General features: G+C 37.8%; 45 protein-coding genes, 1 tRNA gene and 1 pseudogene (1 of these 47 running past the window's edge). 35 read left to right on the forward strand and 12 right to left on the reverse strand.

Annotation, left to right across the window (positions count from 1 at the left end; all coding sequences use genetic code 11):
- The 13 genes and pseudogenes from ACFIQE_RS03410 to ACFIQE_RS03470 form a co-directional block, all read left to right on the forward strand.
- Nucleotides 1-65, forward strand: a pseudogene (locus ACFIQE_RS03410) (elongation factor Tu); the annotation flags it as partial.
- Nucleotides 66-112: 47 nt separating this feature from the next.
- A tRNA-Trp gene (locus tag ACFIQE_RS03415) sits at nucleotides 113-188 on the forward strand.
- A gap of 199 nt (nucleotides 189-387) precedes the next feature.
- Complete coding sequence (gene secE / locus ACFIQE_RS03420; protein ID WP_273790652.1) at nucleotides 388-600, forward strand: preprotein translocase subunit SecE; 213 nt, start codon at nucleotides 388-390, stop codon at nucleotides 598-600.
- Nucleotides 601-620: 20 nt separating this feature from the next.
- Complete coding sequence (gene nusG / locus ACFIQE_RS03425) at nucleotides 621-1151, forward strand: transcription termination/antitermination protein NusG (RefSeq protein ID WP_273790740.1); 531 nt, start codon at nucleotides 621-623, stop codon at nucleotides 1149-1151.
- A 150-nt stretch (nucleotides 1152-1301) separates the two neighbouring features.
- Nucleotides 1302-1730 (forward strand): 50S ribosomal protein L11, encoded by a 429-nt coding sequence (gene rplK / locus ACFIQE_RS03430; protein WP_273723157.1) that lies wholly within the window; start codon nucleotides 1302-1304, stop codon nucleotides 1728-1730.
- 4 nt (nucleotides 1731-1734) lie between these two features.
- Nucleotides 1735-2439, forward strand: a complete 705-nt coding sequence (gene rplA / locus ACFIQE_RS03435; RefSeq protein WP_375613460.1) for a 50S ribosomal protein L1 — start codon at nucleotides 1735-1737, stop codon at nucleotides 2437-2439.
- A gap of 354 nt (nucleotides 2440-2793) precedes the next feature.
- A complete protein-coding gene (gene rplJ / locus ACFIQE_RS03440; RefSeq protein ID WP_012755027.1) occupies nucleotides 2794-3312 on the forward strand; it encodes a 50S ribosomal protein L10 in 519 nt (172 codons plus the stop codon).
- A gap of 101 nt (nucleotides 3313-3413) precedes the next feature.
- Nucleotides 3414-3785 (forward strand): 50S ribosomal protein L7/L12, encoded by a 372-nt coding sequence (gene rplL, locus ACFIQE_RS03445; protein ID WP_273790654.1) that lies wholly within the window; start codon nucleotides 3414-3416, stop codon nucleotides 3783-3785.
- Nucleotides 3786-4074: 289 nt separating this feature from the next.
- Nucleotides 4075-8223, forward strand: a complete 4149-nt coding sequence (gene rpoB, locus ACFIQE_RS03450; RefSeq protein ID WP_375612113.1) for a DNA-directed RNA polymerase subunit beta — start codon at nucleotides 4075-4077, stop codon at nucleotides 8221-8223.
- A gap of 172 nt (nucleotides 8224-8395) precedes the next feature.
- The gene (rpoC, locus tag ACFIQE_RS03455) at nucleotides 8396-12607 is read left to right on the forward strand and encodes a DNA-directed RNA polymerase subunit beta' (RefSeq protein ID WP_375613463.1); all 4212 of its coding nucleotides are present in this window, start codon (nucleotides 8396-8398) and stop codon (nucleotides 12605-12607) included.
- A gap of 725 nt (nucleotides 12608-13332) precedes the next feature.
- Entirely contained in the window at nucleotides 13333-13485 is a 153-nt protein-coding gene (locus ACFIQE_RS03460) for a hypothetical protein (RefSeq protein ID WP_375707269.1), read from the forward strand.
- Nucleotides 13486-13741: 256 nt separating this feature from the next.
- Nucleotides 13742-14431, forward strand: a complete 690-nt coding sequence (locus ACFIQE_RS03465; protein ID WP_375612167.1) for a nitroreductase — start codon at nucleotides 13742-13744, stop codon at nucleotides 14429-14431.
- A 340-nt stretch (nucleotides 14432-14771) separates the two neighbouring features.
- Nucleotides 14772-16163 (forward strand): L-serine ammonia-lyase, encoded by a 1392-nt coding sequence (locus tag ACFIQE_RS03470; RefSeq protein ID WP_375620780.1) that lies wholly within the window; start codon nucleotides 14772-14774, stop codon nucleotides 16161-16163.
- Between the two features lie 1763 nt (nucleotides 16164-17926).
- Here the strand turns inward: ACFIQE_RS03470 and ACFIQE_RS03475 are convergent.
- Both ACFIQE_RS03475 and ACFIQE_RS03480 read right to left on the reverse strand, forming a co-directional pair.
- Complete coding sequence (locus ACFIQE_RS03475; protein ID WP_375612117.1) at nucleotides 17927-18205, reverse strand: hypothetical protein; 279 nt, start codon at nucleotides 18203-18205, stop codon at nucleotides 17927-17929.
- A 32-nt stretch (nucleotides 18206-18237) separates the two neighbouring features.
- The gene (locus ACFIQE_RS03480; RefSeq protein WP_375630045.1) at nucleotides 18238-19587 is read right to left on the reverse strand and encodes a D-alanyl-D-alanine carboxypeptidase; all 1350 of its coding nucleotides are present in this window, start codon (nucleotides 19585-19587) and stop codon (nucleotides 18238-18240) included.
- A gap of 234 nt (nucleotides 19588-19821) precedes the next feature.
- Between ACFIQE_RS03480 and clpS the strand changes: the two genes are divergently transcribed.
- Both clpS and clpA read left to right on the forward strand, forming a co-directional pair.
- The gene (clpS, locus tag ACFIQE_RS03485) at nucleotides 19822-20193 is read left to right on the forward strand and encodes an ATP-dependent Clp protease adapter ClpS (protein WP_375640928.1); all 372 of its coding nucleotides are present in this window, start codon (nucleotides 19822-19824) and stop codon (nucleotides 20191-20193) included.
- A gap of 6 nt (nucleotides 20194-20199) precedes the next feature.
- Nucleotides 20200-22551 carry an ATP-dependent Clp protease ATP-binding subunit ClpA gene (gene clpA / locus ACFIQE_RS03490; protein WP_375630043.1) on the forward strand — a complete coding sequence of 784 codons (2352 nt, stop codon included), beginning with the start codon at nucleotides 20200-20202 and terminating at the stop codon, nucleotides 22549-22551.
- A 7-nt stretch (nucleotides 22552-22558) separates the two neighbouring features.
- Here clpA and ACFIQE_RS03495 read toward each other — a convergent pair whose 3' ends face one another.
- Both ACFIQE_RS03495 and ACFIQE_RS03500 read right to left on the reverse strand, forming a co-directional pair.
- Nucleotides 22559-22981 (reverse strand): HIT family protein, encoded by a 423-nt coding sequence (locus ACFIQE_RS03495; RefSeq protein ID WP_375607220.1) that lies wholly within the window; start codon nucleotides 22979-22981, stop codon nucleotides 22559-22561.
- Between the two features lie 134 nt (nucleotides 22982-23115).
- Nucleotides 23116-23577 (reverse strand): RidA family protein, encoded by a 462-nt coding sequence (locus tag ACFIQE_RS03500; RefSeq protein ID WP_375620782.1) that lies wholly within the window; start codon nucleotides 23575-23577, stop codon nucleotides 23116-23118.
- Nucleotides 23578-23722: 145 nt separating this feature from the next.
- Here ACFIQE_RS03500 and ACFIQE_RS03505 point away from each other — a divergent pair, with 145 nt between their 5' ends.
- The 13 genes from ACFIQE_RS03505 (at nucleotide 23723) to lpxB (ending at nucleotide 37811) form a co-directional block, all read left to right on the forward strand.
- Entirely contained in the window at nucleotides 23723-24559 is an 837-nt protein-coding gene (locus ACFIQE_RS03505; RefSeq protein WP_375620783.1) for a cell envelope integrity EipB family protein, read from the forward strand.
- A gap of 167 nt (nucleotides 24560-24726) precedes the next feature.
- A complete protein-coding gene (rpsB, locus tag ACFIQE_RS03510) occupies nucleotides 24727-25506 on the forward strand; it encodes a 30S ribosomal protein S2 (protein ID WP_273788135.1) in 780 nt (259 codons plus the stop codon).
- Nucleotides 25507-25608: 102 nt separating this feature from the next.
- Nucleotides 25609-26532, forward strand: a complete 924-nt coding sequence (tsf, locus tag ACFIQE_RS03515) for a translation elongation factor Ts (RefSeq protein WP_375630041.1) — start codon at nucleotides 25609-25611, stop codon at nucleotides 26530-26532.
- Nucleotides 26533-26689: 157 nt separating this feature from the next.
- Nucleotides 26690-27409: a UMP kinase gene (gene pyrH / locus ACFIQE_RS03520; protein ID WP_273790666.1), complete on the forward strand. Its 720-nt coding sequence runs from the start codon at nucleotides 26690-26692 to the stop codon at nucleotides 27407-27409.
- Between the two features lie 37 nt (nucleotides 27410-27446).
- The gene (frr, locus tag ACFIQE_RS03525) at nucleotides 27447-28007 is read left to right on the forward strand and encodes a ribosome recycling factor (protein ID WP_273790667.1); all 561 of its coding nucleotides are present in this window, start codon (nucleotides 27447-27449) and stop codon (nucleotides 28005-28007) included.
- Between the two features lie 731 nt (nucleotides 28008-28738).
- Entirely contained in the window at nucleotides 28739-29554 is an 816-nt protein-coding gene (locus ACFIQE_RS03530; RefSeq protein WP_375613469.1) for a phosphatidate cytidylyltransferase, read from the forward strand.
- Between the two features lie 15 nt (nucleotides 29555-29569).
- On the forward strand, nucleotides 29570-30718 hold the full coding sequence (locus tag ACFIQE_RS03535; protein ID WP_375613470.1) for an RIP metalloprotease: 1149 nt from the start codon (nucleotides 29570-29572) through the stop codon (nucleotides 30716-30718).
- A 202-nt stretch (nucleotides 30719-30920) separates the two neighbouring features.
- Nucleotides 30921-33317 carry an outer membrane protein assembly factor BamA gene (gene bamA / locus ACFIQE_RS03540; RefSeq protein ID WP_375630040.1) on the forward strand — a complete coding sequence of 799 codons (2397 nt, stop codon included), beginning with the start codon at nucleotides 30921-30923 and terminating at the stop codon, nucleotides 33315-33317.
- Nucleotides 33318-33382: 65 nt separating this feature from the next.
- Nucleotides 33383-34429: a UDP-3-O-(3-hydroxymyristoyl)glucosamine N-acyltransferase gene (gene lpxD / locus ACFIQE_RS03545; protein ID WP_375630039.1), complete on the forward strand. Its 1047-nt coding sequence runs from the start codon at nucleotides 33383-33385 to the stop codon at nucleotides 34427-34429.
- A 1-nt stretch (nucleotide 34430) separates the two neighbouring features.
- Nucleotides 34431-34898, forward strand: coding sequence for a 3-hydroxyacyl-ACP dehydratase FabZ (gene fabZ, locus ACFIQE_RS03550; protein WP_375620785.1), 468 nt, complete (start codon nucleotides 34431-34433; stop codon nucleotides 34896-34898).
- Nucleotides 34899-34922: 24 nt separating this feature from the next.
- On the forward strand, nucleotides 34923-35747 hold the full coding sequence (gene lpxA, locus ACFIQE_RS03555; protein ID WP_375609506.1) for an acyl-ACP--UDP-N-acetylglucosamine O-acyltransferase: 825 nt from the start codon (nucleotides 34923-34925) through the stop codon (nucleotides 35745-35747).
- 2 nt (nucleotides 35748-35749) lie between these two features.
- Nucleotides 35750-36622, forward strand: a complete 873-nt coding sequence (locus ACFIQE_RS03560) for an LpxI family protein (RefSeq protein ID WP_375629630.1) — start codon at nucleotides 35750-35752, stop codon at nucleotides 36620-36622.
- Nucleotides 36615-37811, forward strand: a complete 1197-nt coding sequence (lpxB, locus tag ACFIQE_RS03565; RefSeq protein WP_375640927.1) for a lipid-A-disaccharide synthase — start codon at nucleotides 36615-36617, stop codon at nucleotides 37809-37811. The genes ACFIQE_RS03560 and lpxB overlap by 8 nt, the downstream gene beginning before the upstream one ends.
- Before the next feature lie 20 nt (nucleotides 37812-37831).
- On the opposite strand, the gene ACFIQE_RS03570 is transcribed toward lpxB, so the two are convergent.
- The 7 genes from ACFIQE_RS03570 to gltX (ACFIQE_RS03600) form a co-directional block, all read right to left on the reverse strand.
- Nucleotides 37832-38605 (reverse strand): amino acid ABC transporter ATP-binding protein, encoded by a 774-nt coding sequence (locus ACFIQE_RS03570; RefSeq protein ID WP_375620787.1) that lies wholly within the window; start codon nucleotides 38603-38605, stop codon nucleotides 37832-37834.
- A 79-nt stretch (nucleotides 38606-38684) separates the two neighbouring features.
- The gene (locus tag ACFIQE_RS03575) at nucleotides 38685-39392 is read right to left on the reverse strand and encodes an ABC transporter permease (protein WP_375620788.1); all 708 of its coding nucleotides are present in this window, start codon (nucleotides 39390-39392) and stop codon (nucleotides 38685-38687) included.
- On the reverse strand, nucleotides 39389-40111 hold the full coding sequence (locus ACFIQE_RS03580; RefSeq protein ID WP_375620789.1) for an ABC transporter permease: 723 nt from the start codon (nucleotides 40109-40111) through the stop codon (nucleotides 39389-39391). The genes ACFIQE_RS03575 and ACFIQE_RS03580 overlap by 4 nt, the downstream gene beginning before the upstream one ends.
- A 79-nt stretch (nucleotides 40112-40190) precedes the next feature.
- Nucleotides 40191-40943, reverse strand: a complete 753-nt coding sequence (locus ACFIQE_RS03585; RefSeq protein ID WP_375620790.1) for a transporter substrate-binding domain-containing protein — start codon at nucleotides 40941-40943, stop codon at nucleotides 40191-40193.
- 468 nt (nucleotides 40944-41411) lie between these two features.
- A complete protein-coding gene (locus ACFIQE_RS03590) occupies nucleotides 41412-42164 on the reverse strand; it encodes a transporter substrate-binding domain-containing protein (RefSeq protein WP_375620791.1) in 753 nt (250 codons plus the stop codon).
- 707 nt (nucleotides 42165-42871) lie between these two features.
- On the reverse strand, nucleotides 42872-44167 hold the full coding sequence (gene gltA / locus ACFIQE_RS03595; RefSeq protein ID WP_375618359.1) for a citrate synthase: 1296 nt from the start codon (nucleotides 44165-44167) through the stop codon (nucleotides 42872-42874).
- Between the two features lie 261 nt (nucleotides 44168-44428).
- Complete coding sequence (gene gltX / locus ACFIQE_RS03600) at nucleotides 44429-45859, reverse strand: glutamate--tRNA ligase (RefSeq protein WP_375640925.1); 1431 nt, start codon at nucleotides 45857-45859, stop codon at nucleotides 44429-44431.
- Nucleotides 45860-45969: 110 nt separating this feature from the next.
- On the opposite strand from gltX (ACFIQE_RS03600), the gene ACFIQE_RS03605 reads away from it, so the two are divergent.
- The 7 genes from ACFIQE_RS03605 to gltX (ACFIQE_RS03635) all read left to right on the forward strand — a co-directional run bounded on the left by ACFIQE_RS03605 (nucleotide 45970) and on the right by gltX (ACFIQE_RS03635) (nucleotide 56299).
- Nucleotides 45970-48228: a ComEC/Rec2 family competence protein gene (locus ACFIQE_RS03605; protein WP_375707270.1), complete on the forward strand. Its 2259-nt coding sequence runs from the start codon at nucleotides 45970-45972 to the stop codon at nucleotides 48226-48228.
- Nucleotides 48229-48710: 482 nt separating this feature from the next.
- On the forward strand, nucleotides 48711-49415 hold the full coding sequence (rpiA, locus tag ACFIQE_RS03610) for a ribose-5-phosphate isomerase RpiA (RefSeq protein ID WP_375612139.1): 705 nt from the start codon (nucleotides 48711-48713) through the stop codon (nucleotides 49413-49415).
- Between the two features lie 106 nt (nucleotides 49416-49521).
- The gene (locus tag ACFIQE_RS03615) at nucleotides 49522-50091 is read left to right on the forward strand and encodes a DUF2059 domain-containing protein (RefSeq protein WP_375612140.1); all 570 of its coding nucleotides are present in this window, start codon (nucleotides 49522-49524) and stop codon (nucleotides 50089-50091) included.
- A 203-nt stretch (nucleotides 50092-50294) separates the two neighbouring features.
- Nucleotides 50295-51686: a glutathione-disulfide reductase gene (gene gor, locus ACFIQE_RS03620; protein ID WP_375707271.1), complete on the forward strand. Its 1392-nt coding sequence runs from the start codon at nucleotides 50295-50297 to the stop codon at nucleotides 51684-51686.
- Nucleotides 51687-51754: 68 nt separating this feature from the next.
- The gene (locus ACFIQE_RS03625) at nucleotides 51755-53134 is read left to right on the forward strand and encodes a class II 3-deoxy-7-phosphoheptulonate synthase (RefSeq protein ID WP_375707272.1); all 1380 of its coding nucleotides are present in this window, start codon (nucleotides 51755-51757) and stop codon (nucleotides 53132-53134) included.
- A 119-nt stretch (nucleotides 53135-53253) separates the two neighbouring features.
- A complete protein-coding gene (locus tag ACFIQE_RS03630; protein ID WP_375706834.1) occupies nucleotides 53254-54915 on the forward strand; it encodes an NAD+ synthase in 1662 nt (553 codons plus the stop codon).
- A gap of 10 nt (nucleotides 54916-54925) precedes the next feature.
- A complete protein-coding gene (gene gltX / locus ACFIQE_RS03635; protein ID WP_375630030.1) occupies nucleotides 54926-56299 on the forward strand; it encodes a glutamate--tRNA ligase in 1374 nt (457 codons plus the stop codon).
- Nucleotides 56300-56358: 59 nt separating this feature from the next.
- Here gltX (ACFIQE_RS03635) and ACFIQE_RS03640 read toward each other — a convergent pair whose 3' ends face one another.
- On the reverse strand, nucleotides 56359-57671 hold the 3' portion of the coding sequence (locus tag ACFIQE_RS03640; protein ID WP_375620798.1) for a DEAD/DEAH box helicase. Its footprint extends 91 nt past the window's final position; the window shows 1313 of its 1404 coding nt (coding positions 92-1404); its start codon lies beyond the right edge, outside the window; it ends in the stop codon at nucleotides 56359-56361.

The raw sequence follows: 57671 nt of genomic DNA on the forward strand, positions 1-57671 counted from the left end.
GTTTTGCTATTCGTGAAGGTGGTCGTACTGTTGGTGCCGGTATCGTCTCTAAGATCATTGAATAAATAATGCTTGTTAAAGGGGTGTTAAAAGTGTTTTAGTTTTGAGAGTTAGGGGTATAGCTCAGTTGGTAGAGCGGCGGTCTCCAAAACCGCAGGTCGCGGGTTCAAGTCCTGCTGCCCCTGCCAAAGAGGGATTTTACATATAAGGGAGTGGATTTTGCTACCTTTTTCGCTTTTTTTGATATGGGGCTTGTTTTTTTGTGTGTGAAACGGTATTGAATAGAAAGTAAGGAAATTGCATAAGTCTGAAAGTTGGCTTTTGCATTTTTTCCTGTTTATTTTGTTCTATAAAACACAATAGGACTAGAGAGAGTATAGTGTGACGATGGCATCTAAAACCAATCCGATTACCTTTTTGAAGCAGGTTTATGCAGAAACAATTAAAGTGAAATGGCCTACACGTCGTGAGACGGTTATTTCTACTATTATGGTTTTGTTGGTAACTGCATTGGCTTCAGCTTTCTTTTTTATTGTGGATCAGGTTATGCATTTTGGTGTTTGGCGGGTTATTGATCTTCTGAAATATCTTTTTAGTTGAGAATGTAAGGAAATGTGACTGTGGCAGCTCGTTGGTATATTGTTCAGGCATATTCAAATTTTGAAAAGAAAGTAGCGGAAGCTATTGATAAGGAGGCAAAGCAAAAGGGACTTGATCATCTTTTTGAAAAGATTTTTGTTCCAACAGAGCGTGTTGTAGAGGTTCGTCGTGGACGCAAAGTTGATACTGAGCGAAAATTTTTTCCTGGTTATGTTCTTGTTCGTGCTGAGTTAACAGATGAAGTTTATCATCTTATTAAGAATACGCCTAAAGTGACAGGTTTTTTAGGGTCGGATGCGCGTCCTGTTCCTATTTCTGATCGAGAGGTTGAACAAATTCTCAAACAAGTTCAGGAAAGGGTTGAGTCTCCAAAGTCCTCTGTATTGTTTGAGGTTGGAGAGCAAGTTCGCGTTGCTGATGGTCCTTTTGTTTCGTTTAATGGAATTGTTCAAGAGGTTGAAGAAGAGCGCTCTCGTCTTAAGGTTGAAGTGCTTATTTTTGGGCGTCCTACGCCTGTTGATTTGGAATTTGGTCAGGTTGAAAAACTCTGATTAAACTTAGAGTAGTTTTAATTACTTTAAGGAAGGAGTGGGAGGTGATTTATAGCTTTTGTCGGCTTAATGATCCGAACCACGTGACTGCAAGCGGGTAACGGGCAAGATGAATTGTCAGTATACCAGTGAAATTAAAGGCAGATTGTTATGGCAAAAAAAAGTATAGGTCAGCTTAAGTTGCAGGTCCCTGCAGGAGCTGCTACTCCATCTCCACCAATTGGTCCAGCTCTTGGGCAGCGTGGTATTAATATCATGGAATTTTGTAAGGCGTTTAATGCAGCGACACAAGAAATGGAAAAGGGGGCACCGATTCCAGTTGTTATTACGTATTACCAAGATAAGTCTTTCACCTTTTCTCTCAAGACGCCTCCTGTATCATTCTTTTTAAAGAAGGAAGCAAACCTGAAATCTGGCTCAAAAGAGCCTGGTAAAGTGTCTGTAGGAAGCATTTCTCGCGATAAAATTCGTTCGATTGCGGAATCAAAGATGAAAGATCTTAATGCGAATGACATTGAGGCAGCAATGCGTATGGTTGAAGGTTCTGCTCGCTCGATGGGCTTGGAAGTGGTGGGCTAATATTATGGCAAAAGTAGCAAAAAGAATAAAAAATATCCGAAAAGATATTGATTTTAATGAACTTTACGCTTTAAAAGATGCCGTTTCAATGGTTAAGGAGCGTGCCGTTGCTAAGTTTGATGAAACAATCGAAATTTCAATGAACTTGGGTGTTGATCCTCGTCATGCTGATCAAATGGTTCGAGGCGTTGCTCATTTGCCTAATGGAACAGGGAGAAATATTCGTGTTGCCGTTTTTGCTCGTGGGGATAAGGCTGAGGAAGCTAAGGCGGCAGGAGCTGATATTGTGGGTGCCGAAGATTTATTTGAAAGCGTTAATAGAGGGACTATAGATTTTGATCGTTGTATTGCAACGCCAGACATGATGCCTCTTGTTGGTCGTCTTGGTAAGATTCTTGGTCCACGGAGTTTGATGCCGAATCCGAAAGTTGGTACTGTAACACTTGATGTCGCCGGTGCTGTCAAAGCTTCTAAAGGTGGTGCTGTTGAGTTTCGTGTGGAAAAAGCTGGTATTGTGCATGCTGGTATTGGTAAGGCTTCTTTTGGTGTTGAAAAAATCGTAGAAAATATAAAAGCCTTTGCAAGTGCAGTTATTAAAGCCAAACCGCAAGGTGCAAAAGGTGAGTATATTAAGCGCGTTGCTGTTTCGTCGACTATGGGAATTGGTGTTAAAGTTGATCCAGCAACGGTTCGTTCAGAGCTAGTATAAGCTGATTTATAATTTTGTTTTGGGGTATGGGAATATCAAAATTGTATTTAAAATGCTGATTTTGATCAGCTCGCTATCTAAGCTTTATAGGGCTTAGGTTGTACCGGGAGAAATTCCGGAATATCCTGTCCGAGATTGTAGGTGATGCTTTTAAGTATCTTAATCAAAAAAACCTGCATGAGACTGGGGTAAAAACTGAGAGTTAAAAGACTTAAAGGGTTTGAGCCAAGGTTGCCTTTGAACGCTGTGCGTAAAAAAGGGGACAGGATCCTCATCGGTGACATGAAGTATTTTATGTTATCAAAGGTAACCAACAGGTTTGTTTTAAGCAAATCTGTTAAATGGAGAGAGACAGTGAATAGAGCGGAAAAACGCGAATTTGTTACATGGCTTAACGAGGCTTTTCGGAAGTCTGGTTCTGTTGTTGTTGCACATTATTCCGGTCTGACAGTTTCACAGATGAATGATCTGCGTTCGAAAATGGGTGAAGCTGGCGGTGCCGTTAAGGTCGCCAAAAACCGTCTTGCTAAAATCGCTCTTCAGGGCACGGAATCTGAATCGATAGTGGGTTTGTTTACTGGACAAACACTTATTGCTTATTCAGAAGATCCAATCACAGCACCGAAAGTTGCTGTTGATTTTGCGAAAAGCAATGACAAATTTGTCATACTTGGCGGTTCAATGGGTGCAACAAGTTTAACTGTAGATGCTGTGAAGTCATTGGCTTCATTGCCTTCATTAAACGAGTTGCGTGCAAAACTTGTGGGTATGATTTCTACCCCTGCGACCCGTATTGCACAGGTTGTTAATGCCCCTGCTGGTCAGGTTGCACGTGTCATTGGAGCATATGCTCAGGAGGATAAGGCGGCTTAAGGCTGTTTGTATTCACGTTTATGGAAGAGCTTTAATGCTTTTCTGTTTTTTTGAATAAGATTTAATAATGGTTCAAATCTTTTAATTGAAGGAATTTAAAAATGGCTGATCTAGAGAAGATCGTAGAAGACCTTTCTAATCTAACCCTTTTGGAAGCCGCTGAGCTTTCTAAGTTACTTGAAGAAAAGTGGGGAGTTTCGGCTGCTGCTCCTGTAGCTGTAGCTGCTGTTGCTGGTGCTGCTGCTCCAGCTGCTGAAGAAAAAACAGAATTTGATGTTATTCTTGTTGAAGGTGGCGCACAAAAAATTAATGTTATTAAGGAAGTTCGTGCTCTTACTGGACTTGGTCTTAAAGAAGCTAAAGATCTGGTTGAAGGTGCACCTAAGCCTATTAAAGAGGCTGCTTCTAAAGAAGAAGCAGAAAAAATTAAATCTCAACTTGAAGCTGCCGGTGCTAAGGTGGAACTTAAGTAAATTTAATTTTATCGGCGGGCATTTATGTTCGCCGATTTTCTTTCTCTTAATACAAAGAGGGAAAATAATGAGTAAAAAACTTTTCTCAATGGTTTCGTAACAGGAATGGGATAGGTTTGGATTACTTACCCCTTCATCATAGAGTCAAAGAGATAAATGGCTTATGTTGGTGGGGAAAGTTAATGATGCTCATTATTGAGTGTCAAGTGAACTGGTCTGCATATGCAGGTTAATGGTATAAGGCTTTCAAGGTTGGTCTACCTTGAAGAGTAAAGATCAAGGAGCGACGATGGCTCAGACTCACGCAATGATGTCTCAATTCAATGGTCGTAAGCGCGTACGGAAATTTTTTGGTAAGATTCCTGAAGTAGCAGAAATGCCGAATCTTATTGAGGTTCAAAAAGCCTCATACGATCAATTTCTCATGGTTGAGGAACCGAAAGGTGGGCGACCAGATGAAGGTTTGCAAGCTGTTTTTAAATCGGTTTTTCCTATTTCAGATTTTTCCGGTACAGCTATGCTTGAGTTTGTAGGTTATGAATTTGATTTACCAAAATTTGATGTTGAAGAGTGCCGTCAACGTGATTTAACTTATGCTGCCCCATTAAAGGTCATATTGCGTTTGATTGTTTTTGATGTTGATGAGGATACTGGCTCCAAAGATATCAAAGACATTAAAGAGCAAGGCGTTTATATGGGCGATATGCCTTTAATGACGACGAATGGTACCTTTATTGTTAATGGTACGGAGCGTGTTATTGTTTCTCAGATGCATCGTTCTCCTGGTGTCTTTTTTGACCATGATAAAGGAAAGTCCCATTCATCAGGAAAGCTTCTTTTTGCTGCTCGTGTTATTCCGTATCGTGGTTCTTGGCTTGATATTGAGTTTGATGCTAAGGACATCATTTATGCGCGTATTGATCGACGGCGCAAGATTCCTGTTACTAGTCTTTTGATGGCATTAGGTATGGATGCGTCGGATATTTTATCGACGTTTTATGATAAAGTGACTTATGAGCGTGATGGAGAAGGATGGCGAGTTCCTTATTCTGTGGATCGCTTTAAAGGAATGAAGCTCATTTCTGACCTTATAGATGCAGATAGTGGTGAAGTCGTTGCGGAGGCTGGTAAAAAATTAACAGTTCGTACTGCGAAGTCTTTGGTAGAAAAAGGACTTAAAGCGGTTAAAGTTAGTGAAGATGATTTATTAGGTTGTTATCTAGCCGAAGATATCGTCAATTACGAAACAGGTGAAATCTACCTTGAAGCTGGTGATGAAATTGACGAAAAAGTATTAAAAGTTCTGCTCGATGTTAGTGCTGATCAAGTCAATATTCTTGATATTGATCACATGAATATTGGCGCTTACATCCGCAATACTTTGAAGGTGGATAAAAATGAAAGTCGGCAGGATGCGTTATTTGATATTTACCGGGTGATGCGTCCAGGTGAACCTCCAACAATCGATACAGCAGAAGCAATGTTCCATTCATTGTTTTTTGATCCAGAGCGTTATGATCTTTCAGCTGTCGGGCGTGTTAAGATGAATTTACGTATGGATCTTGATTGTCCAGACACAGTTCGCATTTTACGCCAAGAGGATATTCTTGCTGTTGTTAAGATGTTGGTTGAATTGCGTGATGGACGTGGTGAAATTGATGATATTGATAATCTTGGCAACCGTCGCGTTCGTTCCGTCGGGGAGTTGATGGAAAATCAATATCGCATTGGTCTTCTTCGTATGGAGCGTGCGATAAAAGAGCGTATGTCATCGGTTGAAATTGATACAGTTATGCCACAGGATTTGATTAATGCAAAGCCTGCGGCAGCAGCAGTCCGTGAATTTTTTGGGTCTTCACAATTGTCGCAGTTTATGGATCAAACCAATCCATTGTCAGAAATTACCCATAAGCGCCGTCTTTCTGCTCTTGGTCCAGGTGGTTTGACACGTGAACGTGCGGGTTTTGAAGTTCGTGACGTACATCCTACGCATTATGGTCGTATTTGTCCGATTGAAACACCAGAAGGCCCCAACATTGGTCTGATTAACTCCTTAGCAACATTTGCGCGAGTTAACAAATATGGCTTTATTGAAAGCCCATATCGAAAAATTATTGATGGAAAAGTCACAAAAGAAGTTATTTATCTTTCAGCGATGGAAGAAGCAAAGCATTATGTCGCTCAGGCTAATTCTTCATTAGATAACGAAGGTCGTTTTATAGAAGAGTTTGTTGTTTGCCGTCATGCTGGTGAAGTTTTAATGGCGCCGCGTGATCATGTTGATTTGATGGATGTTTCACCAAAACAGTTGGTTTCAGTTGCAGCAGCGCTTATTCCTTTTTTGGAAAATGATGATGCGAATCGTGCGCTTATGGGATCGAACATGCAGCGTCAAGCAGTTCCTCTTGTACGCGCTGAAGCGCCATTTGTTGGGACGGGAATGGAATCTATTGTTGCGCGCGATTCAGGAGCTGCTGTGAGTGCAAAGCGTAGTGGTGTTGTTGATCAAGTCGATGCTACCCGTATTGTTATCCGTGCAACAGAAGATTTAGATCCTTCAAAATCAGGCGTTGATATTTACCGCTTACAGAAATTTCAGCGTTCTAATCAGTCCACTTGTATTAATCAGCGTCCTCTTGTACATGTCGGTGATAGGGTAGAGAAAGGTGATATCATTGCAGATGGTCCATCCACGGATCTTGGTGATTTGGCTCTTGGGCGGAATGTTCTCGTAGCCTTTATGCCTTGGAATGGATACAATTATGAAGATTCTATTTTGTTATCCGAGCGCATTGTTGCTGATGATGTGTTTACTTCAATTCATATTGAGGAATTTGAAGTTGCGGCACGCGATACAAAACTTGGACCTGAGGAAATTACGCGCGACATTCCTAATGTTGCGGAAGAAGCGTTAAGAAATCTTGATGAAGCTGGCATTATTTATATTGGTGCTGAAGTTCAACCCGGTGATATTTTAGTTGGAAAGATTACCCCGAAAGGTGAAAGTCCCATGACGCCGGAAGAAAAGCTTCTGCGTGCAATTTTTGGGGAAAAGGCATCCGATGTTCGTGATACTTCTATGCGTATGCCTCCTGGGACTTTTGGTACTGTTGTTGAAGTTCGCGTTTTTAATCGCCATGGTGTGGAAAAAGATGAACGTGCGATGGCAATTGAGCGTGAAGAAATTGAGCGTTTAGCAAAAGACCGTGATGATGAACAGTCTATTCTTGATCGCAATGTTTATGCGCGCCTCACCGATATGTTGACAGGTAAAGTTGCTGTAGAAGGTCCGAAAGGCTTTTCGGGTAGTAAAAAGCTTGATAGTACAGTAATGGGGCATTATCCACGATCCCAGTGGTGGCAATTTGCTGTTGAGGATGAAAAGCTTCAAAATGAAATTGAAGCTTTGCGCAAGCAATATGATGAATCAAAAGAAGCATTACAACGTCGCTTTATGGATAAGGTTGAAAAGGTCCAAAGAGGTGATGAAATGCCTCCTGGTGTCATGAAAATGGTGAAAGTTTTTGTGGCTGTGAAGCGCAAAATCCAACCAGGTGACAAGATGGCGGGGCGTCACGGGAATAAGGGTGTTGTTTCACGTATTCTTCCCGTAGAAGATATGCCATTTCTTGAAGATGGGACCCATGCTGATATCGTCTTGAATCCGCTTGGTGTGCCTAGTCGTATGAATGTTGGACAAATTCTTGAAACGCATCTTGGTTGGGCATGTGCGGGGATGGGCAAGAAGATTGGTGCTTTGTTAGAGTTATATCAAGAGACTGGGGATATATTGCCGTTGCGTCAGCGTATTGAAAATCTTATGCCTGATGATAATCATAATGAACCAGTTCGTCAGTATGATAATGAAAGCCTTTACAAATTGGCATTGCAGATGAAGAAAGGGGTTTCAATTGCAACGCCTGTTTTTGATGGAGCACATGAGTCTGATATTAACATGATGCTGGAAGACGCAGGCTTAGATAGTTCAGGGCAGGTTACGCTTTATGATGGTCGTACTGGGGAGCCTTTTGATCGCCCAGTAACGGTGGGATATATTTACATGTTGAAATTGCATCACCTTGTTGATGATAAGATTCATGCACGTTCTATTGGTCCCTATTCACTCGTTACGCAGCAGCCATTAGGAGGTAAGGCACAATTTGGTGGTCAGCGTTTTGGTGAAATGGAGGTTTGGGCACTTGAAGCTTATGGTGCTGCATACACTTTGCAGGAGATGCTAACAGTAAAATCAGATGATGTGGCTGGTCGAACAAAAGTCTATGAGGCAATTGTGCGTGGTGATGATACATTTGAGGCAGGTATACCCGAAAGCTTTAATGTGTTGGTAAAAGAAATGCGCTCACTTGCTCTTAATGTGGAGCTTGATGATGCGCGTGAACTTATTGCACAGCGGGCATTGTCTGATACGGCAGAATAATAATTCAAGGAGCGCACTAGAAAAAGGCTGCGCTCTTATTGCTTTAAGAGGCTCAATAACCTTATTAAGGCTATACAGGTCGTTTTTAAAAGTAAATGTATTTTAAAGAAGATTTGTTATAAAATAAATGAGATATTACAACAGGTTCTAAGAATCTTTGAAGGAGAACAGCATGAACCACGAGGTCATGAATCTTTTCAATCCTCAAGCGCCAGCGCAGACATTTGACTCTATTCGTATTTCTATTGCGAGTCCTGAGAAAATTTTGTCCTGGTCGTATGGTGAGATTAAGAAGCCTGAGACGATTAATTATCGGACTTTTAAACCAGAGCGTGATGGTCTTTTTTGTGCACGTATATTTGGCCCTATTAAGGACTATGAATGTCTATGTGGCAAATATAAACGCATGAAGTATAAGGGCATTATTTGTGAAAAATGTGGTGTAGAGGTTACTCTTTCGCGTGTACGTCGTGAGCGTATGGGGCATATTGAACTTGCGGCACCCGTTGCGCATATATGGTTTCTTAAATCATTACCAGGTCGTATTTCTACACTTTTAGATTTAACTTTAAAAGATATTGAACGGGTTCTTTATTTTGAGAATTATATTGTAACCGAACCAGGGTTAACATCTCTTAAGCTCCATCAGCTTCTTTCTGAAGAAGAATATATGCTTGCTATTGATGAATTTGGAGAAGATCAGTTTACAGCTATGATTGGCGCTGAAGCTATTTACGAGCTTTTAGCTAGTATGGAGTTAGATAAAATCGCTAATGATTTGCGTCTTGAATTAGCTGAAACAACTTCAGAGTTAAAGCAGAAAAAATTGATTAAACGACTTAAAATCGTTGAAAATTTTCTTGAATCTGGAAATAAGCCAGAGTGGATGATTATGAAAACAATTCCGGTTATTCCACCGGATTTGCGTCCATTGGTTCCGCTTGATGGTGGGCGTTTTGCGACATCAGATCTGAATGATCTTTATCGGCGTGTTATTAATCGTAATAACCGCTTGAAGCGGCTGATTGAATTGCGAGCTCCTGGAATTATCGTACGCAATGAAAAGCGTATGGTACAAGAAGCTGTTGATGCATTGTTTGATAATGGACGGCGTGGGCGTGTGATTACTGGAGCCAATAAACGTCCTCTTAAGTCTTTATCAGATATGTTGAAGGGCAAGCAAGGACGTTTTCGTCAGAACTTACTTGGGAAGCGTGTTGATTACTCGGGGCGTTCTGTTATCGTGACGGGTCCTGAATTAAAATTGCATCAATGTGGTCTTCCCAAAAAAATGGCTCTTGAATTATTTAAGCCTTTTATTTATGCACGGCTTGATGCAAAAGGCTATTCATCAACGGTAAAGCAGGCAAAGAAGCTTGTTGAAAAAGAACATCCAGAAGTTTGGGATATCTTGGATGAGGTTATTCGTGAACACCCTGTTTTACTCAACCGCGCGCCAACATTGCACCGTTTGGGGATTCAGGCTTTTGAACCTATCTTAATTGAAGGCAAAGCTATTCAACTTCATCCACTGGTGTGTACTGCTTTTAATGCAGATTTTGATGGTGATCAGATGGCGGTTCACGTGCCGCTTTCTCTTGAAGCACAGCTTGAAGCCCGTGTTTTGATGATGTCCACCAATAATATTCTTCATCCGGCAAATGGTGCTCCCATTATTGTTCCCTCACAGGATATGGTTCTTGGTCTTTATTATCTTTCAATTGTTTCTGAAAAAGAACCAGGTGAAGGAATGGCCTTTTCTGATATAGGTGAGCTTCATTATGCCTTGGAAAATAAGGTTATAACGCTTCATACGAAGATTAAAGGCCGTGTTAAGAATATGGGGAAGGATGGAAAAGAAGTCTCTAAACTTTATGATACGACACCTGGTCGTTTGATTATCGGTGAGCTTTTGCCAAAAAGTGCGGATATCTCATTTGATATTGTCAATCAAGAGATGACGAAAAAGAACATTTCTAAAATGATTGATCATGTTTATCGGCACTGTGGACAAAAAGAGACGGTTATTTTTTGTGACCGTATTATGCAGCTTGGCTTTTCTTATGCTTGTCGTGCAGGAATTTCATTCGGTAAGGACGATATGGTTATTCCTGATAGTAAGTCGCGTTTAGTCGCAGAAACAGAAGCTTTGGCTAAGGAGTACGAACAGCAATATAATGATGGTTTGATTACACAAGGTGAAAAATACAATAAGGTTGTAGATGCTTGGGGTAAATGTACAGATCGCGTCGCAGATGAAATGATGAAACGTATTCAAGCTGTCGATTTTGATCCTAAAACAGGTCGTCAACGGCCGATGAATTCTATCTATATGATGTCGCACTCTGGTGCTCGTGGTTCTGCTAACCAGATGAGACAATTGGCCGGTATGCGTGGATTAATGGCAAAACCATCGGGTGAAATTATTGAAACACCCATTATTTCAAATTTTAAAGAAGGTCTAACTGTTAATGAATACTTCAATTCCACGCATGGTGCACGTAAAGGACTTGCTGATACTGCGTTAAAGACGGCGAACTCTGGTTATTTAACACGGCGTCTTGTTGATGTTGCACAGGATGCTATTATTTCAGCAGTTGATTGTGGTACCGCAAAAGGGCTTACCATGCAGCCGATTGTTGATGCAGGACAAATTGTTGCCTCCCTTGGGCAAAGAATTCTTGGTCGTACAGCGCTTGTTGATATTCTACATCCTGTCTCTGGAGAGGTTATCCTTGAAGGTGGAGCAATGATTGAGGAAGCTGATGTCGCGAAGATTGAAGCAGCTGGGATTCAATCTGTTCAAATTCGTTCTGCATTAACATGTGAAACACGTCTTGGTGTTTGTGCAAAATGCTATGGTCGTGATTTGGCGCGTGGAACACCTGTTAATCAGGGAGAAGCCGTTGGTGTTATTGCTGCTCAATCCATTGGTGAGCCGGGAACACAGCTTACTATGCGTACTTTCCACTTAGGAGGAACTGCGCAGGTTGTTGATTCATCGTATTTAGAGGCATCTTATGAAGGTAAGGTGGAGATTCGTAATCGTAATGTAGTTCGTAACTCTGAAGGCCATTTGGTTGTTATGGGGCGTAATATGGCTATCCTTATCAAGGATGAGTTAGGAAAAGAGCGCGTTGTACATCGTGTTAGCTATGGTGCTCATATTTTTGTTGATGATGGTGATGTGGTTAAACGTGGCCAACGTATAGCAGAATGGGATCCTTATACACGTCCAATTTTAACGGAAGTTGAAGGCTATGTGGGTTTTGAAGATATGATTGATGGTTTATCTGTCACTGAAACAGCTGATGAATCTACGGGTATTACGAAGCGTTTGGTGATTGATTGGCGCGCTAATCCACGTGGTGCGGATCTTAAACCAGCTATTATTATTCACACGGATAAAGAAGGTGAATCCATTGCTAAATTGTATAAGGGAGGTGAAGCCCGTTATATGATGTCAGTGGAAACTATTCTTTCTGTTGAGCTTGGTGCTCATGTTAAGGCTGGTGATGTTATTGCTCGTTTGCCAATGGAAAGTGCCAAGACGAAAGATATTACGGGTGGTCTTCCTCGTGTGGCTGAGCTTTTTGAAGCGCGTCGTCCAAAGGATCATGCGATTATTGCTGAAGTTAGTGGTACAATTCGATTTGGCCGTGGTTATAAGAATAAACGTCGTATCATTATTGAACCAAATGATGAAACTCTTGAGGCAGTAGAATACTTGATTCCAAAAGGTAAGTTGTTCCACTTCCAAGAAGGCGATCAAATTGAAAAGGGAGATTATATCCTTGATGGTAATCCAGCACCTCATGACATCTTGGCGATTAAGGGGGTTGAAGCTTTGGCATCTTATCTTGTTAATGAGATTCAGGAGGTTTATCGTTTGCAGGGAGTTCTTATTAATGATAAGCACATTGAAGTGATTGTTCGTCAAATGTTGCAAAAAGTTGAAATTACTGAATCTGGAGATTCTGGTTATATTCCAGGTGATAATGTTGATCGTATTGAACTTGATGAAATCAATGATAATTTGATTGCAGAAGGTAAGAAACCTGCATCTGGTAATCCCATTCTTCTTGGAATTACAAAAGCTTCTCTTCAAACGCCTTCTTTCATTTCGGCGGCATCGTTTCAGGAAACAACACGTGTTCTTACTGAAGCAGCAGTTTCTGGTAAAATTGATACTTTGCAAGGACTTAAAGAGAACGTTATTGTCGGTCGTCTTATTCCAGCAGGTACGGGTGGTACAATTTCTCAAATCCGTCGTATTGCTGCAGTTCGTGATGATTTGATTGTAGATGAGCAGCGTAAGTCTAGTAATAACGAAGTGGCTAAGGCTATGTTGACAAATATGACAACTGGGGCCGTTGCTGAATAATTTAAATACAACATCACATAATAAAAAACGTCTGAATAGAACGTTCAGACGTTTTTTTATTTCGAAATACAGAAGTTGTATATTTTCTTGAAAAATATCAAAAATTATAAGGCGATAGTTATTTTAAACATCTTTAGTAGCTTATTGTTTTGTAATGATGCTTATCTTTTTTGTTACTTTATTTTAAAGTTTCTTAATTTCTAAAAGCAGTATAGAAAGTTTTGTCCCAAATATGTGAAACTCAAAAATCATATTCAAGGAAAAGAGTTGATTATCTACAAATCAAATAATGATTGATTTTGAATTTGAGGAAATTTTTTGATTGATATCTTCTATAAAGCTTTAAAAAGACTTATAATGAAAGATCAATAGTCTTTTCTGTAATCTAAAAAATAATTGATTCTCTACTATACAATGCTTGTACGATAAGAATGTATTTTCTTATAAATTAGAATGCAGGAAAGTAGAGATTGGGGTGCTTATTAAGTTATATAAAAAATAGACATATTTCTTATAACAATGTGATCTATGCAGACAGAATAATAAAATGTACGAATATTATTCAATTGGAAAATTAACACGTGAGTTTTCAATAATAGCTCGAACTTTGCTATGAAGAAGAGGGACTTCTTATCCCTTTTCGGTGTGGAAGTACACGGATTTATACATAAACGGATCGTCATAAGTTAAAACAAATCCTGTATGCTAACAGAGTAAAATTTTCGTTGTCTGAAATATCTGATATGTTGACAATGGTTGGAAAACCACCTGATGATGAGAAAAAGCTTAAGAAATTAATTGCAGGAATTCATAAAAAACGAACTGATTTAAAGCAGATGCAGCATGATGTTGATGATCTTATACAGGATTTAGAATGAATTGAAGAGAGTTCTTTTGAGAGCTTCGCGGAGTTGGAGGGTAGTCATTGATTATAAATTTATTTTGTCTTCTTTTAGACTAATTTCTTTCTCTTAAAAGAGATAGATTATACCGTCTCTAAGGGGAATATTTACCACTGCGTGAAATGTGTAAGTCATTTAAAGAAATAGAGTGTTTGAAAAAGCTGCAAAGGTATTTTCGCAGTATATTATTCTTGATAAGAAAAAACTATTTTTCATAAAGAAAGTAAAAACAATGACAGTTTCTCCTATGAGTGTTTTTCAATCTATTTTGTCACGAAAGTCAATTCGCGCTTTTACTGATCAGCCAGTTAGTTTGGAAACAATCAAAGAAATCTTAAAACTTGCAGCACGTGCACCATCTGGAACAAATATTCAGCCATGGCAAGTAATTGTGCTTACAGGAAGTGTATTACAGAAAGTAGGGCAAGAGCTTTCACAACTTGTGCTTTCAGGTGTAAAAGGAGAGCGTGAATATAGTTATTATCCACGTCAGTGGCGTGAGCCTTATATTTCAAGGCGTCGAAAAGTTGGTTTGGATCTTTATCAGAGTCTTGGAATTCAAAAAGGTGATGAAGAAAAAATACTTCATCAAAAGGCGCGAAATTTTTTATTTTTTGATGCACCTGTAGGACTCTTATTTACAATGGATCACGACATGGAAATGGGGAGTTGGCTTGATTTGGGTATGTTTATGCAGACCATTATGTTAGCTGCACGTGGATTTGGATTAGATACCTGTCCTCAAGCTGCTTTTGCTGATTATCATAAACAGATTCGTACGCTTTTATCTATTCCTTCTGATCGCCATATTATCTGTGGTATGGCACTTGGTTATCGCGATATGAGTGCTCCAGAAAACAATTTTGAGACAGAACGAGAATCGTTAGAAAAATTTGTACGTTTCATTGAAACATACCCATAAAATATTTTATACAATTAAGCATATGTTTTGAAGAACTTAGTGCATTATGAAAAATATTTCCGATAAGATTTCTCATCCTTATTGAATTTTAATATTGCATATTAACACTTATTTTACTACGTTTGGAACATTGGGAGTAGTGACTCTAGGGGCATTGTCCGTTTTAAAGGTTGGCTAATGGAAAACACTATAGAAAGAAAGTGTTGGGTGGTAGCAAGACGAGCGACATTCGTGTTTATTGTTGTCATTTTTTTAGTTTATCTCGCAATTTGATTTTAAACGGAAGAAACGTTATGAAAAAGCATATATGCTCAAGCTGTACTATAGTTTAAGGTGATACGTGTTTCTATCTGTTTTTGAACTTTTTAAAATTGGGATTGGTCCTTCTAGCTCACATACGATGGGACCAATGACTGCTGCTAATATGTTTTTGCAAAAGATAGGAGATTTTTCTCAGTCGTCTGATGTTCAAGTTTCTCGTATACGTGTTTATCTTTATGGTTCTTTAGCTTTCACGGGTATTGGTCATGCAACAGATAGAGCTATCATATTAGGACTTTTAGGAGAAAAAGCTTCTACTGTTGATCCTGATAGCATGGGGTTTTTGTTAGAAAAAGTTATACGTGAAAAAAAAGTGCAACCAGAAGGTCATCCCGCTTATCAGTTTGATGTGCAACGTGATCTTATTTTTGAACGAAAGCAAATCCTCCCTGGACATACAAATGGACTAGCCTTTGAAGGACTTGATACTGATGGGAATGTTCTGTTGCGGCAGATTTATTATTCTATCGGTGGTGGCTTTGTTGTGACTGAGGATGAATTAAGCCATATGAATGATAATATACAACCAGAAGCATTTGAGGTACCATATCCATTCGATTCTGCTTGTACAATGTTATCAATGGCAGAAAAATCAGGACTTTCAATTGCTGAAATGAAGCGCTTAAATGAAGAAACAAAGATAGAGCGTTCTTCTCTTGATGTAGGGCTTGATGAAATTTTTTCAGCGATGACAAATTGCATTGATAGAGGTCTTTCACAAGAAGGTGAGTTGCCTGGTGGATTGCGTGTTCTAAGGCGCGCTAAAAAGCTGCATGAAACGCTTTTGGAAAAACAAAAGAAAAATTACAATTATCCACTTTGGGCAAATGATTGGCTTTCGGTGTATGCTATAGCAGTCAATGAGGAAAATGCAGCAGGTGGTCGTGTTGTTACAGCACCAACAAATGGAGCAGCCGGTGTCGTCCCAGCCGTTTTGCGTTATTATCTTCAGTTTAATGATGATTCAGATCGAGAGGGAATACATAATTTTCTATTAACGGCAGCAGCTATAGGCGGTGTTATCAAACATAATGCCTCTATTTCTGGTGCAGAAGTTGGGTGTCAAGGTGAAGTTGGAACGGCATCTTCAATGGCCGCAGCAGGGTTGACTGCAGCGTTAGGTGGAACACCAGCTCAAATTGAAAATGCGGCAGAAATTGCGCTTGAACATCACTTGGGAATGACATGTGATCCTGTTGCAGGTCTTGTACAAGTGCCTTGTATTGAGCGTAATGCAATGGGAGCTGTTAAGGCGGTAACGGCTTCTTCTCTTGCATTATATGGTAATGGAGATCATTTTGTTTCTCTTGATGCTTGTATAGAAACAATGCGCCAGACTGGTCATGATATGAGTGAACGCTATAAAGAGACAAGTAAAGGTGGTCTTGCAGTCAATGCGATATCTTGTTAAGAGCTGGAACATTTTTCAATCCATAACTGGACTTTTTGGAGAGAGATCGTATTTCCTAATAAAGCTTATGTTTTTTGTTCCTTATAAATCAAAATTCCACTTTAATGCAGCAGTAGTTTGAAATAAATCTGAGATGATTCAGTGTTTTCTTAACGAATAATAGGTGTTGCATGCAAGCTTGGAGGGGAGAGATGTTGTACATCTGTTTGATTTGTCTCTAAAGTGGGGAAAAGTGTAATTTGGAAAAAATAAGAAAGCGTAAAGTAAAATTAGTGATCAATCTGCCATTATTTTTAGCTGGGTTTTATGGCTTTAAAAAGTTTCCATAGCCATATATCTTTTAAGTAATGGAAGATTATGCCTGAGTATCCAAGGAAAATTTGTTTTAAGTCTGAATAATTATGATGAAGAAAGTAGAATTTTAAAGGTTTTAATTTTTTAAAGTGAAGTTTTTTTCTACCTAGTATGGTAAAAAATGCCTTGAAAAAAAACACTAATTTACAATAATTAAGAGATATATTGGAAATATCTTTTTTATTTATAAATTTTGTACCGACAAAAAAATTAAAATAAATAATAACGTATACATTAAGAAATATTTATAAAAATTCTCATGAGAATAGAATGCACACGATAGAACATTGTCGTGTTACGCGTTCGTGAGTTCGTTTTAAAAAAATATCTCTCAGGCCTCCCCCCAAGCTCATTTCGCGATGGCACCTGTGAATGATATAACGGTAAATCCATTGAGCTGTCTCTATCTTTATGCTTAATAAAAAGAAGTACGCTGGCATGGTTACACACTTTACCAGCCCCCCTCTGTACAGGGGGACTAAAGCACTTGGCATTTGAAACGGTTCATTATAGGCATTTTTAGTCTTTTTGGGACAGTTTCACGCTACACACTAATCTCGCTCATAACATGCAAGAGACGGTTTTGATTGATTCAACATAAACAGATTTTAAATGAGAGAATCTTACGATATTCGAGATTCTCATCTAACAAAAAAAAATAATTAATTATCTTTATAAATCAGTATCTTGCATATGAATAATATAATGTAAGTTTTCCATGAATGGTATAAAAGCTATAGAGTATTAGCATCTTTATTTATAAAGGGAGAAAACCAGCACTATCATCCTTTTTTAAATGGTTTATATGCTAATTTTGCTCGTGATGAGCAAGCGAGCGATTTTGACTGATTCAAGATAAGAAGTAAAATAAGATTATTTTACGAAAATCTCTTGTTCAATATGCAAAAAATAAATTATAATTATAAATTAAAATCTTATGGAAATCGTTATCATAATATTTAATCTGATAATTTGTTTACGTTTTTTCATCGATAGTATTTGTATTTTCCAATTTGCTGTGCCTGTTGACATAAATACAAGTAAGAGGAGTTAGATTGTTTTTTTTTTACAGCGGTTATGTTGTATAGGGAGCGTTATTAAGAGGGATTTTCTTTATTGAACTTTTACAATAATCCCATCAAATCGATAAGCTTTCATCTAATGAAGCTATTCATTTTTTCCAGAAAGATATCAAGGATAATTTTTTATATTAAATCCAAAAGTGGAAAAATATTGGGTATTTTTATGTCCTTAACAATGTTTTTATTGAAAGCTTGGAGATATTGGATAGTTGGAAAAGCTGTCAGAAAATTCAACAATTTAAGAAAAAAGTATGTTTATCAAAAGGTTTTCTAAGGCTGTAGATAATGGTTAATAATAAAATAATTTTTTAGAGAGGGTCTGTAGAATTAAATATTTGTTGCTCCTAAACGGATTTTAATAGGCACATTACCAGTTTGGCTCGCAACACGTAAATGAATGCGTACAGGAGGCATTATGAGACGACGGTTGCGCATTGTTTGGCAAATGAGAAGGTTAACAAGAGACTGTGTATCTAATGCAGTCGAATTATATTTTAAACCAGTAAGTTTTGCGGCAGCATCGTGAAGAGAACGCAATGAAAGGAGGGATGATTGCTTCAATAAAACTTCTTTTTTATGGAATGAAGCAAAAGCATTATCTGTCATAATACTATCCTTAACGCAGAATTCAAAAATTTTTAGTAGGCTACAGTATAGCAGTTAAAATTTGCTTTCTTTAATGTAGAGCAAGCATCAAATGCAGCTTTTTTTGATTGAAACCCTGTAAAGCGCGCTCGGTAATAACGCTGCCCATTTTTTTCAAACAGTTGCATATGTGAAGATGCGTTCTTTAAAGTGGAAAAAGCTGTATTTTTTGCTTTTAAAAGTAGAGTTTTTGCTTGTTCTTCACTAGGAAGAGAACCAATTTGGATAGCCCATCCGGCATTTTCGGACAAAGAGACTGTTACAATTTTATGAGTCTCAGCCGGTATAGTTTTTTGAGGATTCGGTATTGGTATAATTACCTTATTGACAGCCGTTATTGCGATATTGGAGTTTTTAGGTTGTTCTGCAAATGCTGTCAACATAGTCGAAATTTCATCGTCAAAATTACTTGAATCAGCTTTAATGGTCGGTATAGGAGTATTAGCCCCAGTGGGTAAGTGATAGCGTACAGAAGCTATTAAACGTTCACCACTTTTCATTTGGCTTGCTTTGGGCAAATATTGATTCAATAAGCTAGCCATATGCTCGTCACGTGCAGTAGATGATTTACCTCCCATAACAACAGCGACAATAGAGCGCCCCTCAAGACGCATCGAAGTTGCTAAATTAGAACCTGACATTTGTGTGTAGCCTGTTTTAATTCCATCGACACCTTTCATTATTTTAACAAGTTTATTGTGGCTGTTAATTTTATGTCCACGAAAATTAAAACTTTTTGTTTTGAACAATTTATATTGTTTGGGAAAATGTTTACGTAAAGCTAATGACAAAGTCGCTATATCTCGTGCTGTAGAATAATTGTGCATATCCGGAAGTCCTGAAGCATTTGCAAAATGTGTATGTTTCATGCCAAGTTTACGAGCTTTTACTGTCATCATTTGAGCGAATTTTTTTTCACTACCTCCAAGATATTCTGCAATGGCAGCAGCAACATCATTTGCGGATCTTGTAATGAGCGCTTTAGCTGCTGCTTCAGCAGAAATTGTTTGGCCTGCTTTAAACCCAATTTTTGTCGGTGGACGCATTGCTGCATAATGAGAAACAGGAATTGGTGTATTTGGTGTCACACGACGCATCTGCATAGCTTCAAAGAGTAAGTACAATGTCATCATTTTTGTTAAAGAAGCAGGATAACGTTTCAGTGTTGCATTGGCTTGAAATAAAGTTTTTCCCGTAGTAGCATCTATAACAATAGCCGCATACTTATCAGGATAGGCGCCTTGAGGTGTGGCGGATGCCCAACAGTAAGAAAAAGCTAACATAACAAAAGAAATTGCTATTGTTTTACAGTAGCGCATAATTTTTTGATAATTAATATACACTTGCAGTATCCTATTTCTCCATTTATCCTAAAAAACTTCTATAAAGCTTCCTTTTCTGTAATTTATTGATGCAGTTTAGACGAATGGTATTACTAATTTGTTTACAGAAGTTATTTTATGAGTGAGTGATTGAAGTCTAACCATAGAGGGAAATTTTTTTCTAATACAAACAGGTATTGCAATAGTTATGAAAGAATTTAAAATTAATAAAAATGTGCTGCATGGAAAACGATAATGGGACAGATGCTCATAATAAACTCTATAGCTCATATTATGCATAATGAAAAGGGCAAGAATTGGGATGAAGGTAGGCATGGTGCGGTTATAATGCCTAAGGCTAGAGAAAAACTCGAAAAACCTAAATTATGTCGAGTTTTTTTGCTTAATGATGATTACACACCTATGGATTTTGTTGTTTTCGTTTTGAAGAACTTTTTTAAAAAAAGTTTCGAAGAGGCAACGCGGATAATGTTAGATGTTCATCACAATGGGATAGGAGAATGTGGGACTTACACTTATGAAGTCGCTGAAATGAAAATATTACAAGTGAGGGAATGTGCGCGTCAAAATGAACATCCGTTACAATGTGTAATGGAAGGGAAGTGAGGAGCTATGCCATCTTTTACACCTAGTCTTGAAGAGGTTTTGCATCGTGCATTAACAATTGCTACTCAAGCACGGCATGAATATGCAACACTAGAGCATCTTCTACTTGCGCTGTTAGATGATGCCGATGCAAATTCCGTTATTCAGGCTTGCCAAGTAGATGTGGAGGAATTGCGAGAGCGCTTAACCAATTATCTTCGCTCAGAGTTAGATGAACAGATTAGAGCTGATGAGGATACAAAGCCTACAGCTTTTTTCCAGCGTGTTATCCAACGTGCGGTGATTCATGCACAATCAGCTGGAAAAGATGAAGTATCGGGGGCAAATGTTCTTGTTGCAATTTTTTCTGAACGTGAAAGCCATGCAGCATATTTTCTTCAAGAGATGGGAATGACACGCTACGATGCTGTACGTTTTATTTCACAGGGTGTCACGCGTGATGATGGGTTATCCATGTTACTTGAAGGACTTGAAGAGCAATTAGATCAGCAGATTTCGGATAATGGTGAAAGAGGAACAAGTGCTTTAACGAATTATTGTGTTGATCTCAATTGTAAAGCACGTAATGGAAAAATTGATTTATTAATTGGCCGTGAAATAGAAATTTCACGCATGATACAGATTTTATGTCGAAGGTCAAAAAACAATCCGCTTTTGGTTGGTGATCCTGGAGTAGGGAAAACAGCTATAATTGAGGGATTGGCAAAGCGTATTGTTGATGGGCAAGTGCCTGAAGTTTTATCAAATGCAACAATATTTTCTCTTGATATGGGGGGACTTGTTGCAGGTACACGTTATCGCGGTGATTTTGAAGAACGCTTAAAGCAAGTTATTAAAGAGTTTGAGCTGTATCCAGATGCTATTTTATTTATTGATGAAATTCATACCTTAATTGGAGCAGGAGCGACATTAGGGGGAAATATGGATGCAGCAAATCTTTTGAAACCTGTGTTATCTTCTGGAACTATGCGATGTATTGGTTCGACGACTTACAGAGAATATCGCAAATTCTTTGAACAAGATCGTGCTTTAGAGCGTCGTTTTCAGAAGATTGATATTAATGAACCTTCTGTTACAGATGCGATTAAGATTTTGCAGGGGATGAAGCCTTACTTTGAAGATTTTCATCAGATTAAATATACAGATCAGGCGATGAAGGCATCTGTAGAATTATCTTCACGTTATATAATTGACCGTAGGTTACCTGACAAAGCAATTGATATTATTGATGAAAGTGGCGCAGCGCAAAAGCTTTTGCCACAAAAACAACGCAAGAAGAGTATAGGTGTTAAAGAAATTGAAGCGACTGTTGCTACAATTGCAAGAATTCCACCAAAAACAGTTTCTCGGAATGATCAGAAGATACTGAGTAAGCTTGAAAGAGAACTCAAACATGTTGTTTATGGTCAAGATCAGGCAATTTCCGTCTTAGTTTCATCCATAAAATTGGCGCGAGCAGGTTTACGCGAACCGGATAAACCAATAGGAAGTTATTTATTTTCAGGACCAACAGGTGTAGGAAAAACTGAAGTTGCAAAACAGCTTGCATCATCTTTAGGCATTGAATTATTGCGTTTTGATATGTCAGAATATATGGAACGGCATACGGTAGCGCGTTTAATCGGAGCACCTCCAGGTTATATAGGGTTTGATCAAGGAGGTCTCCTTACAGATGCAGTTGATCAGAAACCTCACGCAGTTCTATTGCTAGATGAGATTGAGAAAGCGCATCCAGAGTTATTTAATATTTTATTGCAGGTAATGGATTATGGTAGATTAACAGACCATAATGGTAAGAAAATTGATTTCCGCAATGTTATTTTGATTATGACAACCAATGCTGGTGCTTCAGATATGGCAAAATCAGCTATTGGATTTGGGAAAGTACATCGTGATGGTGAGGATATAGAAGCAATCAATCGGTTATTTACACCAGAATTTCGTAATCGGTTAGATGCAATTATTCCGTTTGCACCTTTATCTCATTTAATCATCAATCAGATAGTGCAAAAATTTATTTTTCAGCTTGAAGCACAATTAGCTGATCGGGGAATTTGTTTTGAATTAAGCCCTTCTGCAACTTTATGGCTTTCTAATAAAGGATATGATTCTCAGATGGGAGCACGCCCATTAGGGCGTGTTATACAAGAATATATTAAAAAGCCATTAGCTGATGAAATTTTATTTGGAAAGTTACGCAATGGTGGGACCGTTCGCGTATTGACACAAAAATCAAATGGTAAAAAAGAAAGCTTACAGTTAGAAATTTCATCTTCCGATATATCTGTAAGTTCAAAGAAAAGTAAAATGGAAAACTTTACAAAAAAACGTGTAGGAAAAAAAAGTACAACAACTTAAGAGTGTGTTATAAAGCTGCACGAATTTTTTTTGCATTCTCTTCAAGTATTTCTGGAGGCGTTACCATATCATTATGAGGGGTAAGCTCTATTCCCTCCATACGTGGTATAATATGAAAATGAAGGTGATAGACGGTTTGTTGACTAGCTGCTTCATTAAATTGCATGACAGTTATGCCATCTGCTTGAAAGGCTTTTTTGACAGCATTTGCAATTTTTTGAACAGCTTTAATAACAGGAAATAATGTTTCAGGATCTGCATCAAGTAAGTTTCTAGAGCCTTTTTTAGGAATGACCAGCGTATGACCTGGTGCTTGTGGCATGATATCCATAAATCCAATAACATCATCATCTTCGTAGACACGAACAGAAGGGATTTCATTGCGAATCAATTTAGCAAAAATATTGTTATTGTCATAAGCTTGTTTCATACAAATATTTCCTTTTATCGTAAGTTTAAGATTCTAATTTAAAAACGAAAAAATGCAAGGTTTATCAGAGTGTAAGACAAAGAAGTATTTTGACTTCAGTTATATTTAGGATAATGCACTGTCTTAATGAAGGTTTAGATTTCTATAATGGCTTCAACTTCTACAGGAACATCCATAGGAAGAGAGGCAACACCAATAGCAGAACGGGCGTGTTTTCCAATTTCACCAAGGATATTGACGAATAAATTAGAAGCTCCATTGGCAACAAAAGGAATATCGGTAAAATGAGAATCTACAGCCACAAAAACAGTAATTTTGACCACACGTTTTATTTTATTTAAGTCACCCAGAGTTGCCTTGAGTTGCGCGAGAATATTGAGAGCGCAAGCTTCAGATGCTTTTTGGGCTTGTTCGGTATTCACAGTTGCACCAACTTTACCGATGGCTATTGGTTTTCCATTAATAAGAGGGAGTTGTCCAGAAATAAAGATTTGATTGCCACTTTGTGAAGTGGTGATGTAATTGGCAAGGGGGGAGATTACTTCAGGAAGAGTGATTCCGAATTTTTCTAAGTTTTTTTCAATCATATTGGTCATAATTTTAACTCCATAGCTGCTCTATAATATATTCATTGCATAATCTATTTTTTGATTTAAGAAAATGTGTGGTTAATTGAGAAATTAACCTTTTTTGCCTTATTGTATGATGTTATGCAACGGGGATAAAGTTCGGAAGTTGGGAATGATTAGATCATTATTTATAATAATTTTATATATTGTTTTTTTATGTACTGCGAGAGCTGAAGAGCCCATTTTTATTGTGCCTCATCGAGCAATTTATGATTTTCATCTCGATAGTGTTTCTCATGAAATGACAATTTCTGCGATGTCAGGACGAATGGTTTACGAGCTTACTGGTTCGGCATGCCAAGGCTATAGCACACGTTTTCGTTTCATTAGCCGTGTTCACATTGAAGATATGCCAGTACGTTTGACGGATCAACAGACGACGAGTTATGAAACAGGAGACAGCCGTACATTTCGTTTTAATATTACAGATCAAGAGGGAGAAGAGGTTGTGCATCGTGCCGAGGGGGTTGCGGAGCGTACGCAAGATGGTATCACAGTTACCTTAAAAAAGCCAAAGGAAAAAGAGTATAAGCTTGCAATGGCTGAATTTCCAATGATGCAACTAAAAAATATTATCCGCCATGCAAAAGCAGGAGATCATTTTTACAATGTTACTGTATTTGATGGGACAAATAAAGCAGATAAAGTTATAAAAGAAAGTATCGTCATAGGGGAAAAGAAGACGCTTTTATCTGATAGCGAAACGGAAAAAGTAAGAAAATTGGATGAAGAAGAATATTGGCCTGTTACAATTTCTTATTTTGATGATGGAGAAAATAAAGATGGTTTGCCGGTTTATCGTAGCAGTTTTCTCTTACATGAGAATGGTGTCATGCGTGATCTTCATATAGATTATGGAACTTTTTCAGTGCGTGCAAAATTGAACAGTCTCGAATTCTTGGAACTTGGAAAAGATCTTAATCAATGTGAAAATGCAAATATTAAATGATTAAAGAAAATAACTTGAAAAAGAATCAAATATTAGTATGTTTGCGCTATTCCACACGCGGAGTCTGGGTGTTTGCAAATGATCTGTGAGAAACTTCTAGCAAGCATCCGCCGGTAGCAGGTCTTCCTGCTTTTTCCGCGGAGGTTGAACCGGAAAGGATAAGATTTATGGCACTACCCGATTTTACTATGCACCAGCTTTTAGAAGCCGGTGTGCATTTTGGTCATCAGACTCATCGCTGGAATCCCAAAATGACTCCCTATATTTATGGTCAGCGTAATAATATCCATATTATTGACCTTGCTCAGACTGTTCCACTTTTACACCAAGCACTTAAACTTGTTTCAGATACTGTAGCGCGTGGTGGTCGTATTCTCTTTGTTGGTACGAAACGACAAGCATCTGACATTATCGCAGATGCGGCGAATCGTTCTGCCCAGTATTACGTTAATGCACGTTGGCTTGGCGGCATGCTCACAAACTGGAAAACGATTTCCAATTCGATCCATCGTTTGCGGAAGCTTGATAAAATTCTTGCTGCTGAAGCGCAAGGCTTTACTAAAAAGGAACGTTTAAATCTTGAACGTGATCGTGAAAAGCTTAATCGTGCGCTTGGTGGTATTAAAGATATGGGTTCTGTTCCAGATCTTATCTTTGTTATCGATACGAATAAAGAAAATATTGCACTCCAAGAAGCAAAGCGTTTAGGTATTCCAGTGATTGCTATTATTGATACCAATTGTGATCCCGATGACGTAACACATCCAATACCAGGTAATGATGATGCTTCACGTGCAATTTCTCTTTATTGCGATCTTTTTGCCCGTGCTGCTCTTGATGGTATTGCACGCCAGCAAGGAGCAATGGGTATCGATTTAGGAGCTCAAGTTGATGCACCTGTGGAGCCTATTTTGGAAGAAAATGCAGTTTCAGAAGTTTCTGAATAATATAAAATGCCTAATTAAGGTACTTTTATTGTCTAAAGAAGAAGTTATAGGCGTGCAGAGGGATTTTGCACGCTTTCACTGTTATAAAATAAAGAGGCAAATATGAGCATTACTGCTGCACAAGTAAAAGAACTTCGAGAACTATCTGGCGCTGGTATGATGGACTGTAAAGCCGCCCTAGCAGAGACCAATGGTGATATGGAAGCTGCTGTTGATTGGCTTCGTAAAAAAGGAATAGCTAAAGCAGATAAAAAGGCTGGTCGTACAGCAGCTGAGGGATTAATCGGAGTCGTATCAAAAGATTCACATGCAGTTTTGGTTGAGATTAATTCTGAAACAGATTTTGTTGCGCGCAATGATGGATTCCAAGACATCGTGCGTAAAGTAGCAACTGCTGCCTTAGATACGCCAGGGGATGTTGAATCTGTTTCTGTTTCTCTTTATCCAGGTTCTGAGAAGACTGTAGAGCTTACGATTAAAGATGCAATTGGTACAATTGGCGAAAATATGACATTTCGTCGTTCCGCTAAATTGTCTGTTGAGAATGGTGTTGTTGCGACTTATATACACAATAGTGTGGCTGATGGGCTTGGAAAACTTGGTGTTTTGGTTGCGATTGAAACAACAGGAAATAAAGAGGCTGCTCTTGCTTTTGGTCGGCAGGTCGCGATGCATATTGCGGCAACCAATCCATTAGCACTTACAGCACAAGATGTTGATGCTGCTGCTGTTGAGCGAGAAAAAGCAATTTTTTCAGATCAAGCGCGTCAGTCTGGAAAACCTGAAAATATCATTGAAAAAATGGTAGAAGGACGTATGCGTAAGTTTTTTGAAGAGGTTGTTTTGCTTTCTCAAGCTTTTGTTATGAATCCTGATATAACTGTTGAGGCCGCTCTAAAGGATGCTGAGAAATCAATTGGTGCCCCAGCAAAAATTACAGGCTTTATTCGTTTTGCATTAGGTGAAGGTGTGGAAAAAGAGGAGTCTGATTTTGCTGCAGAGGTTGCTGCTGCTGTAAAAGGCTAGTTATTGCAAACTCTTGATCAGAGATTTAAAGTCATATCATTGGTTGTAGAATCTCTGAGGGGAACAATGTAATTGTTGAGAGGGCGTCACGTGAAAAAAGTGGTGCCCTTCGTGATGTCAAAAGCAAAAAGTAAATGGGCTTTTGGGGAGATTATTAATGGCATTAGCACTTCCGTATAAACGTATTCTTTTAAAGGCTTCTGGTGAAGCTCTTATGGGAGGGCAGAATTTTGGCATTGATGTTTCTGTTGTAGACCGTATTGCCGCTGATATTGCAGAAGTGCGCACAATGGGGATAGAAGTTGCGGTTGTTATCGGTGGGGGAAATATTTTTCGTGGCGTTGCTGTTGCTTCGCATGGTGGGGACCGAGTGACAGGTGATCATATGGGAATGCTTGCAACTGCTATTAACTCTTTAGCATTGCGAACATCTTTGACAAAATTAGGGGTTGAAACTGTTGTACTCTCTGCGATTGCTATGCCACAAATTTGTGAAAGTTTCTCGCAACGTAAAGCAATAGCTTATATGAATCAGGGAAAAGTTGTTATTTTTGCAGGTGGTACAGGAAATCCATTTTTTACCACTGATTCTGCTGCTACTTTACGTGCAGCAGAAATTGGTGCGGATGTCCTTCTTAAAGGAACACAAGTTGATGGTATTTATTCAGCAGATCCAAAAATAGACCCTACGGCTAAGCGTTTTGACCAATTAACACATGTTGAAGTTTTGCAATGGGGATTATCTGTTATGGATTCAACGGCGGTCACTTTAGCACGTGAGAACAATGTACCGATTATTGTGTACTCCATTCATGAAAAAGGCGGTTTGGCTAAGGTCTTGAATGGAACAGGACGCTTTACAATAGTATCGGAATAAGGGTAAGCTTCAAAGGACAATTGAAGGAGACAGAAATATGAATGTTACATCAATTATGGATGATTTGAAACGTCGCATGGATGGTGCCATTACGGCTTTTAAACATGAATTAGGTGGTTTGCGGACTGGACGTGCATCGGCCAGTTTATTAGAGCCGTTGACCGTTGAATCTTATGGTTCTGTTGTGCATATCAATCAGGTTGCTAATATTTCTGTTCCCGAACCTCGGATGCTTTCTGTTTCTGTATGGGATAAAACGATGGTCGGAGCTGTAGAGCGCGCTATTCGCGATTCTGGTCTTGGTTTAAATCCCATAACTGATGGTACGAATCTACGTATTCCTTTGCCTGAGTTGAATGAAGAGCGCCGTAAAGAACTTGTAAAAATTGCGCATCACTATGCAGAGCAAGCGCGTGTTGCTACACGTCATGTTCGTCGGGATGGTCTGGACAATTTGAAAAAGTTAGAAAAAGATGGTGAAATTGGTCAAGATGAAGCCCATAGTTTGTCTGAAAAAGTTCAAAAACTCACGGATGAAACTATTGCTGATATTGATAAAATTTTAGCCGTAAAAGAATCTGAAATTATGCACGTTTAAGACGATTTTGTCACTAGAAAAAGGATATTTACTCCCAGCCTGTAAATTGTTTCTAGGGATAATTGTAGGGAGTGGTGTGCTCTGTGGTAGCAAGGTGTGATGCAGGAAGGTGTTCTATCATTTTGATATGGGAGAGACTGATTTGAAAGGGCAGATGTTTTTATTTTTTAGTCTGCGTGATAAATCATGCCCTTTGCTGGGAGACACTATTTAACAGCATGGTGCGGGTTTTTAGTTGAGCACGTCTTTGTTAAAATGCATAATGAAAGCATTATTAGAAATTATTCAAATATTCTAAGATGAAGGTTGAGGAAAGAATATAATGCAAAAAAACAAGTCTAACCTTTCTCTTATTTCTCATTATAAAACATGTGAGTATAATTGATCAAGCAGATGTTATGTGGCGTAATTCATTTTTTAATGACGAATAGTTGATAGAAAAGTGTTTTTATACGAAACCTATATTAGTTAATTTGTATGGGGCAGAGGTAACTGCTTTTTCATTTTATATTTGAGAAAATATTAAAAAAATATTTATAATTTTGACGGAGATTTTTGAAGCTGTTTTCATTGATTATTAGTTTCATAAGCGCTATCTTAGTAGACTGAATTATTTATGATAAATTATAAGAGAAATTATACAGGTATGAGATAAAAATACTGCGTAGGGGAGTTTTTCTTGCGTTAATTTTAGAGCTTGTATTTTCTATTTTTATTGTTTGGATGTTGTTTTGTCTAATTTGGTTTATCGTATTCTGACAGCTTTTGTTTTTGGCATTATTGCGTTGTATCTAACATGGTTGGGAGGAAACTTCTTTTTTTTATTTGTATGGTGTATTGGCGGTTTTGTTCTTTATGAGTGGATGAGTATTACTAAAGAGAAATGGTGTATTTTACAAAAAATATTAGCAAGTATCTTTTATTTAATCTTTGGCTTTTTTTTAGTATTGAGTGTATCTGCTTCATTGATTTTTTGTGTTTTAATCGTTTTAGCTACAGTGTTAGCTATTATATCTATAAAAAAGAGTGGTTGGGTTTTTTGTGGTTTTTTATATGCATCTTTTCCTGTTGTTGCTTTATGCTTTCTACGGGATCATGAAATGTTGGGGTTCCAAGTTGTTATTTTCTTATTTACGATAGTGTGGGGAACAGATATCGGTGGTTATTTTATCGGACGTGCATTAGGGGGCCCTAAATTAGCACCACAATTTTCTCCTAATAAAACATGGTCAGGAGCACTTGGTGGTACATTTGTCGGAGTTTTCGGTGGTATATGGGTTGCTTTTGGATTTTTTGATATAAATTTAGCCAGTTTTTTTGTGCCACTCCTTACACTTGTTTTGTCAATTGTTTCACAATTGAGTGATTTAGGGCAATCATGGCTCAAAAGACGGTTTTCTGTTAAAGATTCTAGTTCTTTATTGCCTGGACATGGTGGTTTTATGGATCGTATAGATGGATTGGTAGGGGCAGCTTTTCTTCTTTATTTAATTGGTTCATTTATGTCTGATATGGATGCGCCTTTTAATCTTTTTAGTATGATCTAATTGGGAGAAGATAGTTTGGAACTTTTAAATCATATCGTCACTATGGGTGATTTCCTTTTAAGAAGTTTGAGTATTCTTTTCATCATTATGATTATCATTTTTGTGCACGAATTTGGGCACTATCTCATTGGTCGGTGGTGTGGTATTAAGGCGTTAATTTTTTCGCTTGGATTTGGACCAGAAATAGCGAGTTATACAGATAAGCATGGCACGAAGTGGCGTTTAGCACTTATCCCCTTAGGAGGTTATGTAAAATTTGTTGGGGATGAGGAAAAAATCGATACGGAATCATCCCAATCATCTCTGATTGTTGATGGTTCATTTGCTAGTGCGCATGCTTGGAAAAAAGCAGCAACTGTTTTTGCCGGTCCTTTCTTCAATGCCCTTTTTACTGTTGTTATTCTAACATTTTTTTTCTTTATCTATGGTCGTGTAGCCATTGAGCCCGTTGTTGGTTCTTTGGTAAAAGATAGCCCTGCTCTTCAATCCGGTTTGGAATTAGGTGATCGTTTTGTTGAAATGGATGGACGACGGGTTGAAAGCTTTGAAGATTTGATGAATTATGTAGCTTTTCACGGAAGAGAACCCATAGAGTTTAAAATAGAACGCATGGGGCGAGTCTTTACAACGATGATTACCCCGAAAGTCGTTGAGCGAGATGATGGATTTGGTAATCGAACACGAAGTGCTATGATAGGTGTAGGTGTTCCTGTTGATTTAAATAATCCTGCACGTTTAGATCCAACTTATATAAAACATATTCGCTATGGTTTTGTAACAGCTGTAAGAAAAGCGTCAGACCGTACTGTGTTTATCGCCACTCAAACCGTTCTTTTTATGAGTCGTTTAATAGGAGGCAAAGAGGATCGTTGTCGGCTAAGTGGACCTTCTAAAACCGTTAAAATTGCTTGGAAAGTGAGCGAGACAGGTTTTATCTCTTTGTTGAATTTGGCAGCTTTTCTTTCAATAAGTGTTGGGCTTATTAACCTTTTTCCGATTCTACCGCTTGACGGTGGGCATCTTTTATTGCATGTCATTGAGGTCATTACTGGGAGGAAAATATCTGCTAAAATTCAGGGAATCGTTTTTCGTTTAGGTTTTTCCATTCTTCTCCTTTTTATGATCTTTGTCTTTTTTAATGATTATTTTTGTTGGTTTAGCTAATTAAATTATGGAAAACGCTTTATAAATTAAGTAATAATAGCAAAAACAAATTGAAGGTTGTTTACCATGTCTACAAAATGTTGTGGCGTTGTACATTATAATGAGTAATTAAGGAATGAAAAGTCTCGCTGTAAAAAGGTTGTTATGGCAGTTAGCTTTTAAGGCATCATGTCCAAGGAACGAGAGTAAGGTAAAAAAGCCAATGACTACGAATTCAAAGTTTTTAAATGCAGCATCTGTATTGGTGTTAAAGATGGGGATGATTGCCCCAACAACGGTTTTTATGTCAATTGCTGCGGTCGGAGAAATACAAGCGTCTGTAGTCCGCTCTATTGAGGTTCGTGGGAATAAGTTTGTAAGTTCTCAGGCGATTCGAGACAATATGGGGATTAAGGTTGGGCAAGGTGTTTCCAGTGGTGATGTTGATAGTGCTGTGAAGAACCTTTTCGAATTGGGTTTATTTTATGATGTTAAAATAAATCCGGTGGGTGATAAATTGGTTGTATTCGTAAAAGAATATGAGGTTGTCAATCAAATATTGTTTCAAGGAAATAAATCTTTTAAAGACCCAGATCTTAAGCGGTTTATTTCTTTAAAACCGAATGAGCCTTTTAATTCTGCTAAGCTTTCTGCTGATATAAATACAATTCGTGAGGCTTATAAAACTCTTGGTCGTAATAATATCACTGTTAACGTTCAAACGATTAACCTTGGAAAAGGGCGGGTTAATGTGGTATTTAATGTCGTTGAAGGGAAAAAAACAAAGATTGGTGATATCACTTTTAAGGGAAATAATGTCTTTGGAAGTCGCCGTTTGCGTGATGTGATTTCAACAAAAACTTCAGGAATTTTTTCGAAGTTGTTGGGAGGTGATGTTTACAGTGAAGAGCGCCTCGCTGTTGATGAAGAAGCTTTACGTCGCTTTTATTATAACCGTGGTTATGCAGATTTTCGTGTAGTCTCTTCTAAAGCAACTTTTGATGCAGCAAGCAATACGTATAAAATTTCTTTCGTTCTTGATGAGGGTGCGCTCTATAAAATTAGCGATATTCAGGTTGAAAGTGATGTTGATGGAATTGACGTTCAATCTGTGAAAAGGATACTTAAAACCCAGCCAGGTAATGTTTATAGTGCAGAAGATATTGAACAGTCTGTTGCAACTATTAATAACAAAGTTGCTGATTCGGGATATGCTTTTGCTAAAGTTGAACCGCGGGGAAATCGTAATTTAGCAAATCATACAATTTCAATTTTATATAATATTGAACAGGGAACACGTGCTTATATTCAACGTATTGATATACGTGGCAATGAGAAAACGCGTGATTACGTCATTCGCCGTGAGATTGATTTAAACGAAGGAGATGCTTACAATCAAACTTTATTACAGCGGGCAAAACGTCGTCTAGAAAGTTTAGGTTTCTTCAAAGCCGTTAATATTTCAATGGTTCCTACAGATCAATCTGACCAAGTTGTTTTGGTAATAGATGTCGTTGAAGCTTCAACAGGAGATCTCTCTCTTTCTGGAGGGTATACAACAGGGGGAACAAGTCCTGGTATGTCACTTGAAGTTTCTGTTACTGAACGTAATCTTGGGGGACGTGGTCAATATGTTCGTTTAGGATTAGGTGCGGGGCAAGAAAAATCTCGTAATTATAATTTATCATTTGTTGATCCTTATTTCTTAGGGTATCGTTTATCTGCTGGTGTTGATGTTTTTCGTAGTACTTATCGTGCTGATAAAGCCTATGATGTACGGCAGACAGGTGGATCGCTGCGGTTTTCGTTACCTATTAATAATCAATTATCTGCTAATGTAGCTTATTCTTATGTGCAGGAAGAATATGATTTTGGCGGAGAGTATGATTTTGACAAAGAGAGTGACATAATAGAATTATATGGGAAATATTCTGGTGCGATTGTTCAAGCTGCAAAACACAGCCCTTGGAAACGTTCATCAATTAGTTATGGTTTCACCTATAATACGATTGATGATATGAGATCCCCCCATGATGGGTGGTACGTGCATCTGCTTCAGGAATATGCAGGGCTTGGTGGGAGTGCAAAGTTCTTGAAGACCACGGGTAAGGCGATGATGTACAAGACTCTTTCTGACCAGAAGGATATCGTTGGTTTGCTTTCCTTTGGGGGTGGTTATATCCACGGAATGGGCCGAGATGGTGTTCGTATTTTCGATATGTTTAAAGTAAATTCTGATATGATTCGAGGGTTCAAATATAATGGAATAGGTCCGCGTCAGGTTTCCAGTAAGGGTGAGGTTTATTTCTTGGGGGGAACGACATATATGAATGCGACTGCTGAAGTACAGTTCCCTATCCCTGTCGTGCCTGAAGGATTTGGGTTGCGCGGTGCTTTATTTGCGGATATTGCCACGCTTTATGGCAATAATTATAAAGCCGTTTTTAAGGGTGAACCGTCTGTTACCAATACCAAAAGTGCTTGGCGTTCATCTGCAGGTGTGAGTTTGATGTGGGATTCTCCGTTTGGTCCTTTGCGTTTTGATTATGCTTGGCCAATAACGAAGCAGGAAGGTGATCGTTTGCAAAAATTGAACTTTGGTATTTCTACGAAGTTCTGATTTGAGCGATTTTAAGAAGGAAAAACTTGAAGAGAATAGCTTAAGCTGGGAGAGAAAGTGTTTTGATGGCGGATACATTTTTTTTTACGCCGTCCCGACGATTGACAGTTGCAAATGCTGCTGAGTTGACGGGTGCAAAGCTTCTTAATCCAGAGTTTTCTCATAAAGTTATCAATACTCTTTCTTCACTTGAGAGTGCTGTGGAAGGTTCGCTTGTTTTTGTAGAGCATCGGAAGTTTTCTGATGCTTTACTGGACAGTTCTGCTGTTGCTGTTTTGTGTACGAATGAGATTGTTTTTAAAGTTCCCGAAACTATGGCAATTTTGGTGACATCCACACCACAGCGTGACTTTGCTCAGATTGGTCGTATTTTGTTTCCAGATTCTGTCAAGCCAATGCCTTGGTTGGGGCAGAAGGGGATTTCATCGCATGCGCATATTCATCCAACGGCTAAGTTGGCAGATGATGTGTGTATTGAAGCGGGAGCTGTTATTGGTAAAAATGTTGAGATTGGTGCAGGAACTCTCATTTCATCCACAGCTGTTATCGGTGAAAATTGCCGTATTGGATGTGACTGCTATATTGCTCCTAAGGTAACAGTTCAGTGTTCTATAATAGGTGATAAGGTTCAGCTTTATTCTGGTGTTTGCATTGGGCAAGATGGTTTTGGTTATGTTGGGGGCGTTTCTGGAATCGAGAAAATTCCACAGCTTGGTCGCGTTATTATTGAGGATGGTGTAGAAGTTGGTGCGAACACGACAATTGATCGTGGAACATTTCAAGATACTGTTATTGGTGAAGGAAGCAAGATTGATAATCTTGTACAAATTGCCCACAATGTAAAAATTGGCCGCTATTGTCTTATTGCCGCTCAATGTGGCATTGCGGGAAGTACATCTATAGGGGATATGTCTCAGCTTGGCGGAAGTGTGGGAGTAGCTGATCACATCATAATAGGTAAATCTGTTCAGATTGCTGCTCGTAGTGGTGTTATGAATGACATTCCGGATGGCGAAAAATGGGGAGGTAGTCCAGCGCGACCATTTAAACAATGGTTTCGTGAAGTAGCGGCGTTGCGCAGTATGGGAAAAGTTAAAAAGGAGAAACGCTGATATGATCAGCAATGAAAAAACTAAAAACTTAGAGGCTGTCGATATTGAAAAGCTATTATCAATATTACCGCACCGTTATCCATTTTTATTAATTGATCGTATCGTTGATATTGATGGTGAACAAGAAGCGATTGGTATTAAAAATATAACGATTAACGAGCCACATTTTACGGGACATTTTCCCTCAAAGCCTGTTATGCCTGGAGTTTTGATTTTAGAAGCTATGGCACAAACGGCAGGAGCAATAGCACTTTTAAATTTAGGCAATAAGCAAACAAATTTAGTTTACCTTATGACGGTTGATAATGCGAAATTTCGTAAGCCGGTTATGCCTGGTGATCAGCTCAAGATTCATGTTCAGCTTTTGAAAAAAAGATCTGGTATGAGACGTTTTTCATGTGTTGCAAAAGTAGAAGATGTCCGCGTCGCTGAAGCAGAAATTGCAGCAATGATTGTCGAAGAAGAATAAACGATATTTGATGGGAATTTAAAAATGTCCGGTACAAAAATCCATCCAACTGCTCTTGTGGAGAAGGGAGCGCAGCTTGGTGAGAATGTACGCGTTGGACCATTTTGCCATATTAGTTCAGAGGCTGTTATTGGTGATGAATGTAGTTTGACAAGTCATGTTGTAATAATGGGAAAGACAACGTTAGGAGCCAAGAGTAAAGTATTTTCTCATGCCGTTTTGGGGGCAGATCCGCAAAATAATAAACATAAAGGAGGGGCTACAACTCTTTTTATTGGTAAGAATTGTACGATTCGTGAAGGTGTAACAATGCATAGGGGGTCCGATTCGAGTGTAGGAATGACAGTTGTTGGTGATAATTGCCAATTTTTTTGTTATGCGCATATCGCTCACGATTGTTATGTAGGCAATCATGTAACATTTGCCAATAACGCAATGATTGCTGGTCATGTTACTATTGGTGATTATGTGATTATTGGTGGTGGTGCTGCTGTTCATCAATTTGTTCGTGTTGGACATCATGCATTTATCGGCGGCGTATCTGCACTGGTTGGTGATCTGATACCTTATGGAACAGCTGTTGGTGTGCAGGCAAAACTTGCTGGACTCAATATTATTGGCATGAAGCGTGCAGGACTTGAGCGTCAAGATATTCATGCACTCCGTCATGCGGTTGCTATGCTTTTTGATCATAGCAAACCATTTAAAGAGCGTGTCAGTGATGTTGCTTCTTTCTATTCTTCTTCTCAGTCTGTTTCTGAAGTTGTTAATTTTATTAAAGAAGAAGGAAAGCGTTTTTATTGTACACCAAAATTTGAAGGTGTTAGAATAAAAGAACATAAGGATTAAAAATGCCTATTTGGGGAGCCAGAAGTTTTCTTTCCGGCCGTACTGCTATTATAGCAGGAAATGGTGTTCTACCGATTACTGTTGCGCAGACTCTTGAGAAGAATGGAGAAAATCCTTTTCTTGTGCTTTTGCATGGTGAGGCAGATTCTGTTCTTTATCGCTATGAGCATTGCGAGCTATCAATTGTAGAGTTAGCACGACTCGTTAAAATTTTAAAAGAGGCTGGTGTATATAATGTTGTTTTGGCAGGTGGTGTAAAAAAGCGTCCACTTCTTAAACAATTGCGACTGGACTGGACAACATTTTTAGCTCTTCCTAAGTTAATCGGAGCTTTGAAGAGGGGAGACGATGCATTATTAAAAGCTTTTATACGAGTTATTGAAGCACATGGTTTTTGTGTTATCGGTGCTCACGAAATAGTCCCAGATCTTTTAGCTCCCATAGAATTTAATTTAACAGTACGGCGCGCTACTCCAAAAGAGAAAAAAGATATTTTTTTAGCAGTAGAAGCAGCAAAGCTTTTAGGTCAATTAGATATCGGGCAAGCCGTTGTCGTTGTCCAAGGAAGGGTGGTTGCTCTAGAGGGCGCTGAGGGAACTGATAATATGTTGTGGCGTGTTTGTGAAATGCGAGAAAGAGGGCAAATTCCCCTTAAAGGTGGCATTCTTGTAAAATGCGCAAAACCACAACAGGATAATCGCGTTGATTTGCCATCAATTGGGCCCGCGACAATAATGAATATTGCAAAGAGTGGTTTATCTGGTGTTGCGGTGGAGGCAAATAGAAGTCTAATATTATCAGTGAAAACAACAATAGAAAAAGCCAACAAATATTCTTTATTTATAGAGACATTTGAAAAGTTTGGTCATGAATAATTGTTTCTTAAAGATTGCAGTGGTTTCAGGTGAGGAATCTGGTGATTTACTTGGGGCCGATCTAATTTCTTGTTTATCACAACAGATAGGATGCAATATTCATTTGATTGGTGTTGGGGGGAGCCATTTAAAGGCATTAGGCTTAAAAAGCTTTTTTGATTCCCATGATATTGCTTTAATAGGTTTAAAGGAGGTGTTGAAAAAACTACCATTGTTGTTGCTACATATTCGCAATTTATCCAAATTTATTGCACAAGAACAACCTGATTGTTTAATTATTATTGATAGTCCTGATTTCACGCATCGTATTGCAAAAAAGGTACGTGCTTTAGCGCCTTCTATTCCTATCATTAAATATATTGCACCGACCGTTTGGGCATGGAGGCCAGAGCGTGCGAAAGCTATGTGTGGATTTGTTGATCATGTTTTAGCGGTTTTTCCTTTTGAAGAAAAGATTATGCAAGATTTGGGAGGCCCTGCCACGACTTATGTTGGACATCGTCTTTTGACATATCCTCCCCTTTTGAGAGTTCAGTCAGAAAAAAAAAGCCAATTAGAACACAGAAATTTGATCGATACACAAACATTATCGCCTACATTAGTTATTTTGCCAGGATCACGCAATTCAGAAATTCGTTCCTTAATGCCTATTTTTCGAGAAACAGTAGAGATTCTTGTACAACGTATTCCTCATTTACGTATTATTTTACCAACCTTACCTCATTTGGTAGATAGAATCTGGGACTTTGTGCAGGGCTGGAAAAGCAAGATAGAAATTGTAGTTGGTGAAGATGAAAAATGGCGTGCTTTTGCACAAGCAGATGTTGCTCTTGCTGCACATGGAACTGTTTCACTTGAATTAGCCTTAGCAAAAGTTCCTATGGTTCTTTGCTATAAACTTGATTTCTTTTCTAAAATATTTATTTTTCCTAAAATGATGTTATGGAGTGCTGCTCTTCCAAATATTATTTCTGATAAGCCTATTGTTTCGGAATATTTGAATGAATTAATCCGTCCTGGCATGTTAGCAAGACAGGTAGAACAACTTTTGGCTAATCCTTTATTGCGACAGGCACAACTTGATTCCTTTGAGATGGTAGAACAGAAAATGAAAACTGAAGTACCATCGGGGGTTGTTGGCGCACAAACAATTATCACTCTTTTAAAAAGCAGGAATAAAATTGTATAAATAAAGCAATATTTTAATGATTAATATTTAATTTTAGCAAGAAAATTACAAGCACGTTGGCTTTTAGGATTGGTAAAAAATTCTTCAGAGGCTGTATCTTCAACAATTTTTCCATTTTCTAGAAAGAGTATTCTTTCTGAGACTTTACGTGCGAAGCCCATTTCATGGGTAACACAAAGCATTGTGATCCCTGTATCGGCCAATCGAGCCATCACTTCCAAAACTTCTCCCACACTTTCTGGATCAAGGGCAGAGGTTGGTTCATCAAAAAGCATGACTTCGGGTTCCATACAAAGTGCACGGGCAATCGCAACACGTTGTTGTTGCCCACCAGAAAGTTGTAAAGGATATTTTTCACAGTGTTTTTCAATACCAACATGCGTTAAGTAACGAATTGCCCGTTCTTTTGCTTGTTGTTTGGAAAGGCCCTGAACTGTCATAGGTGCTAAAATACAATTTTGTATAACGCTCATGTGGGGAAATAAATTAAAGTTCTGAAAGACCATTCCTATCTTACGAAGAACATTTTTTTGCTGTTGTATAGGTGCAGTATGGATATCAACGTTATGGATACAGATTGAACCTTTTTGTGCTTGTTCTAATTGATTAATACAACGAATTAACGTTGATTTTCCTGATCCGGATGGTCCACAAATAACGATATGTTCACCAGCTTGAACATTAAAGTTGATATCATGTAGGACCTGAAAGTTTCCATACCATTTATTTAGATTTCGAATAGAGATCACTGGTTTTTTACTGGGAGAGATCGATTTATTATTTTTCAAATTCATCTTATTTTATTCTTTCATTGATGAAGAACTTGATTAATTTAACATTTTGGTTTGGTAAAGTTTTTTATGATCATTTTATTTACCGTAAATGTCGAGTGAGGCGCTGCTCGATAAAAACAATAAAACGATGAATGAGTTCAACGATAAAGAGATAGATAAGAGCAGCCCAAACGTAAACTTGAAAATCGAAAGTCCGTGAATAAGCGAGTTTAGCAACCCCCATTAAATCATAAACAGTAATAAGTGAGGCAACAGCACTGGATTTAATCATTAAAATCAACTCATTTCCTAGGGGGCGTAATGCTACAATCATTGCTTGTGGAAGAATAACTCTAAAAAATGTGACAGAGTTGCTTAAACCTAAAGCTTTTGATGCTTCGCGTTGTCCAGTTGTTACGGATAGAAAACTTCCTTTAAAGATCTCAGATTGGTAGGCAGCAGAATTGAGTGTAAAAATAAAAAGACAACAATACCACGCGTTTTGAAAAAACCACCATAGCCCCACCTGTTGCCAAAAACTGTTCATTGAACCAAGCCCATAATAAAAAAGAAAGAGTTGAGCTAATAAAGGAGAGCCGCGGAAAAAATAGACATAAGCATTTGCAAAATATTGTAAAAATGTATTCTTTGATAGACGTGCAAAAGCGATAATCATACCCAAAAAAAGACCTAGAGAACAAGAAATAGAAACAAGCTCAACAGTAATAATAAAGCCATTAATAAATTTTGGTCCATAATGGCTTAAAAGATCAGGATTAAAAAGGAAATAAAGCCACTCAGGAATCATTGACCTAGCACCTTTTTATAGCCTATTTGAGTGTATGTTTCCAAATGGCGTAAGATTGCAGTAAAAAACGCTGAAAATAACAAATAGAGTAAGCATGCTATAAAATAAAATAGCATGGGTTTATTGGTAGCAGCGACAGCTAAATTCGTTTGTCGCATGAGGTCAACAAGCGCGATTGTAGAAACAAGGGATGTATCTTTCAGTAAAGTAAGCCAATTATTAGAAAGTCCTGGTAAGGCATTTCGGATGAGCTGAGGAAAGACAATACGAAAAAATGTGGTTGTTCGCGAAAGACCTAAAGCTTTAGCCGCTTCATATTGACCTTTATCAAAAATATTAAATGCTCCAAGCCAAACTTCACAAGAAAAAGCTGCAAGAACCATACTAAGAGCAAGAACACCAGCAACAAAAGCATTGATACTGAACATGATTTCAAAATTAAAATAGTCAAATAAATTTTGAATAAGGCTTTGTAATCCGTAGTAAACTAAAAACAGAGTTAAAAGCTCTGGTAATCCACGAAACACCGTTGAAAAGAGACGTGCTAGAGCTTTAGCTATCTTAATATTGGATCGAATCATTACTGCATTGAGAAGTCCTAGAGGAAATCCTAGAAGGCCACAACATAACGCCAATGACAATGTCATTCCTGCACTGGAAAGTATAACCGCTCCCCATCCCCCATTGCTAAATGATAGCAATGCTAAATTTTCAATCATTCTTGTGTTCCTCATGAAAGAGTTAGATAATATTTTTTAGCAATAACCAACGGGTTTCATTTAAATATCATATTGATATTTAATAAACATCACTTGTAAAATATTTTCTCATAATTTTCTCATAAGTTCCATCCAAACGAATTTCTTTTAGCGCCTCATTGAGCTTATTTTTAAGATCATTATTATTTTGACGGACTGCAATTGCAACAGGAAATCTTGTTTCTTCTAGAGTTCCTAGGAGGGAACAGCAATCTTTTCCTTCATTTTTAAGCCAATTTAATGCTTGTAATTTATCAACAATAATCACATCAAGTCGATGATTTAAAAGATCACGATTCACTTCGATTGTGGAAGGATAGAGTTTTATTTTCACCTCTTCAGAGGCAAAATGATCTTCTGCATAGAAAGCTTGTGTTGTATTGGATTGCACACCAAGATTTTTACCTCTAAAATCTTTTGTCGAGATTTCTTTAATTCCCGAAGCTTTGGTAACAATAACAGCCAGTGCTGTATCGTAGTAAGGATCTGTGAAGTCAATTTTTTGTAAGCGATCTTGTGTGAGAGAGAGGGAAGCAATGATAGCATCATATTTTTTTGCAATAAGTCCGGGGATCATTCCCTCGAAGTCTTGTGTGACAATAGTACATTCAATATTCATTTTTTTACAAAGTGCGTAAGATATATCAATATCAAATCCTTGCAGTTTGTTATTTGAGTCAATATAACTAAAGGGAGGATAGGTGCCTTCACTCGCAATTTTTAATGTTTTCGCATCAGCCAATTGGGTGAATAGTGCAGCGCTTATTATAAGAGCTCCAGCTAATAGTTTCATGATGTTCTCCTATTGGATAAGCGGGCAATATGAAATCATTATGTTTTTATAATCTGTAAGCTTTTTGGGAGCAATTCAAAAATTTATTGATGTTTATTTTAGATCATTATGTTGGACATTATTGATAAAAAAAGAATAAATATCTTATTGCTTGTATGATAGCTTAATTTTCACGAAATATTTGATTTGAATCATTTCATGAGTCAAAACTGCGGATTTTTTTTGAAAATAAGGCTATTAAATTTGAACATAAAGAAAAAATTAGATTTTGATACGATAAAAATACAACCTTATTGTTGTCATTAGATTCTACAAAATGTTTAGCTCTCAAGGAGCAATTAAAAGTTATTTTGATAAATGTAAATTTTCTTATAAAAAAGCCGAATTTCTAATTATATCTGCATGTCCAATAAAGATTTAAAAAATACTCCTTAAATATACAGATTGAGTTTTAATTCATAGTGCTATCTAATTGATATCGAAAGTAAAATATTTTCTCATAATTTTCTCATAGGTTCCATCGGCGCGGATTTCTTCTATTGCTTTATTAAAACTATTTTTAAGATCATTATTATTTTGACGGAGTGCAATTGCAATAGGAAAATTTGTTTCTTCTAGAGTTCCCAAGAGGTGACAGCAGTCTTTTCCTTCATTTTCAAGCCAATTTAATGCTTTTAATTTATCAAAGATGATGATATCAAGCCGATGGCTTAAAAGATCACGATTAACTTCTGTTGCTGTAGGATAAAGTTTGATATTAACTCCTTCAGAGGCATAATGATCTTCCGCATATGCAGCTTGTGTTGTATTTGATTGTACACCAAGGTTTTTACCTCTAAAGGCTTGTGTTGAGATTTCTTTAATTTCCGAACTTTTGGTAACGATAACAGCGAGTGCTGTGTTGTAGTAAGGATCTGTAAAATCAATTTTTTGTAAGCGCTCTTTTGTAGGAGAAAGGGAAGAAACGATAGCATCATATTTTTTGGCAAGAAGACCGGGAATCATCCCCTCAAAGTCTTGTGTGACAATAGTACATTCAACATTCATTTTTTTACAAAGCGCATAAGATATATCAATATCAAACCCTTGCAGTTTGTTATTTGAGTCAATATAACTAAATGGCGGATAAGAAGCATCGCTTGCAATTTTCAGCGTTTGAGAATTGGCCGATAGGGTAAACAGTGTCGCGCTTATTATAAGAGCTCCTACTAATAATTTCATTATGTTCTCCTATTAGATAAGCTGGCAAATATGAAACCATCATGAATTTTTATAATCTGTAAGCTCTTTTGGAGCAATGTAAAAAATTTATCTGTGTTCATTTTGCTATCATTATGCTGAATATCATTATCAAAAAAATAAATTCTTTTTATCAAGTATAGGAATAAAAAATATAGGAAAGAAGGTCACCTCTTATTGATTATAGGGTGATTTTTAATAATTTTATTTAAAAATCAATAATTTATCTTTAAAAGAAAAACTATCAACTTAAATACAAAGAAAATTTCAGCTTTTAACAGAACAAAATGTAAAAGTGTTTTTATTCTAATTAGAGAAGCACTTAATGTAAGCTTTTTGCAATTTTATCTGAAGAAGATAGAAAGAAAAATTCTGACATTGCTAGATTTTAATATGTAATAAGGCTTTTAAACATGGGGGAATGATAGGGAATACATTTTCATTAAAGATAATGAGGATTATAAGGTAAACTTTTCAATTTCTTTTTGCTAAATGTTTGGCTAATTCGCAGAAGAGTATTCTCAATTTCTTTACAGAGCTAAAACTTAGAATTTTTTAGTAAATTTTTATGATGATGTTATCTCTGTAGAAAGAGTTTTAAAATCACGTTTTATAAAAATTCTTAAAGGATGTTTTTTGATTACTCTCAATAAAGCTTCAGTAAATTGAAGCTTTATTGATTTCTTTTTTTAATTTGCACGTTCATCTATAGGAACATAGTCACGCATAGCATAGCCAGTGTAGAGTTGTCGAGGACGACCAATTTTTTGTGCAGGGTCTTCAATCATTTCTTTCCATTGTGCCACCCACCCGACACTGCGCGCCAATGCAAAAAGGACAGTAAACATTTCAGTTGGAAAACCTAGAGCTTTTAATGTAATGCCGGAATAGAAATCAACATTGGGATAAAGCTTTTTCTCAATAAAATATTCATCACTTAAGGCAATTTTTTCAAGCTCTATTGCAATATCAAGAAGAGGGTCATCTTGAATGTTGAGTTCTTTTAAAACTTCATGACAGGTTTTTTGCATGATTTTTGCACGTGGATCATAATTTTTATAGACACGGTGCCCAAAGCCCATAAGGCGGAAAGGATCATTTTTATCTTTTGCACGTGCAATAAATTCAGGAATTCTTTTAATAGAACCTATTTCTTGTAGCATTTTTAGGCATGCTTCATTGGCACCACCATGTGCTGGTCCCCAAAGGCATGCAACACCTGCTGCAATACAGGCAAACGGATTAGCACCTGAGGATCCAGCAAGACGTACCGTAGATGTAGAAGCATTTTGTTCATGATCTGCATGAAGGGTAAATATTTGATCCATCGCCCGAGCAAGCACAGGGTTTGTTTTATATTCTTCACAAGGAACAGCAAAACACATATGGAGGAAATTTGCAGCATAACTAAGATCATTACGTGGATAAACAAATGCTTGTCCAATACTGTATTTATAGGCCATAGCAGCAAGCGTTGGAACTTTTGAGATAAGACGAACAGAAGCAATCATTCTCTGGTGAGGATCTGTAATATCAATAGAGTCGTGATAGAACGCAGACATAGCGCCAAGGCAGGCAACCATGACGGCCATAGGATGAGAATCACGACGGAAGCCATGGAAGAAGCGTGCAAATTGTTCGTGGACCATGGTATGCTGCATAATACATCGATCAAATTCATTTTTTTCTTGCTGTGTTGGGAGTTCACCATAAAGTAAAAGATAACAACTTTCGAGAAAGTCTCCTTTTTCAGCCAATTGATCAATAGGATAACCACGATAAAGCAATATGCCTTTATCACCATCGATATAAGTAATTTTTGATTCACAAGAAGCTGTTGAAGTAAAACCAGGATCATAAGTAAAAATATCGGTTTTTTTATAGAGAGAAGCAATTTCAATGACTTCAGGTCCACTCGTGCCTTTACGCAAGGGAAGCTCTACTTTTTTATCATTCACAATAATATATGCGTTATTCTCAGACATTCGGTATTCCTTTCAGATCCTTCACTTCTAAAAATTAAGACTCTGCTTCATCAGAGTGGGGGATGTATAACTGAAGCTTTTCTTACTTATTTAAGGGTAGATTGCCTCTAAAAGTGAGTACATGCAATCTAAAAATATTTCCTTATTGATCATTATTACTCAATAAGAAATGTATTTCAATGATATAACATAAAAAACTCTTTTAGGGCACGTTGAGATATCTGTATAGACCCTTATTTGAGGAAATATACTCAGTGTCCATCATGGGTATATTGTTGTGATAAGTTGGTCCTTGATGCGATGAAGGGATTCATTGCGTCCTAATAAAATAAGAACATCCAAAACACCTGGTGATGTTGCACATCCTGTAAGAGCTGCGCGAAGTGGTTGGGCGATAGATCCAAATTTGAGATTCTGTGTTTGGACAAAAGAGCGAAGTGTTTCATCTAGAGTTTTTGTATCCCAAGAGGGGCACGCTTTCAGAGCAAGATAAAGATCGTTTAAAATGGTTCGTCCATTTTTATCTAAGAGCATTTGAGCTTTTTCATCAAGTTGTAAAGGTCGTTGCGTAAAAATGAAGGAGGCATTGTCAATCAGTTCGCACAGTGTTTTTGAACGTTCTTTCAAATGCGGGATTGCTTTTAAAAATTGAACACGGCGTTTTTCATCAAGTCTTTCAATAATTTGTGCTCCCCTATCGGTTTCTGGTAGAATATTAAGAGCGGCATCAAAAAGTTCTTGATCATTACTCATACGCATATAGTGTCCGTTGATGGAATCGAGCTTTTTGAGATCAAAACGAGCAGCACCTTTGTTAATATCCTCAATATCAAACCAAGAAATCATATCTTTAAGGGACATCAGTTCGTCATCACCATGACTCCAACCTAAACGGACAAGGTAATTGCGCAAAGCAGCAGGAAGATATCCCATTGTTCGGTAGGCATCAACACCGAGCGCACCATGTCGCTTTGATAATTTTGCACCGTTTTCACCATGGATAAGAGGAATATGGGCCATAACAGGAATGTCCCATCCCATTGCTTTAAAGATAATCGTTTGTCGGGCTGCGTTGGTAAGATGATCGTCACCACGTATAATATGTGTGATGCCCATATCATGATCATCAACGACAACAGCATGCATATAGGTAGGCGAACCATCAGAACGCAAAATAATGAAGTCATCGAGATCTTTATTAGGAAAACGGACATCACCTTGAACAAGATCATGTACAATCGTTTCTCCATCTTGAGGGGCTTTGATGCGAATAACAGGCTTAACATCTTTAGGAGCTTCAGAACTATCACGGTCACGCCAACGTCCATCATAACGTGGTGGGCGCCCTTCTGAACGGGCTTTTTCACGCATTTCAGCTAACTCCTCAGGTGAAGCATAACAATAATATGCTTTGCCATTCTTGACCAACTGTTCAGCGATTTGGCGGTGACGTTCTGCACGTTCGAATTGCGAAATAGGGGCGCCATCATAACTAAGACCCATCCAGTGCAAGCCATCTATAATGGCTTTTACAGCTGCTTCTGTTGAACGCTCTCGGTCTGTATCTTCAATTCGTAAAAGCATTTTTCCACCGGTATGTTTTGCATAAAGCCAATTAAAAAGAGCAGTACGAGCACCACCAATGTGAAGGAAGCCAGTGGGTGAAGGGGCAAAACGAGTAATAACAGACACGAATATTTTCCTTTAAACTAAGATATTACTTATGGAATTTTATAGAAAAGTCATGTTAGCATAAGTGATGGGGCGTGCAATAGCCGTATTGCGAGTTAAAGTGGGGACTGATGTTTTATAAAAGTAAAGAGGGTTTATCCGAAAAATCTGTTACAGAAAGAAAAAAGCCATGTCAGATAGGGCAGAGTGTTTTTTCTAGGTATGATGATGCAAAGAACAGTAGCTATAATCAACAAAAACTTTTTTTATTGACACTCTTAAAAGAAGTAATCATTTTTTTTCGCAAATGGTTAGAAGATTGTATTAATAAAGAAGTTTCTTTTGGTATCCTTTTTTCGCTGATTTTAGTCTTTTTTGCCCTAGGAATCATTTTCTATTTTCATTTAGAGTGGGAACCGAGTTGGGGACAATTGGGGGCGTTGGTCAGTATTTTTCTGGGAATATTCTATGTAGCACGTTTTTATCGAAAAATATCGATTCCCGTGGGGTTTCTGTTTTGTATTATATTGGGTGCTTTAGCGGCAAAAATAGAAACGTGGCGTATTGCAACACCCATGCTAAGCAGTGACATTGTCACTACATTGACGGGAAGAATTGTTTCTATTGAGTCAGGTGCCAAAGGAGGATTTCGTTTAGTTTTGGATATTTTGAATACAGAAAATCCCGTATTACGCCATAGTCTTCATCGTGTTCGTTTATCGGCAAGATATTTGCCATCTGGCTTAGCGATTGGTGATGGATTGCATGGAAAAGTTAAGATTCGTGCATTCTCTGGGCCGGTGCGTCCAGGAGGCTACGATTTTAGTTTTCATAATTATTTTAAAAGAATTGGAGCACAAGGCGTTTATTTAGGAAAACCAAGAAAAATATCCGTTTCGCAGCCTGATGGAATATTCGCTATCATTCTACAGAAAATTGAAAATTTACGCACGAAGATGACACAAAGAATCCGTATAGCCCTTGAAGGAGAAAAGGGGAGTGTTGCAGCTGCCCTCATAACAGGGCAGCGTGCTGGTATTTCAAATGAGACAAATGAAGCATTACGTACAGCTGGATTAGCTCATATTTTATCAATATCAGGTTTACATATGGCGTTGTTAAGCGGCATAGTTCTTTTGAGTATCCGTAGTTTTTTAGCATTTTTTCCAGTTTTTTCTTCCTATTATTCCAGTAAAAAATTTGCTGCTATCGTTGCTTTTATGATAACAGCTTTTTATTTGTTATTGTCGGGCTTAGCAATATCAGCGCAAAGAAGTTTTGTGATGATTGCTGTTATGTTGGTTGCTATATTGTGTAATCGCTCTGCTATAACAATGCGTAATTTTTCCATTGCAGGGTTGATAACTCTAGCGATGACACCCCATGAAATATTAGGTCCTAGCTTTCAAATGTCTTTTTCTGCGACTGCTGCTTTGATCGCTTTTTTTGATTGGTGGAGTGGAAGGTCATTTTTTCTTAAAAGAAAAACAACTCCCTCTTATGTTGGAGGAGGAGTGATAAATTTTGTTTTCTTATCGATGCTTTCAACATGTGCTTCTTCCTTTGTTGCAGGGAGTGCAAGTGGAATTTATGCTGCTTATCATTTTTCTAATATGGCATCGTTGAGCATTATCAGTAATGCTTTTGCTTTGCCTGTCATCTCAATTTTTGTCATTCCCTTTGGATTAATCGCAGTTCTTGCAATGTTAGGAGGATTCGAATGGCTTCCTCTTCAAATTATGGGTTTTGGAGTTGATCTTGTAATAAAGATTGCACATGCTATCAAGGCTATTTCTCCTGATTTGAATCCTGGTTTTATGCCGTTATCAGCGTTAGTTTTATTGAGTATAGGCTTGGTTGGACTGACTTTTTGCAAAACACCCATCCGGCTCTTTTTTAGTTTGTTTATTTTGGCAGGTATTTCTATTTGTGTATTGCATTCACCTGTACAACTGATTATAGCAGATAATATGCGCCTCGTGGGCGTTATTCATGATAAAAAATTATATATTGATCGTTACCATATTTCTAAGTTCACGACATCCATATGGAAAAAGTCATTTCGTGTGAATGAAACGATTAAACCAACAAAATATGGTCCTTCGTTGCACGGACAATTTATTTGTGATTATCATGTATGTACATCTTTATTGGATAATGGATTAAAAGTGATCGTTTTACAGAGAGAAACAGATCAATGTGTAGAGGCAGATATTCTCATTCAGACATTTGTGATGCATAATCCAACTTGTTACAAGAAGGCAAAAATAGTATTTATACCTCAACAATTGTTATCACGAGGAAGCGTTATGATGACCAAAGGTGGAGATATTATTTGGTCTTCGCTAGGGTTTCATAGACCATGGAATATGCACAGACAGCATTCATAAAAACATATAATCAGTCATATTTTGCTTCACATTTGGATAATGACAAAACAAAAAATAACAGAAGACTTTTCTCATAATATTTTACGGTATTTAAATTGGTAAGTTTATCAACGTTATTGAAATGAGATAATAATCTACAGTTTTCTAGAAATGGATGATTTTTTATATCTGATCATTTTAATTTTTTCAAAAAAATTGATATGTGCATCTTTGTGCATCCTATTGATAGCACAAAATAAATCAAAAATTCTTATTGAATGAGAAAAATGCTAACAAATATTCTCAAAGAAATAAAAAAGATAATTGTTGATTATTCTATTTTATTCTTATCATATATTTCTATAACGAGTAACATCTCTTCAAGCAAGAGATGATGGTCAATTTAAATAGATTGCGTCAAGAGGTTATCTTTTATTATCATTATTATCGGTGGTAATAGGGGTGATAAATGCTGCTTATACGGATAGAAGGCAAAGTCATTCATGAATGTTCAGCAGTTAAAAAAAATGGCAGCTATTAAAGCGCTTGAGTTTGTTGAAGATGGTATGCGGCTTGGTATCGGATCTGGTTCGACAGTCAATGAATTTATTCGTCTTCTAGGTGAGCGTGTTGCGGATGGTTTGCGGGTGACTGGTGTTGCTACTTCAAAATATTCTGAACAACTCTGTCATAAGTTTGGAGTGCCTGTTAGCACTTTAGAACAAATACCTGAGCTGGATCTTGATATTGACGGAGCAGATGAAATTGGTCCTGAGATGATGCTCATTAAAGGGGGAGGGGGAGCATTGTTGTATGAAAAAATTGTAGCGTCGGCATCTCGTGCAATGCTTGTCATTGCGGATGAAACAAAGGTGGTAAAAAGACTTGGTGCTTTTGCACTACCAATTGAAGTTAATCCATTTGGTATCCACACAACATGCAGAGCCATTGAAAAAGTCGCTGATGATTTAGGGCTTTCTGGAAAAATTGCATTGCGAATGAATGGAAAAAATCCTTTTGAAACAGATGGTGGCCATTTTATTCTTGATGCATTTTGGGGCTGCATTTTGCAACCAAAACCATTATCAGATGCACTTCTTGCTATTCCTGGTGTTGTTGAGCATGGCCTTTTTTTGGGGTTGGCTTCACGTGCAATTGTCGCTATGGCTGATGGTCAAATAAAAGTTTTAGAACCGTTTGATTTTTAGAAAAGGCATTTACATGATGATATGTTAGCACAGTAAAAAAGGGTCTTAAAGATTTTAGGTAGAATAACGAATTAAAATTATAATTAGCGATCGGGGTAATCATTAAATGAAAATAATATTTTCTTTTCAGCGTTTTGTCGTATATTTTAGTGCAATTGCTATTTTTGTTGTGAATGTTGGCATGGCTTATGCACAAGGTGTGAGTGATCAACATTTAGATTCAGCGCGAAAGGCAATCAGAGCTATTCATGCAACGGATCAATTTGATAGCTTTTTACCAAATGCGGTCCATGATTTCAAAAATGAACTGATTAGCGATGATCCGAATTTGGCAACAGCTATTTCTGATATTGTTGATAAGCAGGCGCTTGCTTTAATTAAAAGGCGCTCTGATCTAGAAAAAGAGATTGCTCATGTATATGCAAAATATTTTACTCAAAAAGAGCTTGATGCGATAACAACATTTTATAATTCTGATACCGGTAAAAAGTTTTTGACAGAAGTCCCCAATATTGCACGTGATTCTTATTCAGCATTTGATATATGGCGTACTGCTCTTATGCGGGATCTTGTAGAAAATGTGAAAAAAGAGATGTCTGAAACACTTAATTTGAATAATTCTACTATGCCTACAAATATGCCTATAAAATCAGAATCTTCAGAAAATAAAAAATAGCTTGATCGATATCATGACAACAATGGGCAATTTCTAATTTTTTTAATAGCGGCGGTTTTCCCGCCGTTTTAAATATTTTAATGAGAATAAGTCTTTTTAGAATACTGCTTTATAAAAAAGGCTTCTTCAAAAGAAAAAAAGACTTTCATTTGATAATAAAAGATCTTAGCCTACTCTTGCAGATGTATAAGAAGGAATAATTCGTGGGCTCTTTTGACTTTGATTTATTTGTTATTGGAAGTGGTTCTGGTGGAGTGCGTGCAGCACGGCTTGCTGGAGGTCTTGGCAAGCGGGTCGCTATAGCAGAGGAATATCGTATAGGGGGCACTTGTGTTATTCGTGGTTGCGTTCCCAAAAAACTTTATGTTTATGCATCACAATATGTAAAAGAATTTAAGAAAAGTGTTGGTTTTGGGTGGGAATATGCGGATCCAATTTTTAGCTGGGAAAAGTTGGTTGCAGCTAAAAATAAAGAAATATCAAGGTTAGAAGGGTTGTATCGTAAGGGATTAGAAAATAACAATGTGCATATTTATGAAAGTCGTGCTACTTTTATAGATGATCACACATTAGAGCTTTCTGCCACGGGTGAGCGGGTAAGTGCAGAAAAAATTTTGATTGCAACAGGGGCAAAACTTGCACCAAATACGTCCATAGAAGGCGGTGAATTTTGCCTTACTTCTAATGAGATTTTTGACCTTAATCAACTCCCAAAATCAATAGTGATTGTTGGTGGAGGGTATATTGGTGTTGAATTTGCTAATATTTTTCATGAATTAGGTGTAAAAACAACACTCCTTCATCGTGGTGATTTAATCCTTCGTAATTTTGATCATGATTTGCGGCAATTGCTCAGCGATGCAATGATTGAAAAAGGGATTTCTATTCTCTATGGCATAACAATTTCTAAAGTGCAGGCTGCAGAAAATTGTTATGAAGTTGTTTTATCAAATGGGAAAATAATCAGAGCCGATCAGATTATGTTGGCTACGGGGCGTGTACCAAATACAACGGGTTTAAGACTTGAGCGGGCAGGTGTTAAGGTGAATGAATTTGGTGCAGTTGTTGTTGATGAGAAAATGACAACAAATATCCCCCATATTTGGGCTGTTGGTGATGTAACAGGTCATATTCAATTAACACCCGTTGCGATTCATGATGCAATGTGTTTTGTTAAGGCAGCATTTGAAAATATTCCAACAACACCTGATTATGATTTAATTACAACAGCAGTTTTTTCACAGCCAGAGATTGGAACGGTTGGTCTTTCAGAAGAGGAGGCGGTAAAGCGTTATAAGCGTCTTGAAATTTATCGTACAGTTTTTCGTCCTATGCGTAATATTCTTTCTGGTAGTTCAGAGAAAATGCTTATGAAACTCATTGTTGATGGTGAAAGCCGTATTGTTGTGGGCGCTCATATTTTAGGGGAAAATGCTGGTGAGATGGCTCAGCTTATAGGGATATCTCTCAAGGGTAAGCTGACGAAGGATATCTTTGATGAGACGATGGCAGTGCATCCAACGATGGCAGAAGAATTGGTAACGATGTATAAACCAAGTTATATATATGAAAATGGGAAGAAAATAGAAAGTTAAACAGCATATATTGCGGTAAAAAGCTTTTGGTATGCTAATCTGTAAGATTAATCTTTAGAGAGAGTGTAATGATAAAAGAATGGGCGCCTGACACTTGGAGAACAAGGCCAATTAAACAAGTTCCGACTTATCCGGATAAGTCTATGTTAGAAGATGTTGAGCGAAAACTGAGACGGTATCCTCCTTTAGTTTTTGCCGGTGAAGCACGTGATTTAAAAAATGAATTAGCAGCCGTTGCGAAAGGCCAAGCTTTTTTATTGCAAGGTGGTGATTGTGCCGAAAGCTTTGCAGAACATGAAGCTGATAATATTCGTGATTTTTTTCGTGTATTTTTGCAAATGGCGATTGTTTTGACTTTTGGTAGTTCTAAACCGGTTGTTAAAATTGGTCGTATTGCTGGTCAATTTGCAAAGCCTCGCTCTTCTGATATTGAAAGAAAAGAGGGAGTTGAATTTCCTGCTTATCGTGGGGATATTATTAATGGCATTGAATTTGAAGCCGGTTCTCGTGTTCCAGATCCGCAACGGATGTCTATGGCTTATCGCCAATCTGCGGCAACACTTAATCTATTGCGAGCTTTTTCACAAGGCGGCTATGCTAATTTAGAAAATGTTCACACATGGATGTTGAGTTTTGTTTCTAACAGTCCGCAGGGAGAACGTTATGAATTATTGGCAGAGCGTATTTCTGAAGCAATTGATTTTATGCGTTCTATAGGGATTACATCCAAAACACATTCTTCATTGCGTGAAACATCTTTTTATACCAGTCATGAAGCACTGTTGCTTGGTTATGAAGAGGCTTTGACTCGGATTGATTCAACTTCAGGAAATTGGTATGCAACATCTGGTCATATGTTATGGATTGGTGACCGTACGCGTCAGATTGACCATGCTCACGTTGAATATTGTCGCGGCATTAAGAATCCTATAGGATTAAAATGTGGTCCTTCCATTGAGCCTGATGAGCTTTTGAAATTAATTGATATTTTAAATCCTGAAAACGAGCTGGGGCGGCTTACTCTCATTACGCGCTTTGGTTATGATAAAGTTGAAAGTTATCTACCTAAACTCATCCGTGCTGTTGAACGCGAGAAGCGTGCGGTTATATGGTCATGTGATCCAATGCATGGCAATACAATTACTGCCAATGGTTATAAGACGCGTCCTTTTGATTATGTTTTAAAAGAAGTAGAGAATTTTTTTGCAGTGCATCGTGGAGAAGGAACTTATCCAGGAGGCATTCATATTGAGATGACAGGTCGTGATGTTACTGAATGTACAGGAGGGGCGCACGCCATTTCTGTGGACGATTTATCTGATCGTTATCATACGCAATGTGATCCACGGTTAAATGCAGATCAAGCGTTAGAATTGGCTTTTCTTGTTGCTGAACTCCTTAAAAAAAATCGCGTGACTGAATCGTTAGCAATTGCTGCTGGGGGGTAGGCAAAAATTTGCCTAATATTTTTAGGTCATTATGGCAGAAAAGAATTTTAAAAAATGATGTTTCCGATGATGAAGAATAAAGTTGTGGTTGCTAAACTGATGAAATGATACAAAGGCTTATGAAAAATGATATTCGGGTATCAATTGCCCAATTAAATCCTATTGTCGGTGATATTGAGGGGAATTTTTCTTTAGCTGTCATGGCGCATCAAAAGGCCAAAGAAGAGGGGGCTGATCTTGTTTTATTCACGGAACTTTTTATAAGTGCTTATCCGCCGGAAGATCTTGTTCTAAAACCTGCTTTTACAAAAACATGTGAAGAGACTGTTGAGAAATTAGCAAAGATAACCGTAGGCGGACCAGGAATTGTCATTGGTCTTCCATTAAGGCGCAATGGTAATATTTACAACGCTGTCATGGTTCTTGATGAAGGGAGAGTTATTGCCGAATGTTTGAAGTTTGATTTACCTAATTATGCTGAATTTGATGAAAAGCGTTTATTTTCTTCAGGTCCACGTCCTCAGCCTATTGTCTATCATGGAATTAAATTAGGAATAGTCATTTGTGAGGATCTTTGGAATGATTCCTCTCTTAGTACAGAGCTTAAAGATAAAGGAGCGGAAATTATTCTTGTCCTTAACGGATCTCCTTATTATCGTAATAAAACATTAAAACGTATAGACGTTGTTCATACACAGGCTCTACAATCTGGAGTGCCAATTATCTACGCTAATCAAGTAGGTGGTCAAGATGAGCTCGTTTTTGATGGTGGGTCTTTTGCCTTGAATGGACAAGGCAAAAAGATATTTCAAATGAAACACTTTGATAGCCATATTGCTTTAAGCCATTGGCAAAAAACAACGACGGGATGGCACTGTATTTCAGGTCCTAATGAAAGTCTTCTCAATGGATTAGCGGCTGATTATCAAGCTTGTGTTTTGGGGTTGAAAGATTACGTTAATAAAAACGGCTTTAAGGATGTTATTCTTGGTCTTTCAGGAGGAATTGATTCAGCCCTGTGTACGGCAATGGCGGTGGATGCTCTTGGTGCTGAGAGGGTTCGCACCATTATGATGCCCTATCATTATACTTCGCAAGAATCATTAAAAGATGCCAAAGAATGTGCTGATCTTTTGGGATGTCGTTATGAAATCATACCGATTGCACAACCTGTTGAGGCTTTTTTAAAGACAATGGCACCTGTTTTTTTAGGGTTACCCTCTGACGTCACAGAGGAAAATCTTCAAAGTCGTATACGCGGTACACTTTTAATGGCGCTTTCAAATAAATTCGGCTCAATGGTGGTAACGACAGGCAATAAATCAGAAATGGCTGTGGGATATGCAACACTGTATGGGGATATGAATGGCGGGTTTAATCCTCTTAAAGATATTTATAAAATGCAGGTTTATGCATTAGCGGAGTGGCGCAATAAAAATCACTTGCACAATTTGAGAGGACCAAAAGGAATGATCATTCCATCCAATATTATAGAAAAAGCACCCTCTGCAGAGCTGCGGGAAAATCAAAAAGATGAAGATTCTCTTCCGCCTTATCCTATTTTAGATGATATATTACAATCTCTTGTAGAAAATGACATGAGTATTTGTAATATTGTTAAACGTGGACATTCACGAGAAACTGTTGCGAAAGTTGAACAGCTTCTTTATGGTGCCGAATATAAAAGGCGTCAATCTGCGCCTGGTGTAAAAATCAGTTACAAAAATTTCGGACGCGATCGTCGCTATCCTATAGTCAATCATTTTCGCGATAAAAATTGAGTATTATTTTATGGTTAAAGTTCGTTTTGCTCCCTCTCCAACAGGTTATATTCATATTGGCAATATCCGTATTGCGCTTTTCAACTGGCTTTATGCGCAAGCGTATAAGGGAGAATTTATTTTACGCTATGATGATACAGATATTGAACGTTCTAAACAAGAATATATCGATGCTATTGCTGTTGACCTTGAATGGCTTGGTATTCAACCAGATGCAATTTATTACCAATCCAAGCGATTTAATCGATATGATGAAGTGGCAGAAATTCTCAAACAACGTGGCCTTCTTTATCCTTGTTATGAGACAACAGAGGAATTAGAGCGGCGTCGTAAAATCCAGCTTTCACGCAAATTGCCTCCTGTTTATGACCGTGCAGCATTGAAGTTGACAACAGAAGAGAGAAAAAACTTTGAATCACAAGGTCGTAAACCCCATTGGCGTTTTCTTCTTCCTAATTTTGAAAGTGATCCTTTACACACAAAGCGAACAGAAGTTTGCTGGAATGATGCAATAAAGGGAAAGCAGACGATTGATTTAGCTTCTCTTTCAGATCCTGTTCTTATTCGTGAAGATGGAACCTATCTTTATACATTGCCGTCTATTGTTGATGATGTAGATATGGCTATTACGCATATTATTCGTGGGGATGATCATATTACAAATACAGGCGCTCAAATTGCTCTTTTTAAAGCTCTTAATGCAGAATTACCGGTTTTTGCTCATACCAATTTATTGGCGACAGTTTTAGGAAAAGGATTTTCAAAACGTAATAATGATCTTTCTATTCGTTCTCTACGGGAAGAAGGATTTGAATCTATAGCTGTTCAATGCCTTGCCGTTTTGATTGGGACATCGCAAAATGTGCATCCCTATCCCAATCAAGCTGCGCTTTTAGAGCATTTTAATCTCCAAGATACGTCAAGATCCGTTGCAAAATTTGATATTGCTGATCTTCTTGCTTTGAATAGTCATCTTGTCCATGAGTTAACCTATGAGGAAGTAAAAATGCGCCTTAAAAAACTTTCTATTGAGGGAGATAAGGCGGAATATTTCTGGAACGCGATAAGAAGCAATATTAATAAAGTCAATGAGGCTGTTTTTTGGTGGAAAATCATTCATGATGAACAGAATTTTGATACAGTAGCACTAGAGGATCGTGCTTTTGTGCACCAATCACTCGATTTCTTACCTGAAGGTGCTTTGAATGAGGAAAGTTGGAAAATTTGGACAACAGCATTAAAAGAAAAAACAGGTCGAAAAGGAAAAGCTTTATTTATGCCATTACGTCAGGCACTTACGGGCATGGATCATGGACCTGAAATGGGAAAAATTTTGCAGCTTTTAGGGCGTGAAAAGGTAACGGAAAGGCTCTCTAGAAAATAAGAGCGGATTTTTTAAAAGTATTTTGTTCATTTCACTCTAAAAGAGAGTAGAGAACGGGTTTATTTGCACGTTTTTATAAGCATGAAAGCAGGAATATCATCACCAAATCCAATAGGTGTGTAATTCTTATTTTTTCGTGAGCGTTGTTGCTCAGATGGCTTCTCCTTATTATTTGCATTTTTGATATATTCTGTTTTATTCTCTTCTACAGATTTTTTAGTGTGAGCAACAGTCTCTTTTGGAGCAGTTTTCTTTGATGGTTTTGAAGATTTTTTCTTTACAACAATATCTTCTGTTTGATCATCGGCTATTAAAGTTGAGAGATCTCCATTGAGCCATTCAATTTTTTCATTACTCATTTCCTCGATGGCATTGATATATTTTTGATCAGCTTTTGTAACGATTGTAAAGGCTTTTCCGCTACGATTTGCACGCCCTGTACGACCAATTCGATGGATATAGTCTTCAGCATGTGTAGGAACATCATAGTTAAATACATGACTTACAGCTGGAATATCGAGTCCACGGGCAGCAACATCAGAAGCAACAAGAAGTGTAAGTTTATTATTTTTAAAATCAGCTAGGGTGTTCATGCGCGAATATTGGTCCATATCTCCATGAAGTGCCCCTACATTAAAGTTATGTTTGATGAGCGATCTAAAAAGTTCAGAAATATCTCTCTTTCGATTACAGAAAATGATTGCATTTTGAAGCTCTGCACCTTCATTTTGGATAAGCTCTCGTAAAACCGCTCTTTTATCCCATGATTTATTTCCAGATTTGACAAGCCGTTGTGTAATTGTGGTAGCTGTTGAGGAAGCTTTTGTAACTTCAACAGATACGGGAGAATGTAAAAATTGTTTCGTTAGTTTTGTAATTTCTGGCGCCATTGTTGCAGAAAAGAACAAAGTTTGACGCGTAAAAGGGGTTAGCTTACAGATGCGTTCAATATCAGGAATAAAGCCCATATCCAACATGCGATCAGCTTCATCAATCACAAGGATTTCAACGCCCATCAGGAGTAGTTTACCGCGCTCGCAATGATCAAGAAGGCGCCCTGGTGTTGCTATAAGAACATCAGCTCCTCGTTCAAGTTTGCGATCTTGGAGTTCAAAAGATACCCCACCAATCAAGAGAGCAACGTTTAAACGATGATTTATTCCGTATTTATCGAAATTTTCTTCAACTTGAGCTGCAATTTCTCTTGTTGGTTCTAAGATGAGCGTACGGGGCATTCGTGCTCTTGCACGACCTTTTTCAAGGAGAGTGAGCATAGGCAATACGAAAGAGGCAGTTTTACCTGTTCCCGTTTGGGCGATTCCTAAAACGTCTTTTCTTTGAAGGACATGCGGAATTGTTTCACTTTGAATAG

This window comes from Bartonella sp. AA1HLJMS (genome assembly GCF_042197445.1).
Taxonomy (GTDB): domain Bacteria; phylum Pseudomonadota; class Alphaproteobacteria; order Rhizobiales; family Rhizobiaceae; genus Bartonella.

Excerpts from the sequence above, each read along its gene's own strand:
- secE (WP_273790652.1), top strand. The coding sequence starts at position 388 with ATGGCATCTAAAACCAATCCGATTACCTTTTTGAAGCAGGTTTATGCA.
- rplK (WP_273723157.1), top strand. The coding sequence starts at position 1,302 with ATGGCAAAAAAAAGTATAGGTCAGCTTAAGTTGCAGGTCCCTGCAGGA.
- rplA (WP_375613460.1), top strand. The coding sequence starts at position 1,735 with ATGGCAAAAGTAGCAAAAAGAATAAAAAATATCCGAAAAGATATTGAT.
- rplL (WP_273790654.1), top strand. The coding sequence starts at position 3,414 with ATGGCTGATCTAGAGAAGATCGTAGAAGACCTTTCTAATCTAACCCTT.
- rpoB (WP_375612113.1), top strand. The coding sequence starts at position 4,075 with ATGGCTCAGACTCACGCAATGATGTCTCAATTCAATGGTCGTAAGCGC.
- rpoC (WP_375613463.1), top strand. The coding sequence starts at position 8,396 with ATGAACCACGAGGTCATGAATCTTTTCAATCCTCAAGCGCCAGCGCAG.
- ACFIQE_RS03465 (WP_375612167.1), top strand. The coding sequence starts at position 13,742 with ATGACAGTTTCTCCTATGAGTGTTTTTCAATCTATTTTGTCACGAAAG.
- ACFIQE_RS03475 (WP_375612117.1), bottom strand. The coding sequence starts at position 18,205 with ATGACAGATAATGCTTTTGCTTCATTCCATAAAAAAGAAGTTTTATTG.
- clpS (WP_375640928.1), top strand. The coding sequence starts at position 19,822 with ATGGGACAGATGCTCATAATAAACTCTATAGCTCATATTATGCATAAT.
- clpA (WP_375630043.1), top strand. The coding sequence starts at position 20,200 with ATGCCATCTTTTACACCTAGTCTTGAAGAGGTTTTGCATCGTGCATTA.
- ACFIQE_RS03495 (WP_375607220.1), bottom strand. The coding sequence starts at position 22,981 with ATGAAACAAGCTTATGACAATAACAATATTTTTGCTAAATTGATTCGC.
- ACFIQE_RS03500 (WP_375620782.1), bottom strand. The coding sequence starts at position 23,577 with ATGACCAATATGATTGAAAAAAACTTAGAAAAATTCGGAATCACTCTT.
- ACFIQE_RS03505 (WP_375620783.1), top strand. The coding sequence starts at position 23,723 with ATGATTAGATCATTATTTATAATAATTTTATATATTGTTTTTTTATGT.
- rpsB (WP_273788135.1), top strand. The coding sequence starts at position 24,727 with ATGGCACTACCCGATTTTACTATGCACCAGCTTTTAGAAGCCGGTGTG.
- tsf (WP_375630041.1), top strand. The coding sequence starts at position 25,609 with ATGAGCATTACTGCTGCACAAGTAAAAGAACTTCGAGAACTATCTGGC.
- pyrH (WP_273790666.1), top strand. The coding sequence starts at position 26,690 with ATGGCATTAGCACTTCCGTATAAACGTATTCTTTTAAAGGCTTCTGGT.
- frr (WP_273790667.1), top strand. The coding sequence starts at position 27,447 with ATGAATGTTACATCAATTATGGATGATTTGAAACGTCGCATGGATGGT.
- bamA (WP_375630040.1), top strand. The coding sequence starts at position 30,921 with ATGACTACGAATTCAAAGTTTTTAAATGCAGCATCTGTATTGGTGTTA.
- lpxD (WP_375630039.1), top strand. The coding sequence starts at position 33,383 with ATGGCGGATACATTTTTTTTTACGCCGTCCCGACGATTGACAGTTGCA.
- fabZ (WP_375620785.1), top strand. The coding sequence starts at position 34,431 with ATGATCAGCAATGAAAAAACTAAAAACTTAGAGGCTGTCGATATTGAA.
- lpxA (WP_375609506.1), top strand. The coding sequence starts at position 34,923 with ATGTCCGGTACAAAAATCCATCCAACTGCTCTTGTGGAGAAGGGAGCG.
- ACFIQE_RS03560 (WP_375629630.1), top strand. The coding sequence starts at position 35,750 with ATGCCTATTTGGGGAGCCAGAAGTTTTCTTTCCGGCCGTACTGCTATT.
- lpxB (WP_375640927.1), top strand. The coding sequence starts at position 36,615 with ATGAATAATTGTTTCTTAAAGATTGCAGTGGTTTCAGGTGAGGAATCT.
- ACFIQE_RS03570 (WP_375620787.1), bottom strand. The coding sequence starts at position 38,605 with ATGAATTTGAAAAATAATAAATCGATCTCTCCCAGTAAAAAACCAGTG.
- ACFIQE_RS03575 (WP_375620788.1), bottom strand. The coding sequence starts at position 39,392 with ATGATTCCTGAGTGGCTTTATTTCCTTTTTAATCCTGATCTTTTAAGC.
- ACFIQE_RS03580 (WP_375620789.1), bottom strand. The coding sequence starts at position 40,111 with ATGATTGAAAATTTAGCATTGCTATCATTTAGCAATGGGGGATGGGGA.
- ACFIQE_RS03585 (WP_375620790.1), bottom strand. The coding sequence starts at position 40,943 with ATGAAACTATTAGCTGGAGCTCTTATAATAAGCGCTGCACTATTCACC.
- ACFIQE_RS03590 (WP_375620791.1), bottom strand. The coding sequence starts at position 42,164 with ATGAAATTATTAGTAGGAGCTCTTATAATAAGCGCGACACTGTTTACC.
- gltA (WP_375618359.1), bottom strand. The coding sequence starts at position 44,167 with ATGTCTGAGAATAACGCATATATTATTGTGAATGATAAAAAAGTAGAG.
- ACFIQE_RS03605 (WP_375707270.1), top strand. The coding sequence starts at position 45,970 with ATGTTTTATAAAAGTAAAGAGGGTTTATCCGAAAAATCTGTTACAGAA.
- rpiA (WP_375612139.1), top strand. The coding sequence starts at position 48,711 with ATGAATGTTCAGCAGTTAAAAAAAATGGCAGCTATTAAAGCGCTTGAG.
- ACFIQE_RS03615 (WP_375612140.1), top strand. The coding sequence starts at position 49,522 with ATGAAAATAATATTTTCTTTTCAGCGTTTTGTCGTATATTTTAGTGCA.
- ACFIQE_RS03625 (WP_375707272.1), top strand. The coding sequence starts at position 51,755 with ATGATAAAAGAATGGGCGCCTGACACTTGGAGAACAAGGCCAATTAAA.
- ACFIQE_RS03630 (WP_375706834.1), top strand. The coding sequence starts at position 53,254 with ATGAAAAATGATATTCGGGTATCAATTGCCCAATTAAATCCTATTGTC.
- gltX (WP_375630030.1), top strand. The coding sequence starts at position 54,926 with ATGGTTAAAGTTCGTTTTGCTCCCTCTCCAACAGGTTATATTCATATT.